Here is a 57,671-nt window from a genome sequence, read left to right as displayed (position 1 = left end):
GACGTGTTCCTGTACAGCGTCGACGATATCGCCAGCGTGGTGGAAGTGGGCAAGGAAGCGCGCCAGAGCGCGGCCGCGGAGGCCGAAACCATCATCCAGGCGCGAGTCTGCGAATTCAGCGACTGGCTGAAAAAGCGCGAAACCGTGCCGCTGATCCGCGCGCTGCGCGACGACGCCGACCGGCTGCGCCGCGCAGCGCTCGACGCCGCGCTCAAGCAGCTGGCGCGCGGCGAAGCGCCGGAGCGGGTGCTGGAAACCCTGTCGGTGCAACTGACCAATAAATTGATGCATCCCCCCACTCGGGCCTTGTCGTCCGGGCGCGGCGCGGAGCACGACGCGCAGGTGGAAGCCGTGGCGCGTCTTTATCGTTTACACCCGGAGTCGTAATGAAAGCGTCAATTGCGGCCAAACTGGCGCAACTGGCCGACCGTCTGGAAGAGGTGACCCACCTCCTGGCCAGCGAAGCGGCTACTCAAAATATGGATGCGTTCCGCAAGCTCACCCGCGAGCATGCCGAACTCACCCCGGTGGTGGAAACCTACCAAAGCTATCGCCAGTGCGAGAGCGACATCGCCGCGGCGGAAGACATGTTGTCGGACCCGGAGATGAAGGAATTCGCCCAGGCGGAAATCGCCGAGGGCAAGGACAAACTGGCGGCGCTGGAACTGGAGTTGCAAAAGCTGCTCTTGCCCAAGGACCCCAACGACGAGAAAAACATTTTTCTGGAAATCCGCGCGGGCACCGGCGGCGACGAGGCCGCGCTGTTCGCCGGCGACCTGTTGCGCATGTATACCCGCTTCGCGGAGCGCAACCGCTGGCAGGTGGAGATTGTTTCCGCCAGCGAATCCGACTTGGGCGGCTATAAGGAAGTGATTGTGCGCCTGATTGGTTTCGGCGCGTTTTCCCGGCTCAAGTTCGAGTCCGGCGGCCACCGCGTGCAGCGGGTGCCGGTGACCGAGACCCAGGGCCGCATTCACACGTCCGCCTGCACCGTGGCGGTGATGCCCGAAGCCGACGAACTGGCCGACGTGGTGCTGAACCCGTCCGACCTGCGCATCGACACCTTCAGGGCCAGCGGCGCCGGCGGCCAGCACATCAACAAGACCGACTCCGCGGTGCGCATCACCCATATTCCGACGGGGATTGTGGCGGAGTGTCAGGACGGCCGTTCCCAGCACGCCAACAAGGCCAGCGCGATGCAAGTGTTGGCGGCGCGCATCATGGACATTCAGCGCCGCGAGCAGCAGCAGAAGGAGGCGGCCGAGCGCAAGAGCCTGATTGGCTCCGGCGACCGCTCCGAGCGTATCCGCACCTATAATTTTCCACAGGGCCGCATCACCGACCATCGAATCAACCTGACCTTGTACAAGCTGGATTACGTGATGGACGGCGACCTGAGCGAACTGACCGACGCTTTGATCGCAGAACAGCAGGCGGAATTGCTGGCGGAATTGGGAGAGTGACCGCGGGTCGGTACTAGCAAGGATTATTGCGTTGCCGCTGTCGGCGCAACGCGCTACACTCGCAAACTCAAGAACGGGCGGTTTGCCGCCCGCGCCCGCGGGCAGGATTGTCGCGCGGGCTTATTCTCCGAACTTTGGGCCACTCGCGTGGCCTTTTTTCTTGTCCGTTCACCGGAGAGCGGGCAAAAAAAAAGCCGGGCCCTGTCTGAACCCGGCAATGCCCAACGTGGATTGGCAGTCAATCTGGCGACGCCGCCGCATCTTGCGGCGACACGCGGTAAGCGGTGGAAAATTCTCCGTTGCAAGCGGATGTCATCCTGTAATATTTATAATCCGTTACTATTTCAGTACGGATAAAGCCTTAGGCTCGGGAATGACGATTCCGTTTCCGGGCAAGCCAAGGCCGGGCTTGGTTTTGGCTGTGGACACCGCGTTGGAAATCGGGGAGCGCGGCATAGACGGCTCAATCGGCGGGGAGAGCGAATCGCCATGCCATTGTTGCATGACGGCGGTCTGCATGCCGCGGAGCGCCGTTCAAAAGCCCAGCCGTGTCCGGCATGCCTAGCATACGATGTTGCGCCTGGCATGACAAAGCAGTTAATTTCATGATAACCATGATAAAAAGGCATGTAAGATGAAGCTGCCACCGCTGAATGCATTACGCGTATTTGTCGTTGCCGCCGAGCATTTGTCCTTTACCCGCGCCGCCGCCGCGCTCAGCCTCACCCAAGGGGCGGTTAGCCGCCACGTGCAAACGCTGGAGGAATACTACGGCGCCACGCTGTTTACCCGCCAGGCGCGCGGGCTGTCGCTGACCGCCGAAGGCGAGGCGCTGATCAAGCCGGCGCGCGAAGCCTTTCAATTGCTGAACGAAGCCAGCGAAGCGCTGCGGCTGCGGCAAAGCGATTTGCGCGTGCGCATGCCTCCCACCCCGGCAATGCGCTGGGTGCTGCCTAATCTGCCGGATTTCCAGACCCGCTATCCGGAGTACACGCTGCATCTGGTGACTCAACTGATTCACGACAAGCCGTTCAACCGGGCGGAATACGATCTGGCGGTGGTGGGCATGGCGCGCGCCGAGGTGGCGCCGGATCTGCGCACCGAATGCATCTGCCGCGAGAAGCTGATTCCGGTTTGTTCGCCGGCGCTGCTTAACGGCAAGCATCCGCTGAACACCCCGGACGATTTGCGCCACCACACCCTGCTGCACCCGTGGCGCGACCAGGACACCTGGAAGCGCTGGCTGAAACTGGCCGGCGTCAACGGCGTGAACCCGGAAAGCGGCGTCACCTTCGATGCCTCCGAATACGCGCTGCATGCCGCCGTCGCCGGCATGGGCGTGACCCTGGCCCAGGTGTCCATGGTGACCCAGGACCTGGATTCAGGCCGGCTGGTCATGCCTTTCGACACGGTGCTGGAAACCGAGTGGAGCTATTACCTGGTCTATCCGCACGAGCTGGCGGAGCTGCCCAAGGTGAAGGTGTTCCGCGACTGGCTGGTGGCCATCCTGGCCAAGAGCGAAGCCAGCAGCTGGCTGGCGCGGCGCGGCTATTGAAGCGCGCGGCGGCGTGCCCGCGCCGCCGCCTCTGCACCTGTTCACGATCTGTTGCGTGTCGTGGACGCCTGACACGGTGAGCATGCCTTCGAAATACTCATATACGGTGCGTACACTCCGTGTTCTCTGCCGTTTTCGCCTTGTCTCGCTCTTGCTCGCGAGACTGTGAACAGGTTCTAAAAGCCCGTCCCAAGCCTGCTTTGTAAATCTTTGTGTCCGGTTCTGGATTCCAGGGCGTTATCGGCGCAAAATAATTGACTAGTCAATTATTGATAGGTCAACAAAAATGAGCACTTTAGCCGCAAGCGCTGGAGCGGCCGGCGCGCTGGATTTCCGCCAGAAAGTGCTGGCCATGCTTGGTCTCTGTTTCGTGCTGCTGATGGTGGCGCTGGACCAGACCGTGGTGGGCACCGCCATGCCCACCGTGGTGGCGGAGCTGCACGGCTTCGATCTCTACGCCTGGGTGGGAACCGCCTATCTGCTGACCTCGGTCATCACCGTGCCCATCTTCGGCAAGCTGGGTGACGACCACGGCCGCAAGCCCTTCGTCTTGACCGCCATCATCCTGTTCACCGTCGCTTCCATGCTGTGCGGCCTGGCTCAGAACATGCTGGAGCTGGTGCTGGCGCGCGCGCTGCAAGGCGTGGGCGGCGGCATGCTGGTGGCCACCACCTTCGCCTGCGTGCCGGACATGTTTCCCGAAACCGCGCAGCGCTTGCGCTGGCAGGTGATGCTGACCGCCGCTTTCGGCCTGGCCAACGCGGTGGGTCCGACCCTGGGCGGTTTTCTCACCGAATATCTGGGATGGCGCTGGGTCTTCTTCGTCAACCTGCCGGTGGGCCTGGCCAGTCTGTGGTTTGTCTGGCGCTATTTGCCGGCGATGCGCCGGGCCGGAACCGCGTCCAAGCTGGATTGGCAGGGCGGCTTGCTGATCGCGACGCTGCTGGGTTCTATGCAATTGCTGGTGGAATGGCTGCCGCTGCATAAGCCGCTGTGGCTGATGGCCGGCCTGGGGCTGAGCAGCCTTGCCGCCTTGGCCGGCCTGTTGTGGTGGGAGCGGCGTTGTGCCAATCCGCTGCTGCCGCTGGACATGTTGAGCCACCGCAGCCTGGCGCCCTTGTTCGGCCTGTCTTTGCTGTTGGGCGGCGGCATGTTTGCGGTGATGTATTACGCGCCGTTGATGTTCCAGGGCGGTTTTGGCTTGTCCCCGAACCAGGCTGGCCTGCTGGTGACGCCGCTGGTGGTGTGCATCACTCTGGGCAGCATCCTGAACGGCCGCATCGTCACCCGGGTGCGCCGCCCCACCCTGTTGCTGGGCTTGGGCTTGCTGCTGTTCGCCTTCACCGCCGGCGCGCTGGGCTGGGTGAACGCCGCCACCGGGCATGGGGTGGTGGCCATGCTGATGGCGGTGGGCGGCTTGGGTTTGGGCCTGCTGCTGCCTAATCTGACCATCTTCGTTCAACAGAGCGCGCCGCGAGAACAGCTTGGCGTGGCCACCGCCATGATCCAGTCCACGCGGATGATAGGCGGCATGCTGGGCACCGCGCTGGTGGGCGTGTTCGTCACCCACCGTTACGTCGCCGGCGTCAACGTCTTGTCTACCGAACCGCAATGGCTTGCCTGGCTGCGCGATCCTCAAATCCTGCTCAGCCCGGAAACCGCCGCTCGCTTCGAACAGCTGACAACGGCGGCTCGTATCAATGGCGGCGCCTTGCTCAGCGCTTCCCGGCTGGCGCTGGTGGACGCCATCCACCTTAGCCAGTGGCTGGTGGCTGCGCTGGTTGTGCTTGGCTTATTGCTTGTGCGTCGAGTCCCGCATGTAGAATTGCGCGATGTCAAAACCAAGACGGCGGTAATCCATGACTGAACGCGCCCCCAATCTGCTGCAGCAAATCGGCCGCACAGGCCGCGCCATGTACGCGGCGTTTGAGCAACAGGTGGGCTACCCCTTGCCGCGCTGGCGCATCCTCGCCGCGCTGACCGATCTGGAGCAGGCGACGCAGAAACAGCTGGCTACCCGGCTGATGATGGATCCGGGCGCGCTGACGCGGCAACTGAAGGGGATGGAGGAGGAAGAGTTGGTGCGGCGCATCACCGACCCGGCCGACAACCGCCAGACCTTGGTGACGTTGGCGCCGGCGGGTCAGGCGCTGATAGAGGCGGTGCAGCCCAAGCGCGAGGCTTTTTTCCGGCATGCGCTGGCCGACATACCCGCCAGCCAGATGGAAACCACGCTGGAAGTGCTGCACCGGCTGGAACAGCGTTTCCGCGGCCAGGATTAGAGCCGGCGCCGCCGGCCGACGGCTTTTATTCCTGCGGCTGCCACTGATAGGTTTTCAACACCGCCTTGATGCGGCCGCTTTTCTGCAGGCGGTCTATGGCCTGATTCAGCTGCGGCACCTTGATATCGGAATGCGGCGCCACCGCGCACATGGTGGGCATGAAGGTCACCACTAGCGAGTGCAGCTTGAATTGCGCCGCATCCTGCGGCCAGGCGCGCGCCCAGGCGGCGAACTCCAGTTCAGACACGATGGCGACGTCGCTCAGCCGTTTTTGCACCGATTTGATCAGCAGCTCTATCCGCGCCTCCTCGTTGTGCAAGGCTGGGCTGCCGCGCCAGAAGCGTTCCAGCGTGGGATAGTTGTAACCGCGGATGGTGACGATGCGCTTGCCGGCGAGGTCGCCCACCTGGCGCAATTCCGTCGGCAGCTTCAGCGTCAACGGCCGTTCCAATTGCGGGTAGATTTCATGGGTCCAGCCCAGACGCGCCGCGTTGCCGAACCAGTCCGGATTGGCGTTGCAGATAATGTCCACCCGGCCCGATTCGATAGAGGACTCCACCCGCTTGCGGGCGATCAGGGTGAACTCCGGCCGCAGGCCCAATTCCGCCGCCAGCATCTCGCCGAGGTCCTTGGACAAGCCGCCGCGCAGATGCTCGCCGTCCGGCGACAGCATCACGACCGGCGCCGCGTCGGTATCCGCCACGCCTATCCGCAAACTACCCGCCGCCCACGCCTCCCCGCACCCTGCCGCCGCCAGCCCCGCGAGCAGCCACAGCTTATTCGTAATGGCCATATGGATGTTCTCTCTTTATTCTTAAGCAAGCGACCGGACAGTTGATTGCGAGTGTTAAGATGACCTTTTGAGTCCGTTGCGCTTGTTATCGTTGTAGACAAAAAAAGTTCAGCCGCCATGACAAAAACATTCTCGCATCCCCTCCGGCAACACCTCTCCCAACGCATTCTGATCCTGGATGGCGGCATGGGCACCATGATCCAACGCCATCAGTTGGAGGAAGCCGATTATCGGGGCGAGCGCTTTGCCGACTGGCCTTGCGACGTCAAGGGCAACAATGACTTGCTGGCGCTGACGCGCCCGGATGTGATCGGCGGCATTCACCAGGCGTACCTGGACGCCGGCGCCGACATCATCGAAACCAACACCTTCAACGCCACCTCCATCGCCATGGCGGACTACGCCATGGAAAGCCTGGTCTGGGAAATCAATCATGCCGCGGCCAGGCTGGTCAAGGAACTGTGCGAAAAGGCCAGAGCCGCCAATCCGGCCAAGCCGCGCTACTGCGCCGGCGTGCTCGGTCCCACCAACCGCACCTGTAGCATCAGCCCGGACGTCAACGACCCGGGCTACCGCAACGTCAGCTTCGACGAACTGGTGACGTCCTACACTGAGGCGATAGACGGCCTGGTGCGGGGCGGCGCGGACCTGCTGTTGGTGGAAACCATTTTCGACACCCTGAACGCCAAGGCGGCGGTGTTCGCCATCCACCAATACTTCGACGAGCGCCCGGACACGCCGCGTTTGCCCATCATGATTTCGGGCACGATCACAGACCAATCCGGCCGCACCCTGACCGGGCAGACCACCGAGGCCTTTTACAACTCGCTGTCCCACGCCGACGCGGTCAGCTATGGCCTCAACTGCGCGCTGGGCCCCGACCTACTGCGGCCCTATGTCGAGGAAATGGCGCGGGTGTCCGCCGGCTATGTATCGGTGCACGCCAACGCCGGCCTCCCCAACGCCTTCGGCGGCTACGATCTGGAGCCGGATGCGATGGGCGAGTTTGTCCGCGAATGGGCGGAGTCCGGCCTGATCAACATCGTAGGCGGCTGTTGCGGCACCACGCCGGAACACATCGCCGCCATCGCCCGCGCGGTGGACGGCGTCGCGCCGCGGCCGTTGCCGCAGATCGAAGCCAAGTGCCGCTTGTCCGGCCTGGAGCCGTTCAACATCGGCGACGGGGATTTGTTCGTCAACGTAGGCGAGCGCACCAACGTCACCGGCAGCCGGGCCTTCGCCAAGCTGATTCTGAACGGCGACTACGCCACCGCGCTGGACGTGGCGCGGCAGCAAGTGGAGAACGGCGCTCAGGTGATCGACATCAATATGGACGAGGGCATGTTGGACGCCCACGCCGCCATGGTGCGCTTCCTCAACCTGATCGCTTCCGAGCCGGACATCGCCCGCGTGCCCATCATGATAGACAGCTCCAAATGGGACGTGATCGAGGCCGGCCTCAAGTGCATACAGGGCAAGGGCATCGTCAACTCGATCTCGATGAAGGAAGGCAAGGACAAATTCGTCGAGCAGGCGCGGCTGATTCGCCGCTACGGCGCCGCGGTGATCGTGATGGCTTTCGATGAAGCCGGCCAGGCCGACACCTATGCCCGCAAGATAGAAATCTGCGAGAACAGTTACCGCATTCTGGTGGACGAAGTGGGCTTCCCGCCGGAAGACATTATCTTCGATCCCAATATCTTCGCCGTGGCCACCGGCATCGAGGAACACGCGCGTTACGGCCTGGACTTCATCGAAGCCACCGGTTGGATCAAGCAGCAGCTGCCGCACGCCAAGATTTCCGGCGGCGTGTCCAACGTTTCCTTCTCCTTCCGCGGCAACAACAAGGTGCGGGAGGCCATCCACGCCGTCTTCCTCTACCACGCCATCCAGCGCGGCATGACCATGGGCATCGTCAATGCCGGCGCGTTGGAAGTCTACGACGAGGTCGACCCGGAACTGCGCGAACGCATTGAAGACGTGGTGCTGATGCGCGTGCCCAAGGACGGTGGCGACGCCACCGAACACCTGATCGCGCTGGCGGAAAAATACAAAGGGGAAGCCGCCGGCGAGAAAAAGGGCGAAGACCTGGCCTGGCGCGCGCTGCCGGTGGAAAAGCGGCTGGAGCACGCGCTGGTCAAGGGCATTACCACCTTCATCGTCGAAGACACCGAGGAAGTGCGGCAGAAATCCGCGCGGCCCATCCACGTGATTGAAGGTCCGCTGATGGACGGCATGAACGTGGTGGGCGATCTGTTTGGCGCCGGCAAGATGTTCCTGCCGCAGGTGGTCAAATCCGCGCGGGTGATGAAGGCCGCCGTCGCTCATCTCGAGCCCTTCATCGAGGAGGAAAAAATCCGGCTTGGCCTGGCCGACGCGCCGGCCAAGGGCGTGATCATCATGGCCACGGTCAAGGGCGACGTCCACGATATCGGCAAGAACATCGTCGGCGTGGTGCTGCGCTGCAATAACTATCAGGTGATCGATCTGGGCGTGATGGTGCCCTGCCAGAAAATCCTGGACGCCGCCATTGAGCACAAGGCCGACATCATCGGCCTGTCCGGCCTGATCACGCCCAGCCTGGAAGAAATGAGCCATGTGGCCAAGGAAATGCAGCGCCAGGGCTTCACCATCCCGTTGTTGATAGGCGGCGCGACGACATCCAAGGTCCACACCGCCGTCAAGATCGCTCCGCACTACCAACATCCGGTGATCTACGTGCCGGACGCCAGCCGCGCCGTCGGCGTCTGCTCCAACCTGTTGTCCGATACGCTGCGCGACGCCTTCGTCTTGGAAAACCAGGCCGAGCAAGACCGCGCCCGCGAAGGCCACGCCAACAAGGCGAGCCGCAAGGTGGTCAGCCTGGAGCGCGCGCGCGCCAATAAGGAAGCGATAGACTGGACGGCCTACCAGCCGCCCAAGCCGAAATGGCTGGGCGTGCGCCGCTTCGAGCGCTACCCCTTGGCCGAGATCGCCGCTTATATCGACTGGACTCCGTTCTTCCAGAGCTGGGAGTTGGCCGGCCGCTTTCCGCGCATTCTGAACGACGAGATTGTCGGCGAATCCGCTCGCGCCTTGTACGAGGACGCGCAAGTGATGCTCAAGCAGATCATCGCCGAGAACTGGCTGGGGGCTAACGCGGTGATCGGTCTGTTCCCGGCCGCCAGCGTCAATCACGACGACATCGAAATCCGCGATCCGGACAACCGCGTCAGCCTGATGAGCTGGGTGGGGCTGCGTCAGCAACTGCCCAAGATGGACGGCAAGGCCAACTGGGCGCTGGCCGACTACATCGCGCCGCGGGACAGCGGCGTGCAGGATTACATCGGCGCTTTCGCCGTTACCGCCGGCATTGGCATCGAGCCGCACGTCAAACGCTTCGAAGACGCCGGCGACGATTATTCCTCCATCCTGCTCAAGGCGCTGGCGGACCGGCTGGCCGAAGCCTTCGCGGAACTGATGCACGCCCGCGTGCGCCGGGAATTCTGGGGCTATGCCGTCGCCGAGCAACTGGACAACGAAGCGCTGATCGACGAAAAGTACCAGGGCATCCGCCCCGCGCCCGGCTACCCCGCTTGTCCGGACCACACCGTCAAGACCGCACTGTTCGAACTCTTGGACGCGCCGGCCATCGGCATGACGCTGACCGAAGGCTACGCGATGCTGCCCACCGCCGCCGTGTCCGGTTTTTATCTCAGTCACCCTGCCGCGCGCTACTTTGGCGTGGGCAAGATAGAGCGCGACCAAGTGGCCAGCTACGCCGAACGCCGCGGCGTCAGCGTGGAACAGGCCGAGCGCGACCTTGCCCCCAATCTGGGCTATGACGCCTGAGGTGGGCAAGCCATGGCCCAGGCTGCTGCTGGGCGGCCTGCTCTTCGGCGGCGCCGCCTGGCTGTTGCTCAGTTTCCGCGACCGCTACGTGGTGCTGTTGCTGGCCGGCGCGCTGTTGGCCTGGCAAGGATTGCCGGCCGGCTTCAAAGCCCGCGCACTGCTGTTGACCGCGGCGGGTTGTCTGTTGGACTTCACCATTGCCGGCTTGGGACTCTACCGCTTTGTCGGCGTTGGCGTCCTGCCCTTGTGGAGGGTTGTCTTGTGGCTGAGCTTCAGCTGTTGGTGGCTGAGGCTGTTGGCTGTCTGGCGGCCGTCGCCGCGTCTGCTGGCGCTCATCGGCACGCTGGCGGGACCGCTGGTCTGCTGGGGAGGGCTGCAACTGCGCGCACTGCAAGCCGGCGCGCCGCCGTGGCTGACGCTGCTGATCCTGGCCCCGTTATGGGCGGCATTGTTGGCGTGGACCTCGCGTTTACTGTCGGGGGAGGATAGTCGGCTGGGCCAAGCGCGTGACTGTGGATAAGAACGTCATTCTCGGCATCCTGTGGATAAATGGGCCGCCCGCCGTATTCATGCGCTGAATATTGCTTGGCGCCGGCCAGAATCGTAAAAAACCGCATTGTTAACGATGCGGTTTTTTATTTACTCCACAAAAACAATAAATCATTCGAAATTAATTAAATGAGGACTATTAAATTTAACTGTTAATCGGTGAAAATTAACAAAGCAGCTATTTAAGCGCCGCTTAAAAAATGTCAGAGCCCGCCACAGGCTAGTTTGCGGTATATAGGGTAATTGGTTTTAATAAAAACCTATGACTTTGTTATTTTTGTGGCGACGAAGCATGGAAAATTCACACATAAAAATCGTTTTGCAAATCACATAATCATTGCAACCGACCGGGAAAGCTTGCGATGGGGAATGGGCAGATTCCAGCTTGAATTAAGCGAGCCGGCCCGGCCGGTCTTTTTGGATGATGAAAACCGCAATAACGATTTTGAAAAGGATATTCCGTGAAGAAAATTATCTTTGCCGCAGGCCTGCTGGCCAGTGCGCAATTGGTCGCCGCCGCGCCTTTCTCTCCAGCCGAAACCCACTACGTCAAGCTCGATTTTCGCGGCTCGTCCGGCGGCAATATCTGCGGCGGCTCGCTGGTGGGGTCGGATCTGGTGCTGACCGCCTCGCATTGCATTCTGGATAACTGGAACGGTGTGACCGCTTATTACGGCCGCCACTTCGCCCAGCGCGTGGAAACCACGCGCAACAATGCCAAGCCCAACTGGATCAAGTTCGACCATAACGGCGTGGCGGTGGATCTGGCCTTACTTAAACTGTCCCGCCCCATCGCCGGCCTAGACGGAGCCAGGGCAGTGCCGGTAGTGGCGCAAGAGGACTGCAACGGCGGGATGGGCGCAATGCAGGCCAATCTACGCATGGCGGAGACCGGCGGCCAGCTGGCGGCCAGTCTGATGGATGTCCGCATCGCCAATATCCAGCAGCTGGGGCCGTCGCCCTTGGCCAACGGCCTGTCCTTGCTTGCCAACGGCAGGGTGGGCCGCGGCGGGGACTCCGGCAGCCCGCTGCTGTCGCCCAAGGGGGTGCAGGTGGGTGTATACAACGGCAACGCTGGCAACGTTTCCGCCTTCGCCGCATTGTGCAAATACGCGGGCAGCATCAAGGCCTGGTCCGAAGTATTAAGTCCGTCCGGCAGCCAAGTCCCGCCGCCAGGGGACTGGGTATGGCCGGACGCCGCATTGCGCTGAAACGGAGCGCAAATACAAAAGCAGCCCAAGGGCTGCTTTTTAGTTTCAGTCATTGCGCTCCGGCTCTTTGTGTCTGTTCACAGTTCCGCAAGCCAGAACGAAAACGGCCGAGAAAGCACAATATAAATATGCTAAATGGGCATTGTGAAGCCGTTTTCAACGTCGTATCGCCGTAGCGCAGCAGGCATTGAACTGCTTGGAGGGGTCTGCTGTTGCTGCCAGCGCGTTCCGACGCTGCGCATCGCCTAGATCGCGCGATGTTTGCTTAACATATCGTATGCCAAAAGCTTGATCGCGACCTTCGCTTGCTTGTTTCGGACATTTTCCTTGTGTGGACGAATCTACAAACGCATAATCAATCGTCCTAAAAATGATATTTTGTTGTCAGAATGATCCGGTATTCTCAGTTTTCACTTGTTGTGGCGGCCAGCCTGACGCTAGCCGCCTGCTCGGGCGGTCCAGCCGTTCAGCCGGTCCGCACCGGCGTGTTTGTCGATAGCCCGGTAGCGGGTCTGGATTACGACAGCGGCAGCCATGCCGGCAAAACCACCGCCAACGGCGAATTCCACTACCTGGACGGCGCAACCGTTGTCTTCCGCATCGGTCAGCTGGAACTGGGCCGCAGCCTGGGCGCGCCCCAGCTTACTCCACTGCAATTGACCGGCAGCCAGAACCCGGCGGACCCCAAAGTGCTGCGCCAGGTACAACTGCTGCTGACGCTGGACCAGGATGGCAATCCCGACAATGGCATTCAGATTGAGACGGAAATCGCCGCCCGCTTTAACCGTAGCCAAAGCCTGGAACAGGCTGGCGATCTGCAAACCCTACTTGATCAGACCGGCATTGCTCGTCGCCTGGTCAGTGCCGATCGCGCTGCCCAGCATTTCCAGCTCAGCTTGGCCTCCTTGCGTGCGCAGCCGCCCTCCCCGCGCTTCACGCCCTTGGCCGAAGCCGACGGTGCGCCGTTGGGCGGGGCCAGGCAACGCGCCGGCTGCGTGCAGGACAAGCGGACCGGCCTGATTTGGGAAGTGAAAGCCGAGCGAGGCTTGCGTAGCCAGTTTCATAGCTACTACGCCAGCTCTAGCGGAAATGCGGCGCAGCCGGCCAAATGCGAATCCGACCAGGGGGATTGCCTGGTCGCCACCTATGTCCAGTCTGTCAGGCAGCAGAGGCTTTGCGGTTTCGACGATGAGACGGCGGGCGGGGATCGTGGCTGGAGGCTTCCAACAGAACGGGAGTTGAAAACGCTGCTGGATTGGAGCCAGCGGGACAAAGCGCTTGGCCTGCCGGCATTGGACCGCTACGCGTTTCCGGATGCGGCGGCCACTTTCTATTGGACCGGCACCAGCCATTCGGAAGAAAGCACCGTGGTGGTTGCCTTTGATGATACTCACCGCAGCTTGGCCAGCATCAGCCTGGGCCAGGGCCAGGCTGCGCGGGTGCGTCTGGTGCGAGGTCCCAAGCTGGCCGACGAACCGTCGCCGCACGGCATGGACAAACCCTTGTCGGCTTATGCCTCGGTTCGCTCCGAGGGGCCATCCATCCTCCATGCCTCGGGCCGTCCGCTCTGATTATCGGCGGCTCGCCACACCTTGTTGCCGCGCCTAGAAAGGCGCGGCTCTCAACTCCCATCTAGAACCCCAAGCCCAGCCCTATGTCACCGCGGGCGGGCAAGGCGCGACCCTGCCTTGTCTATTCCCGACATGCTTCTTGTACGAACAACTCTACAAACGCATAATCCCTGTCTTCAAATAAAAATGATTATTAATTACAAAAATGCACTCGCGCCTTGTTCTTCCCTTCATCCTGGCAGGCAGCCTGGCCGTGTCCGCCTGCTCCGGCGGCCCAGCCGCCCAGCCGGTCCGGACCGGTGTTTTCGTCGATAGCCCGGTAGCGGGCCTGGACTACGACAGCGGCAGCCATGCCGGCAAAACCACCGCCAGCGGCGAATTCCACTACCTGGACGGCGAAATCGTTGTCTTCCGCATCGGTCAGTTGGAACTGGGCCGCGGCCTGGGCGCGGCCCAGCTTACCCCGCTGCAACTGGTTGGCAGCCAGAACCCGGCGGATCCCAAAGTGCTGCGTCAGGTACAGCTGCTGCTGACGCTGGACGAAGACGACAACCCCAACAACGGCATCCAGATCAGCGCTGACACTGCAGGCCGCTTCCGTCGCAGCATGCGCTTGGAACAGGCCGGCGATTTGCAAACCTTGCTGGATGCCGCCGGCATTGCCCGCAGCGTAGTGGCCGCCGACTTCGCGGCCAGCCACTTTCGCCTGAGCCTGGCCGCGCTGCGCGAACAGCCGCCCGGTCCGCGCTTTACCCCGCTGGCCGAAACCGACGGCGCGCCCCTGAGCGACGCGGGCGAACGCGCCGGTTGCGTGAAAGACAAGCAGACCGGCTTGATCTGGGAAGTGAAGTCCGTGCAGGGCCTGCGCAGCCAGTTCCACAGCTATTACGCCAGCGCCAGCCGCAAGCCGGAACGCCCGGCCCAATGCGAGCCCGGCCAGGAAGACTGCCTGGCCGTTACCTACACCGAAGCCGTGAACAAGCAAAAACTCTGCGGCTTCGAAGACAGCGAAGACGACATCGCCGCGGAGCGCGGCTGGCGGCTGCCCACCGAGCGAGAACTGAAAACCCTGTTGGACTGGAGCCAGTACGACCGTTCGCGCGGCCTGCCAGCCATGGACCGCCATGCCTTCCCGGACGCCGAAGCCGCCTTTTACTGGACCGCCACCAGCCGCCGCGGCGAAGGCGCAGTGGCGGTGGCTTTTGACGACACCCACCGCACCCTGTCCAGCGTCAGTCTCAGCCTGGGCCAGCCGGCGCGGCTGCGTCTGGTGCGCGGCCCCAAGCTGGCGGACGATCCCAACCCGGAAGACAATCCACCGCCGCAGCCGGCCTACATCCCGGTGAGCGCCGACGGCCAACTGGCCGCGCCGGCCCAGGCTGCCTGCGTTGACGACAACCTGCACCCGGACAGCTGGCGCGACATCATCCTGTGGCAAGCCCGGCCGCGGCCGGCCAGCGCGGCCAGTCTCAATCCGGCGCTAGCCGCGCTGCAACAGCAACGGTTGTGCCAACAGGACAATTGGCGGCTGCCCAGCGTGGTCGAGGCCATCCGCTGGCTGCAATTGCAACAGGATCAGGACTACCCCGCCGGCAACGCCGCCGCCCGAGTATGGGCGCGCGACGCGAGCGGCGAGCTCTACGGCCTGGACCGAAACGGCGGAAAACAGAGCGCGGCCCATCTCGCCGGCCAGGCCGAGCAACCGCTGCTGGTCGCCCTCTCCATCCGGCCGGCCAAACCGCTGCTGCCGGACAGCGACGGCGAGGAGCCGGACGCCGCCCAGCTGGCGCAATGGCGGACCCGCTACAGCCAATACCAGCCCGGCGCGGACCGCCAAGAGGCCTGGCCCGTGCCCACATTGGATACAGCGGCGCAAGCCGGTTTCCGCGATCTGGGCCTGCTGCCGGCGGTGCCGTTTCCCGCCGACAACTCCTATAGCGCCGCCAAAGCGGCGCTGGGCGACAAACTGTTCCGCGATCCCCGGCTGTCCCGCAACAACCGCATCGCTTGCATCAGCTGCCACGCGCCGGAACATGGCTGGAGCGATCCGCGCTCGGTGTCCCAGGGCCACATTGGCCAATTGGGCGGCCGCAACGCCATGACCCTGCTCAATACCGCCTACGTCGGCGCGCTATTCTGGGACGGCCGCGCCGCCAGCCTGGAAGAGCAAGCCAAGGGCCCGGTGGCCAATCCACTGGAAATGCACCAGCCGCTGGGCCAGGCCGTGGCCAAGATCGCCGCCGCGCCGGAATACGCGTCGTTGTTCACCGCCGCCTACGGCGACAGCCGCGTGGACCTGGACCGCATGGCCAAGGCCATCGCCACCTTCGAGCGCACCCTGATCAGCCAGGACAGCGCCTTCGACCGCTTCCTCAAAGGCGAGCGCGCCGCGCTGAACGACCAGGCGCTGTGGGGCCTGCATCTGTTCCGCACCAAGGCGCGCTGCATAAACTGCCACAACAGCCCGCTGCTGTCCGACAACCAGTTCCACAACACCGGCCTCAACTACATCGGCCGCGACAAGGAAGACCTGGGCCGCGGCGGCGTCACCGGCCTGCGCGCCGACCTGGGCAAATTCCGCACCCCCACCCTGCGCGATCTGCTCTACACCGGCGACTACATGCACACCGGCGACATGCCGCTGGACGAGGACGGCGCCGGCGTGATCGAGTTCTACAACAACGGCGGCAATCTGGTGGAGGCGGTGGGCGTGGAAAAATACACGCTGCCCAAGCCCTCGCCGCTGCTCAAGCCGCTGGGCCTCAGCGCCGCGGAAAAACAGGCGCTGCACGCCTTCCTGCAAGCCTTGTCCGGTCCGCCGCGGCTGCAGCCGGCCAGCGAGGCCGAGCTGTTCCGGCGCTGAGAACCTGTTTACGATCCGCCGCGCTGGATATACGGTGTTGAAACGCCATGGCCCGGCATCGCCGCCGGGCCGTGGTCATGCTTGAATCCACTGGCGCAAACACCGTTTACGGTTTATCCCAAAATATCGCGCCATGACATGCGCGTGTCTTGAAAATCTGAAACCAATGAGCAACAAGGGGGGACGCGATGGCGTGGTCGTTGCAAAGGGCTTTCAATAATGCCGGGAACGGCGCCAACGCCGCCGGGGTGTGCGAGGCCGCGGTTTGCCTGTGGCTCAAACACATTCAAGACCGCGTGGGCAAATTCAATATGGGCAGCAGCGCCGGCGACTACCTGCCCACCACCGCGCAGGCGGACGCGCTCTACCAGCAGTTCGACAACGGGACCTACCTGTTCCGCTTCGCCTCCTATCTGGAACAGCAGGTCTACCCCTCGGTGGCTGCCTACAAGCGGGTGGGCGACGCCAATCATGCGGAAACCTTCGGCCTCACCTTCTGCCACTACAGCAACAACGCCCACGGCGCCAGCGCCCAAGCCTGGCAAGACATTATCGAAAATCGGATGGTGCGCGGCGACGCCCTGTTTCTCAACCTGATGCGCAACGGCGGCGCTTCCGGCCACGCCGTCGGCGTCTACAAGGGCAGCGACTATATCTGGGTGTTCGATCCCAATCGCGGGCTTTACCGCGGCAATGTCAGCGCCGGCTGCTGCAGCGCGGCGGACTTGTTCCGCGCGGCGCAATACCTGGCCGGCCTGACCGGTGGCTACTGGGACCAGACCATGTACTACGGGCTGCATATGCGGGCGTGATGCCCGGACCAAGCTTGATTGACCTCTCCCCGCCGCCACGGCGGCAAGCCGCCTGGTGCCGCGCAATGGCGGCACCAGGATGGCAAACCCGAATTGTAAGGAACACGCGTTGTAAACCGCGCGCGTGGCAACCATCGGGCCGTGCTGAGGGGCCATGATGGTGACGGCTGTACGCCAATCGAGGAATTAGGAATTTTATTAAGCCACCCCCATGCTCCCATGCGTCACAAACCCCGGCCGTTGAATCAGGCGCTGATAGTAGGCGTGCGCATGCGGCAGTTCCGGCTTGTCGAAAGGCGTCAGCTGCCAGCGGTGGATGGACAGGCCGAGCACGATGTCGGCCAGGGTGAAATCGTCGCCGCAGATGTAGGGCGTATCCTGCGCGGCCAGCTGGCGGTCCAGAATCGCCATATAGTGGCCCCACTGTTGAATGCTGGCCTGGATCAGCGCCGGGTCCTGATGTTCCGGACTGCGGCGGCTGAGGCCGTGGAAGGCGTAGCCCCAGGAGCCGTTCAGTTCGGTGGCCTGCCAGTCCATCCATTTTTCCACCTGGGCGCGGCTGCGCGGATCGGTGGGCAGCAAGTGGCTAGCCCGGCGCGAGTCGGCCAGGTAGCGGCAGATGGTGTTGGATTCCCACAGCACCAGGCCGTCGTCCACCACCGCCGGAATCAGCGCATTGGGGTTGAGCACCAGGAACTCCGGGCTGCTGGCGGACTGAAAGCCGCGGCCCCAGTCTTCGCGTTGGTAGTCGATGCCGATTTCATGACAGGTCCACAGCACTTTGCGGACGTTGATGGAACTGGTGCGGCCCAGGATGCGCAGCATGGAAATCTCCGGCGATGATGTTGGGATGAACCGGAGCAGTGTAGCCTCGCCGGGGGCGGGCATGCCATTGAAATGAAGAGTTGTGGCGGGGATGCGCCAGCTTGGCCGGGAGCCGTGGGGTCGGGCTTGGCAAGCGCAAGGCCCTTGTCATATCATGGCTGTCGATTTGGGCCGATAGCTCAGCTGGGAGAGCGCTGCGTTCGCAATGCAGAGGTCGGGAGTTCGATCCTCCTTCGGTCCACCATCTTCCCCTCCCTTGTTTCCCCATGTGACTGTGCCGTTAAGCATAAAGTGGCCAGGTGGCCAAGATATGCTTTATTTCCCGTTTGGACACATTATGGTTTACGGGGAACGGCGTAGTACAATAATCGATTTTTCCTTGCAAACCAGTGCATTATCTACTTGGCGGCAAAGATTCCAGACATGAAAAACGGGACCCGAAGGTCCCGTTTTGGTTTTCTGGCTGCGCGCGCGGTCAGCCGTAGCGGCTTGAGATGACCAGATTGATGTGGTGGAAGATGCCGTTGACGGATTGCGCTTCCGTGTCCAGCCGCGCCCAGATGTCGCGCGCGCTGATTCCTTCATATCCCGCCTCCAGTCGCTCGTCGAGCAACATCTCAATCTTGGCCCGTAGTTCGTCAACGTGTTGTTGTTTGGAGGCCGCGCGGTAGCGGCGATGGCGGTCTGCAATCGCACGGGCCTCGGCATTCGCCCGCAGGTACAGGTGTTTGCGGCCGATTCCCACACGTTTACCCGCTTCGTTGATGGAAAGGGGCGTGGGAAGCTCAAGCATCAAACGCAAACTGGCGCGGATTTCTTCCCAATCCAGCTCGCGCGACTGGATGCCAGCACGAGGCGATTCGGACAGCGCAATGTTCAGTTGCAAGGGCTGATGCGGCATTGCCCAGTTCTGGACCTCGCCGGCGAACAGTTTGTCCAAGCCGATGCCGCCATGCAGCGCAATCGTCAGCCAGGCTTTGATGCCAGGCAGGCCACCCTTTCTCAGCCAGTGCCAGACGCCGCTCTTGGAGAAACCATAACTGCTGGCAAAACAGGTAATCTTGCCATCGGCCATCCGCTCAATAATCGTTTCTAGCAAGGGCACCACGCCTTCCGCGGCTACTTGCGGGCGATGCGCCAGCATGTTGCCAACCTGACGCGCTGTCCACAGCGACTCCGGCGTAGCTGGCTCTGGGCTCCCCTCCCCGAGAAAGCCTCCGCAGGCGGTGCAATATCCAGGAACGACGATGGCCGCACGGTTTCGGACGTTGCTGCGTTGGCAATGCGGGCAAATGGAAGTCAGCTTGACCTTATGCTTAAGACAGGCCTCAACCGGGGCAATGTCCCAAGCCAAGCGCAGATAGGGTTCCTCGCCGCGCTGCTTATCTTCGCTGAAGCAGCAAGGGCACCAACGGTCAGACCTCGGCGCCAGGCCCGGCGTGCCTAGCAGACGGCGATATGGAGAGAGGGTCAGGCTGTCCAGCGATTCGACTCCCGTCAGTTCTGACAGCCAAGCTGCCCACTGTTCGCTCTCGGCCGACATGCTGGACAGATTGCGTTGGTGCCAGCCGTATTTGTCACATACCGAATGTTCAAAAAAGCCAAGTACCCAATCGACTAGCCTCTGGCTGGTTATGCCATGGGAGTGGGCCAGACGGCAAACGTAACTGGTCAAACTTTCCACGTCGGGAGTGTCCAAACCTTGCGGGGCCAGTGCGTGAAGAGTGGAGCGTGGAGGTTGAATCAATTGCATCATCAGGCCACCTTCGTTTTCGTCGCGAACTGGGCAGGTAGCAAGCTGCGTTTGAGTCCAGGCGCAATGCGTTCTTCGCCTTCAAGAATTTCGCGCAGGATTTGCGTGGTTTGGGCTTCAGTCATCAGCGCGCGGCACAGCAAGTCTTCTGACCAGCCTTTTCCTGCCACCATCAAATTCAAGCGCATGAGCAGAGTTCGCAGGGTGCCGATGCAGCCCAGGGTGTTTTGCTGAAATACATCAGCGTAGCGCTGTAAATCTACATCTTTCAAGGCAGGCATGCCTTTCCCCAATTTTATCAGGCAGCGGCGGAAGGCGAGTACATCTTCGGGGACATCTTCGCGGTATCGGCCGAAGTGAATGACGTGGGTGCGGCGTGCCAATTGTCCGTTCAGCGTGGCCAGTTCGAATAGGTCATACGAACCCAGCAGAATCCACTGCACGCCGAACTCATTAGATAGCGACTTCAGCGTATCGAGTTGTTGCTCGAGTTGATTCGGACGGCATTGGCGCATCATGTGGGCAGCCTCGTCGACCACGATAAAACGGGTGCCACGATTCCGGAGCGAGCGCTCCACGGCGGTGCGCAGTCCTGACAGCCTATTGGATTGTGTTCCGGTGGGACGAACCAGTCTCCCCGTTGTCGGGTCTACGCTATAGGCTGTTCGTGGTACGTCGAGTTCACCCTCCAAAGCATGCAAGATGCGTTGATAGAACAAGCGCCAGGAAAATTCTCGCTCTCCAGAAGCTGGTGCCTCCACTCGGATGGCAGGAATAAAACCAGGGTTTGTGGCCATGGTCTCGGTTTGGCGTTGCAATTCGGTACCCACAAGAAAATATCCTAGAGTGGTTTTTCCGACGCCGGTCGGGCCGCACAGTAAAATTAGGTTGGCGTTGTTGCCTGCTTCCTGCATCAGTTGGCATTCCTCGATGATTGAGGCCAGATGAGGATGACGGAGGTGGCTTGATTCGACGGTAGCATTTTGAGTTGTATTGGCTTGGGTAGTCATAGGCGGTTGTTCCAATTCCAGAAGATATCGAGTTCAGGGATGTCGTCTGCATCATCACTGGACGGGTTTGCAGTGGTGAGCTGATATGGGGGGACTTCGTTTACGGTGTTGGCACTATCCAGAGCCTGTCGCTGAGTTGGTATTGACGCAGGAGCGATAGCGGGTTGGCTTGTGGGAGGCGCGATGGCACCAATACCCATGCCTTGGTACAGTTCGCGGTTTTCCTGTTGCCGTTGGAACGCCAGTGCCATGGCGCCTTCCGGCGTGAACACTTGCATGAACTCGGTCAGTCGCTGCAGGGATGGCTCGTCGTTGTCGTCCATCCGGTAGCGAGCGCGCATTTCCTGCGACAGCAACTCGCGCTCTTTCTCGGTCAACTGTCCCAGATTGACCAGCGCCTTGCACTGCGCCGGGACCCAGCGCTTGTTGATTTGGACGTAGACGGTGGCGCCATCCCAGGGGTCGTAGCGCACCGGCAGCTTCTTGCCGTGCATCTTCGGGTCGCAGAATTCCGGGCACCAATAGAAGTAGTTGGCATGCACTTTGATGCCACGCTGGCGGTCCACCGTGCGCAGTCCCGCTCTGCTGACGGTTGGGCAAGTCAGGATAAGGAAGTCCTGAGTCAGCGTGACGATGCGGTGCTCACGGCTCCCGGACAAGGACTGGCTGCGCATGAAGGCATCATGGGGACTCAGCCCCAAAGCGGAATGCACCTCATTGTCGTAGTAGGTGAAGGCCCAGTATTCGAGACCGTAATACATGGCCTGGAGCGTCCACTCGGCCAAGCGTGACGGCAGAAACTTGCCCGTCGTACTGCGCACGGCTTTCATGGCTTTCGTATTGCCGGCCAGGTTATGCACATACTCGGTGTGCGCGCGACCGAAGATGCGTTCCATCACCGAACCATGGCGCGGACGGCCGGCAGGACGGTAACGCAGGTGAATGCGCATCAGCGCGCAGAAGTGCTTGAAGTCTTCACTGCGGAAGTCCGCTCCGTTATCCACCACAATGAACTGCGGCAAGCGGCGATGGCGGCGAACGATGTCTCGCAGCAGCATCATGTTCGAGCGATACGACGGCGGGTCGTACGACAGGTACAGGCCGAGGATTCGCCGAGTGAATGCATCGATGGCGAAAGAGAGCCACGGACGACCTAATGGCTTGCCGTTCTTTGCAGACACCAGTTCGATGTCGAGTTCGGTATGGTCCATGTGCACGTACTGGAAGGCTCGAGAACCGTGTACCGGTGTATCGGCATGCAGGACATTGACGAACTCCGCATTTTGATACGCGACCCGATTGCCATGGCGGGCTCGGTCGGCCTGCTTTTGTGGAAGAGCCTCGATGCGCTCAATCAGCGTCGGGTAGGACGGGGCCTTGATGCCGAGTTGGGCACACAAAATAACGAGCTTGCGGTGGCAATGCCGGGCATTGGGGGCGTTGCTGGTCAGATACTCGTCCCGAATGACCTGCTCCATGGCAGATTCCTGTTCGGGGCTCAGGCGCGGGTTGCGATTGCCGCGGTCGCGCAGCCGCGGCACCAGGGCTATCAATTCGTCAGCACCCGCCAATTTAGCGAGGCCGAGCGCTTTGAGATGTCGGCGCTGAGTCCGATTGGGCAGGGAGATGTTCTCGAGTCCGTTCAATCGGCTCAAGGCCATTTTCAGCTCACTTTCGGTGTAGTCTGAAAGGCGGACCGGTTCCTGGCCCAACGAGGCTTCGTTGGTTATCAGGAGATTTTGCTGGGCCACGAGCTTTTCTAAGGTTTCAAGCTCGGTTTCTACAGACTTACCATCTTCGGATTCAAGAATGACCTTGCTACCGCCCACCAAGACTACTTTGTAGGGCTGCTGGTCATACACGAGATGGGCGCCGACTTTGATGTCGACGACACCCGGTATGGCAAAGGGCGTCGGACGTTGCCGGGCCCGTTCAAAGTCTCGTACCGCCGTGTCCCGAAACACCCGGCAGCGGGTTGGCTCGCTAAGAGCGGCAAAGTCTATCTCGGCGACCAGTTGTCCGTCTGCAATCAGCTTGAAGACCTCATCCGGCCGGCAATCGGCTTTGTCGTAGAGTTCAGCCAGATAAAGGGTGGCATCCGCGACCAATGCTTCTTGGACCCGCACGGCTATGTCGACCGGGCATGGCGGCGCGCTTGGGTCGAGGTAGTCCTCGAGGAACAGGGTGTTCTCGATACGGCGTTGCGGGATGTCTCGGTCAGTCTGGATTCGGTAGCCAATCCCGCGCGCTGCCAACCACTCTTCAATCAGTGGGGCACGCCAGTGATTGTCCGGGTCGAGTTGATAGCGCCAGGGGTAGCGCTGAGCCAGTTTCTCGAGCTTGCTCCAGGGCTTGCACTCCAGGAACCAGACTTCACGCTCGGTGACGACCAGGAAGTCCGGTATATGGTCGATGGCGTGGATTTCGCCATCGGCATCGATGACCTCGAACTTGAGCTGGCTCGGCTGGGGATAGTATTCGAGCACCGCCGGGTCATGCTCCAGGCTGACCGCCACAGGGAATTCTAGGTGTCGGCTTTCCGTTTCCACGGTGCGCTGCATCTTGCGGCTCTGCAGCGGCGTGATGACATTACCGCCACCGCGGGACTCAACCTTGCGCACGGGAGCGTACTTCACGGCATCCAGAATCAGCCGCATACCGGCTGACGGTGTGCCAAGCCGGTCCAGCAGACGCTCTCGCAGGGGTTTCTCAAGCATGTTCTGCCTCAATTATGTTTGGGCTGAGGTATAACCAGCTTGAGCGCTGTCGTGCCAAAATTGACTCTAATTGACCATGGCGAGCCAGCTTGCCCAGGAGTGGATGGTGATAATCAACAAGGTAGGAAGGCCGATTTCCCTGACCAAGCAGGGAGAGGCCAAGACAGAGGGTGCGGCGGCAGAAGAGTGGGGAATGGAGGCTTACCGCATGGTGAAGCAAGCGATGCTCAAACGGGGCTGGGGCTACCAGGAATTGTCTGCTGCGCTGAAGCCCTTGGGTATCAGGCGAAGCGCGGCGGTACTCAACCGGCGCATCAACCGGGGAAATTTCAGCGCCGGCTTTATGTTGGCCTGCTTGTATGTCCTGCAGCAGAACAAAGACGCATCCTCGTCGCAGGAAGACAAGCCAATCCAGCCAGACTAAATATCTATTTGAGATAACCATCCCGCCCAACTCCATACCCTCTCATAAAAAGGGCATGACATCCCATTGGAGGCGGGAAGGGCGCAATCGCATGTCAAAACAGGGTTTGCACGGCATACCAAGCCGTATGTTTCAGTTTAGGGCGCAGCCTATCCCACTTCAAGCGATTGCGAGACAGCGACCTGGATTAGCAACGTTCCCTTCTTTCCTCTCTCCTCCTCTTTTTTCGTAGCGAGCTACGAACTTGCATTGCTAATTGCACGCTGATACTATGGGGATATCGCAATCCAGTGCTTTCCAACACACCATGGCACGAACCGACACCCCCGCAACAAAGGCTTACTGGCAACTGGCTGACCTTGCGCGTCTTGACGGCGCCCATGACGCCCAACTGTTCGCTCTGACCTGGCTCGCTGCTGGGCGCATGGTTGCCCTGCAACAAGCTGGGGGCGTCTTTGCTGTTCGTGAATTGGTCGAACCACATGCGTGGGAAAAGCTGGTAGACGCAGGATTCCCCGCGGAAGCGCATAACCTGATTAGCGCACCCTGGTCTTCGGCAGTTGGGAATGATGTCAGTCGACGAGTAGCAGCTGCGGATATTGTTTCCGGCCTGGAAATGGAGCTTGGGGTGCAGCGGTGGGATGTTCTGCCTTGTCTGTCCGAATCTTCTGGCCGCAGAGACTATGCAGAAGGCACTTTTATACCTGAAATGTCTTCTCTGCTGATGGATATGGTTGATGCTCCGCCGGACAGTGAGGTCTGGATTCCATTCGACGTCAAAGGACAGCTAACCGTCGAAGCACTCCGCCGTGGTTGGCGTGTTCTTGCAACGTCTCCCTTGGCATCCTGGCCGCTCATCCGACAACTCCTTTTGACGATTGAAACAGGTCAGCCACAGCCGCCATCCGTTCGGACTGAGAGTGGAGGCGACGTGATGGGGTATCTCGAGCTGCGTGCGGACTATGGCCTCGTTGTGCCTCCATTCGGCATGCCAGTAAAAAATGGCCGTGTGTGGAGTTGGGACGTTACGAGGACTCGCCCCTATGAGCGGTTCACGCGTAGCGAGTCCTGGGCCTTATTTGAATTCGTGAATCGCATTAACCAGCGAGTGGTTTTTGTAACATTACAAGGGGTTTTGTTCGCGCTAGGCCAAGAGCAGCGCTTGCGTGAATACCTGCTAGGCAATCAATCCCGCGCACTCCAAACTGTTGTCGCATTGCCTCCGGGAACACTCGGCGCTACCGCCCTTTCTGGTGCCATCCTCATGTTTAATGCAGTTGGGCCAACCGATACCGTTTTCATGGCGGACCTTGTCAGCGGTCGCCGCTCCCTTCAAGAGGCCGGTGATATTTTGTCAGCCGCTCGGGTGATGGTGCTTGAACAGCAAGCGTCGGATAAGTCCAGCTGGGTCAGCTGCGAGGAAATTGCAGAAAACGAACATAGCTTTGCCCCCTCCCGCTATTTGCGGCGAGTGACTGACTTGGGCGATGAGGTAGTCAAGCTTGGGGACCTCTGTGAAGCGGTAAGACCGCCCGCAACCTCAAAGGAAAAGAGTGCGCTCGAGGTTACAGAAGTAGGCTTGCCGGACCTGAATAAATGGCAACCTATCAATAACACCATCGAAAAGACCACCTACCTGAAATCAGAACCTAGAGCGGCGACGCTGGTTAAACCCGGAGATGTCGTGATTGCCATCAAAGGCTCAGTCGGGCGTGTTGCGCTGATGGGTGGGTCGGCACAGAACAGACCCACCGTCGTGTCACAGAGTTGCCTCGCGTTGCGCCTGAACCCCAAGCAACCAAATAAACACCTGCCTGCTGAGGTTCTGGTCATGTACCTCCGGTCGCCCCACGGCCAAGCACAACTAGCTGGCCTTCAAGTAGGCGCGGGGGTGCCGCACATTAGCCCCAAAACTCTCCTAGGAGCGGTGTCGATACCGATGCCATCGGCAGAACGTTGCCAGGAAATCCTGCAGGACTATGACCGACTCTGTGAGCTTGAGCAGCAGATAGCCAGTCTGGAAGGGGAGATGACGGACATTGCACGGCAACGCTGGCCGGCCACATTAGGCAAGCCATGACATGTCGGCATCACAACCATAGAGATGACTTCAAGGGGCTAAAGGCATGAATAAAAACAATACTTTATGGAAGGCGTGTGCGGGAGCGGTGGACATTTGCGTACTCAATGAGTACCATATGCGTAACAACACCCGCCACGCCTCTCCACGATGCGCACCAGGCGGGTTTCTCATTTCTGGCGGCGGAAATGACCTTTCTTAAACCGTCCCTCAGCGTTGACGCACAAATCGACCTGCTGCAAAAGCGCGGCATGACGTTTCCCGACCGCGACCGCGCCAAGCACTACCTCACTCATATCAATTACTACCGCTTGCGGGCCTATTGGTTGCCATTCGAGACCGAGCCCACCAACGGGGACGACCACGTCTTTGCCCCCGGCACCAACTTTGACACGGTATTGGCCATCTATGTGTTCGACCGCGAGCTGCGCTTGTTGCTACTGGATGCCATTGAGCGGGTCGAAATCTCGCTGCGCACGACGTTTGCTCAGTATCTGGCTGACCGCTATGGTGCCTTTGCGCATGATGACGCCTCCCTATTTCACGACCAAGTTGCCTGGGGTATCAGCCAGGGCAAGCTGCTTAAGGAGTACCAGAGTAGCCGTGAGACCTTTGCCGAGCATTATCGAGACCGTTACCCTGAGCTGAACACCCCGCCCATCTGGGTTGCTTGTGAGCTGATGATGTTCGGGGACCTGTCTCATTGGCTCAAGAATCTAGCAGCGGCGGAAGACCGGCAAGCGATTGCCAATGCATACGGCTTGGATGAACGAGTCCTGTGCTCGTTCACCCACCACCTGACGATTGTTCGCAACCACTGCGCCCATCACGGCCGGGTGTGGAACCGACGTTTCGCATTGCGTTTCACACTTCCCAAAAAGAAGCCGAAAGACATTGTAGCCGCGTTTAACCCCGCAGAGCCCCAGCTGCTGTACAACACCCTGACCATGCTAGTGTACCTGCTCGACCTGATGAGCCCGAACCATGCCTGGAGCCGACAAATCCAGGCCCTGATTGCGGCGCATCTGGAGATTGATACGACGTTAATGGGATTCCCGGTGGATTGGCGGCAGCGCAGTTTGTGGAGGATGGCGTGAACATACCAACCAATGTAAGGGGCCTATAATATGCCCCCTACGCACTGAGCTTCAAAACGCAACGAGAAACATCATGGCCAATAAACTTACCCTCGAAGCCCTCGAATCGTGGCTTTGGGAGTCCGCCAACATCCTGCGCGGCTCCATCGACTCGTCCGACTTCAAAAACTATATCTTCGGCCTGCTGTTCCTGAAGCGTTTCAACGATGTATTCGAGGAGCGCGTGAACAAGCTGATGGCCGAGGAAGGTATCAGTCGGGAAGAAGCCGACGCCGAAGTCTGTGACGACATCGGCGCGTTTCCGGGGACGGCTCGCTGGGAATGGTTGGTTACCCGTACCGAAAACATTGGCGAAGCGCTGGACAAGGCGTTCTACTACATCGAAGCCGGGGTGAAGGGCAATGACCTGCAACACGTGCTCACCGCCACCCAGTATGGCGACAAGCGCGTGCTGTCCGACCACACCCTGCAACGGCTGCTGCGCCACTTCAATCAGTACCAGCTGGGCAATGATGACCTCTACAAGGCCGACATGCTAGGCGACGCCTACGAATACCTCATCAAGCAGTTCGCCGACGATGCAGGTAAAAAGGGTGGCGAGTTCTACACCCCCAAAGGTGTGGTGCAACTGGTGGTGGAACTGCTCGACCCGCAACCCGGCATGAGCGTGTACGACCCTACCTGTGGCAGTGGCGGCATGTTGGTGGAAAGCGCGCACCATATTGCCAAGCTACCCGGCGGCACCCTGTTGGGCGACAAGCCCAACGTGCTGCTGTACGGGCAAGAGAAAAACCTCGGCACCTGGGCCATCGCCAAGCTGAACCTTTACCTGCACAATATGCGGGCCGAGATTGAACGCGGCGACACCTTGGTTGAACCCAAGCACCTCGATGGCGACTATCTCAAGACCTTCGACCGAGTGATTGCCAATCCGCCGTTCTCGGCCAAGGCCTGGTGGGCGCCGCTGGAACTGGCCAAAGAGGCGGAACAGGACAGCGACAAGAAACCCAAGGCCCCGAATTACAAACAGGTCTCCGACCAATATGGGCGCTTCGTCTACGGCATTCCGCCCCGTGGCTATGCTGACTTGGCCTTCGCCCAGCACATGCTGGCCAGCCTCAAGGCAGATGGCCGCATGGGCGTCATACTTCCCCACGGCGTGCTGTTCCGCAGTGGCGAGGAAGGCAAGATTCGCGAGGGACTGCTGTTCGGCACCGACGCTGCCAGCGGCAACCAGCCCGGCGACCTCATCGAGGCCATCATCGGCCTGCCCTCGGCGCTGTTCTATAACACCGGCATTCCAGCCTGTGTGCTGGTCCTGAACAAGCGCAAGCCCGCTGCGCTCAAGGGCAAGGTCATCATCATCGACGCCAGCCGCGACTACCTTGAAGGCAAGGCCCAGAACAGCCTGCGCCCCGAGGACATCGCCCACATCGCCAGCACGCACAAAGCTGCGTTTGAGCACCAGACCGAGGTCGAGAACTATTGCCGGGTGGTCACGCTGGACGAAATCCGCAGCAATGACGGCAACCTCAACATTGCCCGCTACATCGACAACGGCGAGACCGAAGAAGCCGTCGATGTGGGCGCCACCTTGGCGCAACTGGCGGCGCTGGCCGAGGAAGAAGCGCAAATTGATGCGCGGCTGAATGGGTATCTGACGGAGTTGGGCTTGCTGGAGTCTGAGGCATGAGCGCGGAAGTAGCTGAGGCAAACGATGCGCATCAATTAGGTGAGGCTTTCCGCGATTGGGAAACGGTTACGTTGGCAGATGTATCTATCGAGAGTAGGCATCGAAATGGTGCTCAGTTAGATGACAGCTTACTTTGCGGGGTCCTAAAGACCGCCGGGCTTGTGCCAATGCGCGAAAGAGTGAAAGGCAACTCAACTGACCGTTGCAAGTTGGTGCCTGTAAATGCGTTCGCATATAACCCGATGCGTTTAAATATCGGTTCCATTGCTCGGAACAAAGTGCAGCATCCAGTGATGGTGAGTCCCGATTACGTTGTCTTCGAGGTCGTATCGCAACGGCTGCTACCCGAGTACCTAGACCACTTTCGTTATTCACACGCGTGGCAGACGTTCGTTGGCACCTCCGGTGACGGCAGCGTTAGGGTGCGCATCTACTATGACCATCTATCGCAGTTGAAGCTGCCGCTCCCTCCACTCCCCGAACAACAGAAAATCGCCGCCATCCTGACGGCCGTGGACGACAAGCTGGACGTGATTGCACGCCAGATTGAAGCCACACAGACTCTCAAGCGCGGGCTGATGCAGACCCTGTTCAGCCGGGGTGTCGGCACTCAAGATGCCGATGGCCGCTGGGTGCCGCACACCGAGTTCAAGGACAGTGAGCTGGGAGAGATTCCGGCGGGGTGGACGGTCACAACCGTTGGGGATGTTTGCGAAGTAAAGGGCGGCAAGCGATTACCCAAGGGCGAAACACTTACCGAAGAAAACACCGGTTACCCATACATTCGTGTGACCGACATGTATATGGGTGGCGTTGATACCAAGGGCATCCTTTACGTTCCCTCGCACATTCAGCCAAGTATTGCGCGGTACACAATTTCCAAGGACGACATCTTTATCACGGTAGCCGGCACACTGGGTATTGTTGGCATCGTGCCAGCTGAGTTAGACGGTGCGAACCTGACCGAGAACGCTGATAAGCTCACCAGCATCAAAATCCATCGGGACTACCTGTTTTACTGCCTGTGCTCTGAAGCCATTCAGGATGCAATAGCACGAGAGGCAACTTCAAACGCTCAGCCTAAACTGGCCCTCACTCGTATTAGAGAATTCGCTATTCCACTGCCAACGGACGCTGAACAGGCCCACATCGGGACTATTTTGGCAGCTTCAGACTGGAAGCTGAAATTGTTGTCGGAAAAGCGGGAGAAATTCCAAGCCCTCAAACGAGGCCTAATGCAAAAGCTGCTTACTGGAGAGTGGCGGGTAAAAACCGATGAGATTTTGTGACCTACTGAATTTGCCCTATGACTCGGCTGCCAACATTGACCGTGATAGCTTGAAGCGGTGCTTGCCTGATACACCGGACGATGTCTTGACTCAGGTCTATGCCGACCATGGGCGGAAAGACGATTTCCAGTCTCAATACGGTGAACTAGACATCACTTCGCTGAGGTGGGAAAAGAGGGATTTTTCTGCTGCCGAGATTGCGGCGAGTTGTCACTACGACCGTTTCGACAATTGGATAGATGGCGTTGAGCAAAGAGTAGCGCAGTTCTCTGCTCAGGGGTGGGCCTGCATCGACACGCGCCCCAATGTTGTAGCGCACTGGCGGGAGCACATGACTTGGTTGCGTCTCCCGGTGTTCATCGCAGGTCACCTGATTGGTGCTCCAACACCATTGAGGTTGGTTGAAGGCCACACTCGTGTTGGCTTGCTAAGGGGGCTGATAAAAGCCGGTGTACTTGCCACCTCAAGCCAGCATGAAATTTGGTTGGGCCAATAACAAAACCGGTATTGTTCAGAGGGAGGGGTATGAAGTCAGAACAACAAGGTGTCGAACGCCCAGCCATCGAATGGCTAGTAAAGCTGGGCTATACCCATCTGCCCGGCAGCAAGGTAGCGGTTGAGCACCGTCACCTAGCCCCGGTGCTGGAAGACATCCTCAAACCCCGATTGCTTCTCCTGAACCCTTGGCTGACCAAGGCGCCTGGCGGCGTCGCCGCGGCGCTGGTGGAGCTTCGCAAACGGGTCAATGACGAGCTGCTGCCGGCCAACAAGGCATTCTGGGAGCAGGTGGTGCATCGCTCGGACATCCAGGTGAAGGATGCCGACGGCAAGCCGCGCAGCGTGCGCTTCTTCGATGCCGCCTCCGTCGCCAACAACGACTTCCATGTGGTGGACCAGTACGTCGGCCGCAATGCCGACGACGATGTGTTCCGGCCCGACCTGCTGCTGTTCGTGAACGGCTTACCGCTGGCCATCATCGAATGCAAGGCCAGCCATCATCGGCTGGCTGAAGCGCTGGCGCAGCTGGATGGCTACCGGGCAAGCTTCCCAGCCCAATTCGTGTTCAATCAGGTCAGCGTCGGCCTGAATCGCCGAGAAGGAATGTACGGAGCCATCTTCACGCCGCCGGCTTTCTATTCCCATTACCGCCTGCAGGAGGCCGAGCGTGCCGAAGTGGCGGCCTTGCTGGGCGCGGAGCCTCGTGAGCAAGACCAGTTGTTCTGGGCCTTGTTCGAGCCTGCCCGCTTCCTCGAACTCATTACCCACTTCGTGCTGTTCGAAACCCGCGACGGCAAGACGGTCAAGAAGCTGCCGCGCTATCAGCAGTGGCGGGCGGTCCGAAAAGCCATTGCCCGACTGACTGCATCCAAGCCCACTGGCGGCGTGGTTTGGCATACCCAAGGCAGCGGCAAATCGCTGACCATGGCGCTGCTAGCGCGGATGCTGCGCGCTGAGAACACCGGTCTGAATAACCCGACCGTACTGGTGCTGACCGACCGGCGCGACCTCGACAAGCAAATCTTCGATACCTTCCACGCAGTCGGCATCAAGGCGATTCAGGCGGTGTCGGTCGATGGTTTGGTGAAGATGCTGTCCAACGATTACGGCAGCGTGTTCACCAGTACGGTGCAGAAATTTCAGGAGAACGAGCAGCCGGGCGCGACTGCTACCGCGACCGCCCCCGATGAGGAAGACGATACCCTGCAGGCCACCCGGCATAGACGGGTGCGCGTGGATAAGGACTTCTTCATGGTCGAGGAGCGTAACGTTCACTTTGGCCTGTACAATCCCGATGGCGTTTTACTGCCGGCCAAGTGGGAAGGAGTGAGCCGCGAAAAGGTGCACTTCCGGGTGCTCAGTACCAAGCCTAACTTCTATGTGCTGGTGGATGAGGCCCACCGCAGCCAGTACGACTTCCTGGCCGCCTTCATGCGCGCCAGCCTGCCCAATGCCAAGTTCATTGCCTTCACCGGCACGCCCCTGCTGAATGAGGACAAACACACGCTCGGCGAGTTTGGTGGTGATGGCTATATCGACGAATACCGGCTGCACGAGGCGGTGGCCGATGGCGCAACCTTGCCCATCAAATATCAGGACGCGTGGGTAGAGTTGGCACCCAATGCCAAGCTGGACCAAGCCTTCAAGGACCAGTTCGCCAAAGAATCCGAAGCCAGACAGCATGCGCTGAAGAAGGAATTGCTGGCACGGTGGCGCCAGGCCGGCGACCGCGTGGAGCAAGTTGCCAGCCATCTGGTCGAGCACTTCCTGGCCAATGTGCAGGCCAAGGGCCTGAAGGCCATGCTGGTCTGCGATGGCCGTGACATGGCGGTGCGCTACAAGGATTTGCTTGACGACATGATGGTCGAGCGTGCCGCACAGGGTTTGCCAACCTTCCAGAGCCGCGTGGTGGTGTCGCTGGCCAGCATGACCGCTTCGCGCACCGGCGCATCGGTGCAGGAGGCCGCGGCCGAGTACAAAGTCAGCCCGGACAAGGTGCAGTCCATCGAAGAGCGGGTGAAGGCCGAAATCAAAGCGGGCAAGGAACCGGTGGCGATGCCGCCCGAGCAAATTGCCAATTTCGTCAGCAAGCTGTTCCCGCTGCCCTATGGTGATGAAACCAAGGCCAAGGATGGTCAGGTCCATGCCAACAACGTCGGCCTCATCATCGTCTCCGACATGCTGCTGACCGGCTGGGATGCCCCCATCGTCGGCACCATGTACCTCGACAAGCCGCTGAAGGAACACACCCTGCTGCAGGCCATCGCGCGGGTGAATCGCACCATGGCCGGCAAGAACGCCGGCTATATCGTCGATTACCACGGCGTGGTGGAGCACCTCGACCATGCCCTGAAAATCTACGGCGGCGAGGTACAGCCGATTCAGGTCTGGGAAGGCGTGGAAAGCGAGCTACCCAAGCTACAAGCCACCCTCGACCGCATCCTCAAGCTGCTGCCGAAGAAGCATGACCCGGTAAAGCAGCGGGAAGATTACAAAGACGATGCCGAGCGCTATCTCGACCCGGCCAGCCGTCTCGATGCTGTTGAGGAATTTCTGGAACTGGTGAAGCAGTTCAATCGCAGCGTCGACATCATCCTGCCCGATGTACGTGGCGTACCATTCAAGCCCTACTTCACGCTCTTCGCCGAAATCCGCCTGATGTTGCGCGACAAGCTGCCGGGCGCGACTTACCGCGAGCGCATCACCAAGCTGGAATCGGTGTTGCTGCAGCAATTGCTGGATGAATACATTGCCGCCAGCCCGGCCAAGAGCCTATTGGGCAAGGAAGTGTCGATTCTTGACGCAGCCGACATGGCTCGCCTGAAAAAGCTGGCCAGTCCCGGCAGCCAGGCGCTGGTGATGAAAAACCAGCTGAAGCACACCATCGTCACCGGCCGCGACAAAGACCCGGCCTTCTTCGACAAGCTGGCCGAAGAGCTGGAAAAGCTACTGGCAGAAGAGAAGGCAGGCCGTATCTCGCAAGCGCAGTTCCTTGAACAGCTCGACCTGTTCGGCCAGCGCATCAAGGACAAGGACAACTCCGGCTTCGCCAACCCGGCTCATTCGGCGGTGTTCCACTATCTGGAATCCCATCTGGCCAGCGATACCGCCCGCGTCGTCACTACCAAGCTGTTCGAAGATGCCGACCTGAGTCACGCCATGGCATCGGGTAACTGGAAGCAGATGCCCGACCTACACCCGGAAATGAAGAAGCGGATTGGCGGCTTGCTGGTGCCGCTGGCCGGCTGGCAGCGCTCGGTCGCCCGCGACCATGCAGGCCATATCCTGGCCATTTTGCTGAAGAACTAACCCATGCCCTTGCTGCAATATGGCGAGACCACCATCGAGTGGCAGTTCCAGCCAGATACCAAGCTCAAGCGGCACTACGTGACTGTCGAGCGTGGACGGCCGGTGCTGCTGCGTGGACCGCAGGTGGCGGAAGTGGAACAAGAGGCCCTGGTGCGCAGACGCGCCCGATGGATACGCGAGAAGCTGGCCTTGGTGAACCAGCCGCAGGCTAGTGATGCCATCGTTACCGGTAGCCGGCTGCGTTACTGCGGCCGTAGCTATTTCACCGAGGTACGGCATGTGCCTGAGCTTGCCAAGCCGCGGCTGACTTTCACCGCATCGCGGTTTGTCATTGAGAATCCAGATGGGGCCAGCATTCAGTCTGATAAGTTAATGCCGGTGCTTGAAAACTTCTATCGCGACCGTGCCCACGAAAAGCTGCTGGCGCGTGTACGCCACTGGGAACGCGAGACAGGTCTACAGGCTAATGGCGCTCGCATCCGGCACTTTCAGAGCCGCTGGGCCAGTTGTGATGCCCACAACGTACTGGAGTTCCACCCGAGGGTCATGGAGCTACCCGCCTGCGTGCAGGACTACGTGGTAGTACATGAGCTCTGCCATACCCTGGAGAAGAACCATACCAAAGCGTTCTGGGGCCTGGTGGCAAGTCATATGCCGGACTGGCATCGTCATCATGAGGTGCTTGAGCGGGCTGTGTTTGGGGATGCTGTGTGAACCGGTGAGCTCAATCCAGCAATACGATTAGTTACGACTGCACAAAAACATGCCAATGAAAAACCTCCCAATCCCCTTCGAGGCCAATGCCTCTTTCTGCTATCGATTCGCGCGCTATCACCTGTTGCAAGAGATTGCGCAAGAACCCGAGGCGCTGACAGGCGAGCCCTTCAAGCTGAATTCCATGACCAATCGGGTGATGGCGCGATACCTGACCGACGAGCAAATGAGTCAGTGCTACCCTGCGCGCGATACCGAAGGGAAGTTGCTTTCGGTCGGGGCTGGAATCCGGTTCTTTGTGTCTTTACGCGCGAAACGTGGGGCTGAGTCGCCATTTGTCTGGTTGGGCAAATCTGGCATGTACCGGCTCAAGTCGGATTCAGAAGTCTCAATGGAGGCCGTCGAAGACGAGGACGACGAGGTGGAGGAGCAAGCCGATGTCGAGTTCGACGGTTGGATATACGCCTTTACCTTCCCTGCCATCAAGAAAAATGAAGGCGCTTTCCCTATCAAGGTGGGCCTGACTACCGCTGCAGACGTGGAAACCCGCGTGTTCGGCCAGTGCAAGGGGGCGGGCTTCTTCGAAAGACCCGAGATTCTTGGACGGTGGAAGGTGAAGCGGGTTGCACAGGTGGAGGACGCGATTCACGCCGTGTTGAAAGCATGGGGCCGCTGGAAGGAAGATGCGCCGGGGGACGAGTGGTTCATGACCACGTTGGATGAAGTCCAATCTGTCATTCACTTTGTGAACAAGTGAGTCGACATCTCAGGGAATCGCAAGGTCGCCAGCTAAGGCAACCTCAAAACCTCGTCTTGATAGACCAGCGCGATGAAACGGTATGGGCCCAATGTTTCTCAACTTATTGGACCCTGATTTCTCGGCTTATGTGTTCCCTACGCTATACGACCTGGCAACCAGGCGGGCCGGCACCGGCCCCGCGTGCCTGCGCGACACCACAACGCGGCTGCGGCATGCTGGCTTCAACCCTGCTTGTCCTGGCCAGCGCCCAGATGTTGGCCGGCGGAGCGCCAGACTCTCTTGAGCGAGGTTGCATCCTAAGCGGTGCCTGCGAGGGTGAGGATTACAAGATTATTAGATTACCGGCGGCCGGCTTGTGGAAATCGCCTTGCAGGGACGGGCGTTTTCCCTGTCGGCCAGTCAAAAGCGTGTGTTCAGGTCCGCTATGGCGTGTTTTTACGTCTGGTAGGCTGTGGGTTCACGTCCAGTAAAACGTGTTTTGAAGTCCAGTTGCTGCGCTTCGCCATTGCATTCGTCAACGGCAGCGTACGTCTCTCCGGCAGTCCACTTGGGTAAAACGACTGCTATGGGCGAGGTTTTTTCGACATTTCGTTCCTAGGCGTTTATCCGTCCCTCTCATCTCTATACCGCTGTATGGGTATCCAAACATGCACAAAGGAGATGATGTGACGGATTTCGCTTCGCCATCCAAAGACCGGCATAGGCCCGATGCCGTACAGTTCAAAGCTTGGCTGCCGCGGCAGCTGCGCACCGAGTTCGCCGTCGTTTGCGCCGCGCAAGGCATGACGGCCTCCGCGGTGCTGCGCGGCTTGCTTGTCGCTTACATCCAGAATGCGGAGCGGCGTCATGGCTAGGACCTCCTCCGAGGCGGTCATTGAACGCCTGCGCCAGCAGGCCGACGCGGTACGCTTGGCCGGTGAAGCCTACGACGACGAGGTGGTCAGAGCTTGCGCGCTCGCGGCGGCGGACTCCATGCAAGCCATCGCCGACAAGCGGGCGTCCAACGAGCCTGTCTTGGCGCTGGCGGCCAATGCGACCGATGTTGAGCTGCGCGAGGCGCGACTGCGCCAGTCGGTGCGGCGGGGTGAGGAGGTTTACCTGCCCGCCTGGCGCGACGCCCATACCGGGATGCCGAATCTGCTGCTGCGCTCGGCCTTGTTTGCCGCCTCGCACAATCCCGACGAGGCGGTTGTCGAGGAGACGATTGCATCCCAAGGAGATACCTCCATCACGCTTACCGGTTTCCAGCTTACCGGCTACGACAAGCGCGTGTTTGCGGTGTGCCTGAACCATTACCGGCAAGACCGCCCCTTGTCGGCCGTGCAGGGGGATTTTCAGTGGATTCGGATTTCCTACTGGCAATTTGCGAAAGAGCTTGGGGTGGAGCCCGGCCCCAATGTCTACAAAGCGGTGCGTTCCAGCTTGATACGGTTGAATGCCGCTCATTTGCGCCTACGGGTGAAGCGTAGGGACATCCCATTGCCCAGGCTGATAGAGGTGGCTTTCGACGATGGCCACGATGCGGCCGCCCTAGCCAGTAGCCTTGTGAAGGGCGGGGATGTCATTGCTTTCCGGGTGCTCGATTCGATGGCCAATCTGTTTGGGCCGCAAGAGTGGACGGCGGTCAGCGAAGTCGCGCTGCACGATTTCACCGGGCTGCCGGCCTGGTTAGCCAGTTTCTACAGTACCCATGCCAAGCCCTATGCCTTGCAGGTATCTGACTTGTGGCGTTACAGCGGCGTGGTCTGCGACTTGCGCGAGTTTCGGCGTCGTCTCAAATCCGCATTGGAAAAGCTACAGGGCGAAGATGTCCCTCCCGCCATCCGTGTGACAGGATATGAGATGAAAGGGACGGTGATTACCGTGAGGCTGAAGCGGTGGGGATGAGGCTGACGCTAGCCTTTTGACTCTCTCCTACCACCATGGCTTCTTCATCGCCAACAAAGCGACGTGAATCGCCCCAGCTTTCCTAGGCAGTTCAAGAGCCTTCGAGGTACTTAGCCTCAAGCATCTCGACTGGACTTAAGCAGCTGGCGTCATACTCCGCTGCTTGGGCACAAGCTCGCGACCATGCCCTCCCAGGCGCGTTCCAATCGGGCTCGGCTTATCGCGCTGAGCTTCCTCAAGCCGATTTCGTGCGCCATGGCTAGAATGCCTGACTCCCTGTCATGCCCCGCCACTCTCATCTCGGATGCGAGTGCCTTCAACTCGGTCAATGAAATCTCATCGACCGAGCGTGCCGCGCCTTCTGCTGGACGACGGAACCGAATCGTCCCCGGAACGTCTTTGCCTTTAGGCCAGAAGAATGTACCAACGTCTTCAGCTTCACTCTCGTAGTGCAGCGATGCAAGGCGGACGACTCGGTCCTGGATTCGTGCACCGGTACGCACCCAGCCGTGCAGTCGTGCAATGCGACGAGCCAGAACCTCATCGAGGACCGGACCTTCGAGGCTCACCACATGCTCAATCATGCTGAGTAGACGAGGGTTGTACGTCATATCGAAGAACGCGTGCACGTCGACTTCAAGACCGGTCAACCCCAGGTCCGCTTCAATGAACTGAACTCCCGGGGGTGGTAAATTACTGGATACGGCCGCATTTCGCGCATAGGTCAGTGTCGTAGCATCAGCATCGTCTACCTGTGTAATAGGCTTTTCGACACGCCCTGACGATGCGTCAGTTGAACCCTCGCTCGATGTTGCCATGGCTCCAGTAATAACTTGCCGCGCGAGCATTGCCGCGGCTTCTGCCTCTTTCGCTCGTACCGCGCGCTGTTCAGCTAGCAACAATTCAAGCTGGCCATGAATTTTTTCGACGGTTCCAACCATGTCAATCCACCAGTCCGTCGACCAGATTCGCAGGATTTCCCATCCCAGACCACGCAATACCTGCTCGCGGAGCTTGTCGCGGTCTCGGGCGGTCGCCGAACGATGGTAGGTTGCCCCGTCGCATTCGACGCCGGCCAGATAGCGACCCGGCGCGTCAGGGTCTACGACGCCAAGGTCAATGCGAAATGCCGACACGCCGACCTGCGAGTGCAAAATCCACCCTTTTTCAGCAAGCGCAGTGCAGACGGCTTTCTCAAACGGGCTATCGAAACCACCGACACTCCCCGCAACGGTCTCGCCGAGTGCACGCGCACCACGGTCCGCAAACTCAAGGAAGTGCTTCAGGTCACGCACTCCCAGCGCTTGCGTTCTCGACAGGTCCATCTGCTCCGGATGGAAACTTCCGAATACAAGGAGCTCCTGACGAGCACGGGTGATGGCAACGTTTAGTCGTCGTTCGCCTCCCTGCTTATTCATTGGGCCGAAGTTCATGGGCATCGAACCATCAATACCTGGGCCATATGTGATGGAGAAGTACATTATGTCCCGCTCATCACCCTGCACACTTTCCAGATTCTTAACAAAGACAGGCTCGAGTTGGTTCTCTAGGAAGTACGGTTCAATGGAAGGGTCCTTGCGACGCTCTTCATCCAGCAGATTTTCGATGAGTGATTGCTGCTCGGCATTGAATGTGACAACGCCAATGGTTAGTCCGCTGTCGCGGAATCCCGGTGACTTCAGCTTACCGACTAGGTCCGCCACCAATGCTTTCGCTTCAGGTTTGTTTGTTCGTGCACCACCACGCTCATATTGCCCGTTCGGTACATGGTTGAAGCTCACTGCACGGTCGTTGGTCACAGGACTCGGGAACGTAACCAGGTCACCGTCGTAATAGCGATAATTAGAGAACGCAATCAGGCTTTCGTGGCGGCTACGGTAGTGCCACGACAGCTTCATCGTGGGCAGGTTTGCGCCGATACACTCTTCGAGGATGCTTTCGAGCTCGGTTTCGACATCGCTATCGTCGTCATCGGATTCCGCACGGTCAAAGAAGCTCGTCGGCGGTAACTGCTTTGGGTCCCCAACCATGATGACCTGTTTTCCGCGTGCCATTGCACCAATGGCATCCCAAACCGGAATCTGCGACGCTTCATCGAAAACAACGACGTCAAAATGCGCGGTTCCCGCCGGCAGATACTGGGCGATAGACAGTGGACTCATGAGCAAGCACGGCGTCAGTCGCATGACCGCATCTGACGCTTGTGACATTAGCTCCCGCAGGGGCCGATGGCGGGTTTTCTTCTGCATCTCATAGCGTAGCTTCCCCCATTCAGAGCCATGAGATACGCGGTCAGGCGACGGATGGTCAGCGGAGAGCTGTGCACGGACCAACGCCTGTGTGAGGCCAATGAAACGCTCGTCCAGCTCTCGGAAATCGCGAATCCGCTTCTCGTGTTCGGCGGAAACAAATGTTCGGAGAACTTCGTCAGAGTCGACCACCGCATTCAGCCACCAACGACAGTAGTCCGTCTCAAAGGTTTCCTTAACTCGACCGAGCTGAATGGCACCTTGCTCAAGACCCGTGACGACATTTGCAAGCCCCTGTGCAAGTGCCTGTTGACGGGCCTTGCGCCATGCGCACCATGCGTTCAATCGATTTGATGCGTTCAGAACGTTATCCGCGCGCTGCGTGACTTGTTCTGGCCGCAGCCCCTCAAGCATCTTTTTGTCAGACTCAGGAAGTCCGCTCGCAACAGAGAAGCGCGTGACGGTCGTATTCAAAGCATGCAATGCATCAGCATAGACTCGCCCATCTCTGCTAATAACGCCTGTCGGCTCGAGTAGGACGTTACTTTCCCCCAGCAGCAATGTAATCGGTGCCTTAATGGCTGCTAGTGCTTCGGGGGTGCTTGCGAGCATCGCGAGCGCGCCAGACAAAGTTTCAAAGAACTTGAGGGCAGGTTCAACTCCCTCAATCTTCGTTTGCAAGCCGTTCCACAGACCAGATGTCTTAGCTGACAGGTCCTCGAACTCTTGCAGGCGACTCTGCAACGAGACCAGTTCGCGCATTTTCTTAAGGTCAGCCGCGGCTACCGCTCCGGCTCGCCCACTTTCAATGGCACCAAACCCGTCGTCCAGCCATACATTATTGTTGCGCGCGGCCGTCAATGCCCCTTGATAGATGACAAAGGTTTTCGCGATGGTCAGGTCTGTTTCATAGCCAGACCAAACACCGTCGGTTTCACTACCAAGTGCAGCCAACCGGCTTACGGCCTGGTCAATCTGGCGTATTTCCCGCATGCGCTGGAGGTCTCCGCGCGCGACATCGCCACATTGTCCACGGCTCACCGGGTCAAAGCCAATATCCTCCCATGCCTGCCTAGCGCAGGCATGCTCAAGTGCCGACTGGAAACCAAGCGATGCGCGAGCAATGTCCAGCTTGGTCTTCAGCCCCGCCCATGCATTGGATGTGAGTAGAGAAAGGTCGTCGAAGGTCTTTATCTCGGCCTGGAGTACATCAATTTTTCCAAGACGTTCAATATCGGCGCCAATATCCGGTTCGGCTCCTCCGGTTGCCAGCTCCTTGAGCTTTCTGGTTAGCGCGCGGCGCCGCATCACGCTCATTGGCCATAACGAACTCTGTAATTCTCGCCAATCTGCCTGAAGCTTCTGCACAGTCTCTGTCGGAATCCCTTCCTTGTAAGGAAGGGTCAGCTGGCTCAGAAGCTCCTGTCGGTTGCGCAACAGCTCGATGCCCGAAGCCAGCCGTGACCGAAGCGTCTCATTCCACGGCGGCGAAAGTTGCGCGTGAAGTTCAGAATAACGGGAAAGCTGGGTGATACCGAGGCGAACGTCTTCCAGCACCTGATTGCTACAAGGTAACGACAGCGAGCCATGCAGCTCACGATAACGCTCGAGCAATGGAACGGCCTGACGCAGGCCGTCAGCAATCGTCTTCGCATCCGGCCGCAAAACAAACTGCCAATCGTGGCCTGATGCTGCTGGCAGCGTCTCTACCAGCGACCGAAGCCCATCGCGGACTCGTGGCTCCAGCTGCAATACTGGTAGCCCAATGGCGGCGGAGAGCGCGGTGGCGGCGGCCTCAAATTTGCGTACTGCAGGCCCGACACTCCGAGCCGCCTCCAGCAGTTCTGCCTGCCAAAGGGGAGACCATTCCGTTTGAGCAACATGCGCTAAAGGATTAGCGGTGAGCTGCCCCTCTCCCATTACCCGTGCATGGACATCGAGCAACTCGGCCGTCTCGCGTAGAGTGCGCATGGCTGTCACATCGTGGACTTGCGCAGACGACCAGGATAGTTGGAGGACAGGCAAGTCGTGACCGGCCACCACCTTGCCGATAGCCTCGTAGACGCTCAACCCGTTCGAATGCCGAGTATGCAAACGTGCGACATAGTTGTTCAGTTGCGACCGAAGCTCCTCGAGCCGTACCGCCTCTGCATGCCATTCGTCTGGTGCCATCGCCGCAGCAGCATCCCATGACCTGCGAAGTTGCTCTAGTACCTCCGTCTTGCGCGCTTTGCTCGAATGCAGTTCAAGACAGAAGTTGCCCAGGCCGACATCCGCGAGACGACGATAAACGACATCAAGCGCTGCCATCTTCTCGGAAACGAAGAGCACGCACTTGCGTTCCGCGAGACACTGCGCGATGAGATTCGAGATGGTTTGGCTTTTGCCGGTACCCGGTGGCCCAATCAGCACGAAGTCTTTGCCCTTACTGCCAGCTACGACAGCCGACAATTGCGACGAGTCCGCCGGCAGCGGACAGAAGGTCTCCTTCACGGGTAACTCAACATCGAGCTTCCGGACGTCAGGAAACTCAACGGTAATTTCATACGAGTCGCGTGGTGTTTCGATAAGATGACGGACGACAGCATTCTGCTTCAGCTGCTCGGTACTCTCCGTCAGGTCCTTCCACATCAGGTACTTGGCGAATGAGAATGTCGCGAGCACGACATCTTCTACGACCTCCCATCCTTTGATGTCCTTGACCGCATTGGAAACAGTCTTCCAAACACCTGTAACATCCAGCCCTGAGTCGTCCTTCGGCAACTCGGTATCCTGTACACCAAGCTCGAGTTCGAAGTCCTGACGCAGCATCTCGAGGAGCGTCGGGTTGAAGCGCGGCTCGTCGTCATGCAGCTTCAGACTGAAACCCGAGCGTGCACTGCGACGTTCCAGCGACACCGGAACCAGGATGAGAGGGGCACGGTATTTTTTGTCCTCCTTTTCATCGCGGGTCCACGATAAGAAGCCAAGCGCGAGATACAACGTATTGGAGCCGCCTTCCTGAAGAGAGGTCCTCGAAGACCGGAAAAGCTCAACCAGGCGCGAGTCCATTTCGTCCTGTGCAAGGCCAACGAAGACCTCTTTACGTTTCAATGCATCGAGCGCATGCTGGCGGCGGATATTCTCGCGTTCCCGCCCTTCATGAATGGCCTGGCTGCGAGGGTCGTTTCCATCCATCAAATCTGGACGGGCCAACAGCTTGAGAGCATGCCCTTCTGCCAGAATATCTTCGAGGTAACCGGGGGCCGGCGCGTCAAGCTTCAACGACTTTTTACCAGCCTTGAAGCTGAGAAGGTTATTACGCAGTGAAAGGTCGAGCAGCTTGCGCTGCCATCGAGTCAAACGGTCTTCTGGACGCTCCAGTGCAGCGTCTGGTTTTTCGTCATCCAGTTCATCTGGTAGGTCGGGTGCGGCCTCAAATACAGGCTGAATGCTCGCAGACTCTGTTACGAGTACCCCTCGTGCGACCGCCTGTTCGCTAGCCAGCGGTTTAATTCGTTGGAGGCGTGCACGTTGAATGTCGACGGCTAGCTGGAATTTCTGCTCCTCTTCCTCTGAAATCTGTTCTTCGCCGCGGTCAATAGCATAGCTGAAGGCTGGTAGCGGTCTTTGCGTGAGCAAGGTCGTTTCGAAAAGCACCATCTCCTTCAGCTTCACGCGCTTGCGCAGTGCTGTCACGTCATCCACTACAGATGTAGAGAATCCTTCGGCCTTGAGCCAAACGCCTGGAAATGCATGCCCCTTGGTAAAGACCAGCACAGAATTCAGACCAGCTTGTTCCAGAGCGGCGCACATGAACAACGCTAGGTCGAGACAGGTGCCAAGCCCTGAGTCGGCAATCTGGCTGGGACTACGCACTTTTTGACCGGTCTGTTCGAAGCTGGCCGGTGGCAAGGCGTAATCGAGGCCCATGGCTCCAATTGCGTTCCAGATGGCAGAGGCAAGCTCCCATGCCCGCCGGGCTCCGCCTTGATACCCGTCAATCGCCCCGGACTTGCCAACCTTCCGGAGAACTTCGGCAGCCTGCTTCAGAACGCGCTCGATTGCAGGCTCGTTCGGCTGGACGAACGCAGCGACCATGTCAGGCAGTGATGACAAGCCCCCCCATTGATTACGCGGTAGCAGTTCGACTGTCGATTCGCTTGACGCCAACTCAACCGAAGCGTCCTGTCCTGAGGACAGCCTGAACGTTACGACCGCCTTCTCGGATTCGGTCAGGCGTCCGAGCAACGGACCGTCAAGCAACAGGTCAAGGTCATTGATACGGACCGCCTGACAGGCGCCGACATGGTCAATGTGCCAGTTTTTTGATTTGAGAAACGGGGGCTCGGACGATACTGTTAATCGCAACTCTTTGAGGTCGGCTTCGGTCTCATTGACTATCGATAACTCGCGCGCGACCGGTATGGCATTCTGGAAGTCAGCCAGATTCAACTTGCCAGCTAACGTGGCCTGTATCCGCACGCAACAAGGCTCCACCGGCGTTTCGCTCGGTTCGACGATAGCTTCTTGCATCTGGTCCCCAATCCCGGTCCGTAGTTTTCGTCATCAGCGACGATTTAATTTGCCGCCGATAGTCCGGATTGCATGCAGCTGAAAAACCGCTAAATCACGGCTCTTCAAACATGGTAACAAGCATGGTTTCGACGGGGTGTCGGCTACCATTATAATTACATAACCATAGTCAAAGGGCACAAAAATGACATGAAAATGCCTCCTGGGACCGGTCATGGGCTACCGCAACACCTCTCCAGAGGTGCCATAGGGGGTAGGGTATGAGGCTTGGTGGTGCAACACCCGGCAGGATGGTAAGGTGATGATGTAGGAGGCCTGCTTTGGGCGTATGCCCTTCTTCGAGGCCCTGCAGCCAGCGTAAAAATAATTGGATGGATAATCGCCGACAGGGCAACGGTTTGCAGGGATGGCTCTGGGCCCAGCGTGCGAAGGACTCTGGCCAGTGCAGTGACCGATGAGCCCCAACCGCGTGCAAGATTTCGTAGGGTGTAAGCGCTTAGCATTCCTGCAGTAAACGTAGGTTGCCGATAGTTTTTAGTGCATCCAGCCACGCGATGCGCTCTTGCTCCAATCGAAGATTGGTCCCCCATGTACCATCTCGAAGGCCCTCGAACACTTCCCGTTCGGTCTCGGTGAGCAACTGCAGTTCAGATTCGGCAGACGGGGTACTCTCTTCTACCCAGAGGTCCGCATAGGCCAAAAATGTCGCCCGGTCCATCATCATTGATTGCAAACCGGGGAAGTATCTGCGCGCCCGGTTGAGTATGACATAGCCATAGGTGTCGATGTCTCCCCAATACACCGCCCTGCAGTTTCGCAACCAAGGAAGTTCGGTTAATAAGCTAACCGCGTTACCCAACCGCATGAAAGCAACGGTGGCTTTCAACTCAGGAAGGACCAGGCCAGTTTCGAGGTTCTCGACGATGATGGCACGCTGCGGTTTGATAGATAGCTCGGCCAGGTCAGTCACGGGGGCTTCGATGTCCTTGAGTCCCCCCACCTTGCTGCGGAGCTCTGGACAGAGAATTCGAATGCGTATTCTGGGTGCTGGGCGTCTCAGGCCACATACCGAATAGAAATCGCCAGCATCGTCGCTACTTCGAATAGCCTTCAGCAAGTCGGTGATAACACCCGTCCGCTTTTCCAGCCATTTGGTATCGAGACCTGGGACCGGTAGTTGCCGTGGCGCCAACCCAGATGCCGGGTTTTTCTCTAACCACTCGAGCATGGCAAACAGCCTCGTAAAATCCGCCTCGGCATAGTCCGCCAAAACCCCGAAATGGCGTCCAAGCACTGAGTGGCCAGCAAGCTGCGGCCAACGCTCGGTAACAAGTTGATAACGCTGAGCGGCCATATGCCAGCGCCGCCCCTGGCCAACGATTACCGCTATTTCAGCAGGACCGGCAATCTCCAAGCTGGCGGGTAGTTGTTGAGTACCCAAGCGCGCCCATTGGCGAGAAACCCGCGATACCCGCGCCGGTCCAGACCACGATGCCCAGGCATCGACCCATTGCCGTACACCAACGACATCTTTGGCGACATCGTTTTCCGTGGGAAGGCCGAGTGCCACGGTCATCGGCCATTGGCCTTCACCCAAGAGCCACGCTTTATGCTGATTCGCATACCGCCGTGACAGGAAATCTGCGACGTCTTTAGGCAACAGCAGTTTCTTGACCATCGTCATCCTCCGGCTTCCATTTCAATCGCTGGGTATCGTCGTCGTAGTCGATGGGAATGGCAGCGGAGTATTTGCGGTCCTTGATGTGAATGAAGCAGGCGCCACCAATGAAGGGTTCTAGCGTCATCACCGACTTAAGGGGCGTCGCCACAATCATCTGGAAACCGAAGGTCTTGAAGATGTTCATGGCCATTGCTGTGAATTCGGCATCGGCCTTGTCGAAGGCTTCGTCGAGCACCACTGTTGAGAAAGTTGGCAATTCACGGTCATGGCCGCCCAGTTGATAGCGCAGTGCCGCCGCCAGGCAGGTCGCGGCTAACTTTTGCCGCTGCCCCCCGGATTTGCCAGCACCGCTGCGATAAACCTCAATCTCCAGCCCCGATTCATCGAGCTCTCGGGCAACAAATTCCACGTGCTGTCGCACATCCAGCACCAGCGCTCGCCAGTTGCGGTCCACGGTTTCCTGGCTGGACAACTTTTTCACTAATTCATTGAGTACCTCGAAGCGGGCTTCAGCGCTTTCCTTGTCCTGGCTGAAGGCATAGCTCAGAGCACCTTTCAGGCTTTGCTTGAAGTCGAGCACGTCCTTCAACATACGGTCTTGGGTGTCGATGACGAGGTGGGTACCAGGTCCAAAGGGAGCGGTTTCCAGACTTTCATTCACCACGTCCATCCGGTCACGAATCGCTTTACGCTCTTGGTCGAGCTGAGTCGACAAGCGAGTCAGGTTCTGGTCACTCTGCTCTCGCAGCAGACGCAGGAAACGTTCCTCGAACTCGGGCAGCCCGTCTTGCTCCAAGCGTTTTAGCTTGGCGAAAAAGTCATCAGCGCTGGCCATGGTCGGGTCGAGCCCACCGGCCTCTGCAAGCCAATTCGTAACGAATGCCTGGAACTGGCGCTCGATGATTTTGATGTGCCCGTGGATGCGTTCTTCCAGCTGTTCTTTCTCTTTGTTAAGGCCGCGCTCCACTTGAAGCGTCACTGTTGGCAATGTCGCCAGTTCCAGCGTCTTGGGTACCTCATCAAAGCGGCGTTTGAGGTTATCCAGTTGCGGTGGCGATAGCGGAAACCCAAGGAGCTCTGCTCGCAATTCATCCAGGTTGCCTTGTAGTTTATTGAGTTCTTTTTCGGCACCCTGAATGGCGACTGAGCATGCGTTCTGTTCTTTCTGCGCAGTATCGTAGGTCTTCTGCTGTTTCTCTATTTGCTCGTCGAGCGCTGCCAGGTCTGGATGCGCTTTCCGCTCATTGCCTAGCTGGGTCTGAAGGCTGCTGATGCGGGTCAGCATCGAGGCGACATCGACCTCGACCCACTGTAGATTGGCCAGTGTCTGGCAGTGCATAAAGCGTTGCTCTTGCTTGTTACCTGCCTCGGTATGTGTCTCCAGTGTCTTACGCAATTTTTCACGGTCAGAAACCAGCTCTAACGCTTGCTTCTTAAACAGTGCGAGTTTGGCCTTGTTGTCGAAGCCCAGCACCCATTGGGTCTGGTCATCCACCTTGGTCCGGTCATTCTTTTCGTGCCGGATGGTGTTGTGTTTTACCTGGCCTTCGCGCGTGACGGCACGCGTTGCATTGCGGAAGGCCTGCAGGCTATCGACGCAGTCGTAGTTGAAGTGGGCTTTGAGCTCGTCGCGCAGCCACTCGGTATAAAGGCCATGGGCCAACTTGAGTTTGCCCACCAGTGAGTTGGGACCAACCAGGCGGACCTCGGTACTCCGCTCAATAACGCGCAGATAGGTCAGGCGCTCACCGATGTTGTGCTCGTTAAGGTACCCGGAAACTGCTGAATAATGTTTATCAGCCACCAAGAGCGAGCGGGCAAACCCACCCAAAACGCGTTCGATAGCCCCCCGCCATTCGCTGTCCTCTTCCTTCACCTCAATGAGCTCGCCAGCGAAAGGCAATTTGTCTTCAGGAATATTCAGCGTCTTGGCCATCTGTTCCCGGATACCCAAGAGGCGCGAAGGAATATTGGAAGGGTGCTTTTCCATCGCTTCTATTTCTTGGCGAATTTCACCAAACTTACCTTCACATTCCTTCAGGTTTTGCCGGAGCTGAACCGTTTTTTCGAGGTGTTCTGCACGCCAGGCTTCCGCGCCAATAACTTCCTGGCGAGCCTCGTCTGTGCGTCGTGCAAATTCGGTGGCATTGTCTGGATATGGCCACCCAATGCCCTGGCATGCCGCTTCGGCCTGGCTACGCTTGCCAATACGTGCATCCCGCTGTGACTCGGCATCCTGGATGTCCTTACCTAACTGCTCGATACGGCCACCGCCCGATTCTGAGCGTTTCTGTTGAAGCCCCTGCAGGATTTCAAGTGCATTACGTGTCGCAGCTTCCCGCTCTGTTGCTTGAGCCTGTAGCCCTAGAATGGAAACTTGGCACTCATGAATCGCGACCGCAAGGAGCCGCTTCTTCTCTCGTTCTGAATAGGCATCGATAGCAACCGACAATGCTTCCAGCTCGGTTTTGGCGAACTTGGCCGCATCGAGCTGAATGGCTTCTGCCTGTGCTGGCCTCAAGGTCTCGATTTGGCGACGTGCTTCGACGACAGCTTTATGAGCCTCGTTCAGCTCCTGGAACTGGGCAACCAGGTTGTCAGCCAGTTCGAAGGTTTCCGGCGCGTCGAGCATGAAATCGCGCAGGAAGGTATTGAGGTCACCGAGGTTCTTGGCGGATTGTGTCTTGTGAAGGAGGCGCAGGGCCCGCTCATTGTCGATGTCGAGCAGTTGCCGGAAGCGCTCCTGGTAGCCACTGAACTCTTCCTTGACCATGGCATCGGGAAGGTCAAACTTGAAGCGGCGAACGTCGAAGTTGTGGTCGGCAAAGAATTGCAGTTCCCGCACGTCGAATTCACGCTGCAGAACCAGATAGCGCTTGTGGACGTCGCCGGCAGCTGTGCTCTTGCCCCGTACCCAGAATACCTGAGCGAGGACCACAACCCGACCGGTACCATCACGGTAGGTTTCGGCAATGGCCGACCAGGTGGTGTCCGAGCGGAGATATTGAGAGACATACTCGCCACTATCTCCGGTCTGTTGAGACCACGCCCCGCGGATGTAGGTGATGAGATTCCTGTCTTTGCCGTGACGCTCATCCTGACGAGCGGCGACGTTGAAATCCACCCATTTTGGCGGAGTCAGAATGGCTGCATGGGCATCCAGGATGGTCGACTTTCCGGAGCCTGATGGCCCGAGGAAGAGATACCCACTACGGGGAATCTGAAACTCGACGACTCCATCGAACGTTCCCCACTTGAATAGCTGAATATTGCTCAGACGAAACTGATTGATGTCGGCAGCGCCTTCAGCGAAGAAATCGAAGGTGCTTTGCGGCTCTCTATTCATCGTCATCTCCCGGGGTGTTGCCACTGTTAGCGGTTTCATCGGTCATTTCGGACTCGTCTGGCTGGCCGCGATGAAGCATCTCCACATAGGTGCGGGTGAGAGCTTGGATTTCCTCGGCCGGGAATAGGAGCTTCAATGTGGGCGAGACCTCGAAACGGTCGTCAGCACCACGAATCTTTTGGAGGAAGTTGAGCTTCTTCGCCTTGTCGATAGCTCCTTGGCGCTGCTTGTCGAAGCGGGCATGGTCCACGTTGCTGATACGCTCATAAACGCTCAGATGTTCCATCATCTCCAGCCAGGAAACGACGGCCCGGTCACCTTGGGTATCAGCCTGCGTAAGGCGTTGTCGCAGGAACAAGATAAGTACCGATTCCAAGAACGTCAGATTGGCTCGCCGCAGCAGGATAGGAATTTCGATGTCATCAGCGATGACCTGGCGAGTAAACGCAACCTTCTGGTCATGGTCGACGACCAGCGCCAAGAAGAGCTCGTGCAAGCGCTCCCGAAGTACCGCTTCATCGCGCAGCAGTACCGCCCACAGATTACCTTGTCGACGTCCATCGACAGCCGGGCCAAGCAAGAGTTGAACAAGCGCCCGGCGCGTTTCATGAGGAATGCGCCCCTGGTCCCCTGGGAACACCTCGCTATCGATGGCTTTATCATTTTGAGGCACCGGTGCCGACTCTGGCTGGAGATGCGCTCCGCCCGAGCAACTGTCATTCGTCGAATAGTTCAAGCAGGCTCTCCCTGACAAAGTAGATGGCCGGGACCTTGGCCTTTCGTTGTTTTCCGTCGTTGCCGACCCAGCTGACCATTTCTGTTTCGGTCGTCAGTTCCCCGTGTTTGGCTCCCAGAGCGACATAGCCCACAACGCTGCCGAAGCCCTGTTCGGCAGGAAACCGTACCAGGAGCTGGCCTACCGTGATTTGGGAAACCTCGGTGAGTGCCTCTCGTAAGTGCTGACGCAGGGTACGGAAATCGATTTCCGACTGGCGGACCAGCTCCTCCACAACATCCAAACCGAGTTCCGAGGCTTCGGCATCAAGCATCGAAGCGTCGGCCACATTCAGACTGGGGTCGTGCAATTCCCACTGACTGACTGAGCGAATACGGCTGCTGGTCAGCGTCAGGGAGTAGTTGAGTGCCGCATTCGGACGAATCTGGTCGCGGACCTGGAGGGCTGCCTGTTGTGCTTCCTTTAGCAGACTGTGCAGTCGTCGCTGCTCCTGAAATTCACGGCTCTGGACAAAGATTTTGAGACTGCGTGCAAATTGTTGTACCACCTCATGTACGGTCCCGCCCTCGGCCATCAAGGTTGCCGTCAGATTCTGGAGAAAACGCCTTTCCTTGAGCTCCAGCCTGCGGGAAAAGGCTCGGGACGTAACGGCTTCCAGGGATTCCATCAGGGTGGCGGACTGCTCACCATCGGTCAGCAGGCGCCAGAAGGCAGTAAAGGTTTTTCCATGCTCGCTCTGCGCTATCAGGTCGACCCCGGCGAACAAGGCTTCTAGTACCTCCCCGCGGCTTCCGCCGCTTTCCATCAGGCTTTGCCGCAGGCCACGATTGAGCTTGTCGAATTCGTCCCGCACATTTCGGAAATCGGCCGCCAGGTCCTCGGCGAGGGCAATGATTTCACGGATGCGTTCGAGAGCACGCTCGTCTGGCAAGGTTTTAACACCATCGCGTTCCAACGACCGAAGCTCTGCATCGATGCGTTCTCGTTCCGCAACGAGTGTCGCCATCCGGGTTTCCGGGTTGGCATCGGTTTCTTCGGCCAGGCGGGTCAGTTGCTGGATGACGTTGGCCAGCCGGCTTTCTGTGGCTGTCGTGCGAGGTTTCAGCAGGCCATTGAGGAAGCGCAGAGCCGAGGCTGCTTCGGCGGTCAGTTCGAATTCTTCCTCGCTCGCCCCCGCCGGAAAACGTCGGCTCAGCCAGCCCTCCCTAATCCAGGTGGCCACATAGACTTGTGGTGTTTGAGGAAGGTCATGGCCGTGAGCGCGAAGCACTTCGAGCTCACGGGCCAGTCGCTCATGGAAAACGGAGCTCGACAGGGTCTTTTCCTGGTCGAGCAGCAAGCTTTGCAACAATCCCATTACGGGTGGTGCCTTCTCGGCAGCCAACAGTCTCCAAAGTGGGCGACCACGTAGTGCCATCAGGGCTGCCGACACGCGGAGCGCTTTCATGAGCCTGCCCCACTGTGAATGCTGGGATTGCGCATAGTCCTATCTAAAATGGATTAACGTATAAAAACTATACGTTCAAAACTGACATGAGTAAAGTTTTTATACGTATGCTACAGTTGCCGCCATGAAAACGACACCTACTCATCCCACCGAAGCTCGAGCGCCCTCCCGATGGGGGCCGGAGAAACGGCTTGAGTTCATCGACTTTCGTCTACGCTGGGATGGACGCTTGAACCGCGGAGACATCTCGGACTTTTTCGGGGTTTCTACACCACAAGCCTCGCTCGACATTGCTCGCTATCTTGAGATGGCTCCCGACAATGCGGAGTATGACCGGAGTGAGCGAAGCTACATCGCTACCGAAGCATTCCACCCGCTATTTCCATCCAGTCAGCCACAGAAGTATCTCAGCGACTTGCTGGGGCAAGCATATGGCATATTTGGCCAGGGCGTCAGCTTTTTGGGGTGGGCGCCCCCTGTCGCTGTGGCCCCAACACCTGCACGAACGTTGAGTGCAGAAACGCTGATTACGCTCCTGGGGGCAATGCGCCGAAGCTGTGCGCTAGAAATGACCTATCAATCGATGACGAGCCCCACGCCGAAAAAGCGGCTCGTTTCTCCTAGGGCATTTGGTCATGATGGGCATCGTTGGCATGTCAGGGTGTACTGCCATATGGAAAATGGCTACCGAGACTTTGTCATCGCGCGAATTCTTTCTTTGGGGATGGAGCAGGCTTCACCAGTCCCCCCACCCACAGACCACGACTGGGAGACACTGGTGACCTTGGTCTTGGCCCCGAATCCAGGCTTACCCAAAGCCCATCAGCGAGTCATCGAACTCGACTACGGAATGGAAAATGGGGAGTTGCGTTTTGAGTGTCGACGCGCGCTACTGCTCTACGTTGTTCGAAATTTGGGCCTGGATGAGGCCGAGGGGAAAAGCCCGAAAGTCCAGCAAATCATTCTGCACAACCGCACAGAAATTGAGCCTCTGTTACCCCCTGTCGAACTAACTCACACGTGATTGAAAGGTGTTGACAAGCTGTGCCTATCTTCTTCGATAGTGCTTGCCGGCACTCTGGTCGGAAAGGTCTGACATATTCAGGGAAGTCACCGCTTGCTCTCCTGACCGGTAGGGCGACGGTCAGCGGCGGCCAGCCAAGGCCGCTGTATTACTAGCCAGGTTTGAATCTCCGTAGTTCGCATAATTGGGGCGATATGTTCAACGTCCCGGCTTGTCAACGGGCGGGCGGCGTGACTGGCTGGCGCGTTGGCGCGGCGTAGCCGCGCGGGTCATCGTCAGCGGATTGATGGTCGGAATCGGGGCCAGCGTCTGGAACCAGTTCTCCCGTCCCAACGCGCGGACCACCTGGATGAAAGTGGTCAGCGATGACCCGTGGCCCGTCTCCAGATTGCGCAAGGCGCGGGGACTGATGCCGGCGCGCGCCGCCAAGGTGGCTTGGCTCAGGTTGCGCAGCAGGCGGTAGGCTTTGAGTTGACGCCCCAGCTCAGCTTCTTGCTCGGCGGGAGTCAGGTGCGCGCTAGGCGATGGCATCGGTTTCCTCTGTCGTGGCGAGTCTTACTATAAGAGGCAATATTCTGCCTATAAAAGCTGAAAATAGCGATAAGCGGCATCATAGTGCCGTTTGTGGGGAATGACATCCGCTGCGTATCGGTCGCTGCTGGGTGGGGTGCCTGCGAGGAGGTGGGCGCTTGCTCACACCACGCTGATTTGGCGTATCGTCACCCGGAGTCCGACACAATTCAGACAAAAACCGGGACAATCCGACCATTTTCCGACAGGCTGCCAGCATTTCGCTGGTGAATCGAGCCGGAATCCGACATCCGGCCTGGGGTGGAGTGGGCTGTGTATGACTATCTGAGTCGCAGCAGCGGCACCGGCCGCTGGGGATGCTGATAGAGAATACCTTTGCTACTGCCTGTGTCAGCGTTTTTCTTCACTGGGTGCGCGACAAGCCATCATCAGTTGCAGCACGCTCGGATTTCCCTTGGTCAACTGCTCCACCTCGGCTAAGTAACCAAAACGTTGATGCAGTGCCAGTGCGATGGCGCATGAACGGGAAAATCCACCTTCGCAATGCACTACTAATGAATGAACGTCGCCTGGCAAGCCATTCACGAAGTCGAGGATTTGGGCGCGGCTTGAGCAGGCGTGAACGCATCTTGCGTTTTTTGCCGGGCCTTCTTGGAGAGCAAAGGGTTCAGGAAGTCCACATCCGCGAAGCTCTGGCGGAGCAAGTATGCGAAGCCGTCAACAGCGGCAATCGGTCGCTCTGGCGCGGTGATGGAAATCATGGCCACCGTCGGCAATCGGGGCAATTTTTCTGCTTCAGGGCGAGATAAGGCGAATACCTGACGCCGCCCATCCGTCGGTGGGTGGTACAGCTTATCGACTACCACTTTCAAACGTCCCACAGCCCACCCCATCGTATATTTACGTGCGCTCAACAACATCTATCGTCAGACCGAATGATAGCGTGCTCTGGGGCGGGGATGGCGGACGATAGCCTTCGTGCCCTAGGAGAGAAAGCCTGTTGCATTTTTCACCTGTCTAAAAGGATGGATTTGGGACGGCAAGCCAGGTCGCGCCGATGTATGCCTTGTTGGGTCGGCGAGGGAAACTTAAAATATTACCGCCATCTAAATTACGTAGCGTCACGACCGTCACCCTCCTCGCGGAGGGTGTTTCTTATTCTGCTTCCAGGATTTGTCGATGGACCTCCGCTCCCTGCTTGCCAGTTTTGCTTCCGCGTTCGACCAGAGCCAACGCCTGCTCACCCTGCAATTGGGCGACGGACATATCGCGAGCCAGCAGTTGTTGCCGCAGCAGCTGGAGGGCGAGGAAGGGGTCTCGCAGGGCTATCGTTATCAGTTGACCTGCCTGTCACCGGACGTCGGCATCGAACTCAAAACCCTACTTGGCTTGCCGGCGCGCCTCGGCATCGTCGGCACCGATGGGGTGGAGACGGTGCGCTGCGGCGTGGTGAGCCAGGCCCAGCAGTTAGGCGCCGATGGCGGCTTCGCTCAGTATGGCTTGACGATTGAGTCCCCATTTAGCTTGTTGCGGCTGCGGCGGACGTCTCGCGTGTTCCAGGACCTGTCCGTGCCGGACATTGTGCAGCAGATTTTTGCCGAGCATCAGGCCGCCAATCCGGTGTTCGCCCGTGTCCAGGCCTTGGCCTTCGAGGCTACCAGCCTCCCGTCCCGCAGCTACTGCCTGCAATACAAAGAAAGCGACTTTGACTTCATCGTACGCCTGCTGCACGAGGAAGGTCTGGCATGGCGCTTCGCCCATTGGGAGGACGAGGGTCCCAAGGTCCAGCTGGTGGTGTTCGATGATGCGCACAACCTGCCTCAGGCTGCGGTAGCGCGCGTGCGCTTTCATCGCGCCGATGCGACCGAGCAGGAAGACGGCCTGACGGGATGGGAAACACAACGGCAGGTGGTGGCCGGCCAAACGGCGTTGGCCAGTTTCGATTATCAACCGGTCACCACGCAACATGCCGCGCAGACGAGCCCGCTACAGCAAGGGCAAGGCGGCATGGCGCTGCAATCCAGCTTGCAGCATTACGATGCGCCAGGACTGTATTACGCCAGCGATAGCGAACAACTGGGACGCTATGCCCAGCTGCGGCAGCAGGCCCAGGACCTGCAGGCCAAGCAATTCTCCGGCAGCGGCGCTGTCCGCGGCCTCTTAGCCGGCGAATGGTTCCGGCTGGACGACCATCCCGCGCACGCGGTCGATGCCCCTGAAAAGCGCGAATTCGTTGTTACCCGGCAAACGTTCCGCGCTCAGAACAACCTGCCGGCCGACTTGAGCCAGCAACTGCTAATGGTGGCGCCGCGGCTCAAGCTGGCCCCCGAGTCTGCCAATCCGTCTCCATTCCAGACCACCTTCCAGGCGCAACGCCGCGGGATTCCGCTGACGCCGCTGTACGCGAATACTGCGCATGCCAAGCCGACCAGCCTGGGGAAGCAGACCGCCACGGTGGTGGGACCGGCGGGCGAAGAGGTCTACACCGACGCGCAGGGCCGCATTAAGGTACAGCTGCATTGGCAGCGTCGCGAAGAACACCTCGCTATTGGCGCCGGCATGGATGAGCATTCCTCGTGCTGGCTGCGTGTTGCCATGCCTTCCGCCGGTGCCGGTTTTGGTCACCAGTTCATTCCACGTATCGGTCAGGAAGTGCTGGTCGACTTCATCGAAGGCGACATCGACCGTCCCCTCATCACCGGCGTGCTGTACAACGGCAGCCATCCGACGCCTAGCTTCAGCGGCGCCGGCGCGCTCCCCGCCAACAAAACCCTGTCCGGCATCAAGTCGCAGGAGCACCAGGGTGGCCAGTACAACGAATTATTGTTCGACGACACGCCGGGCGAAGTGCGCGCCAAGCTCAGCAGCGAAACCGGCAAGACGCAGCTCAACCAAGGTTACCTCACCCATCCGCGCAGCAATGGCAAAGCGCAGCCGCGCGGCGAAGGTTTCGAGCTGCGCACCGACCAGCATGGCGCCATCCGCGCCGCCCATGGTCTGCTGCTGAGCACCGAGGCGCAGAACGGCGCCGGCGGCAAACAGCTGGCGCGCGAACATGCCAGCAGTCAGCTGCAGTCGGCGCTGGCCCTCAGCCAGGTGCTGGCGGAAGCCGCGGAAGCCCAGCTGGCGGATGCAATGGAGACCGGACCCGAGGAAATCACGGCCGACAACGCCAAAGGTCGTAAACGCCCTGAAGGCCATCTGCAGCACCAGGTCGACGCCCTGAAAGCCTGGGAGGCGGGGACCAATACCGACCCGGACGGCAAGACTGCGGCGGGCGACCAGGCTGGCCAGCAACCATTACTCGTGCTGTCGGCGCCAGCCGGCATTGCGAGCGTCACCGAACAAAGCCAGACCCTGGCTGCCGGCACCAATCTGGACCTGGTGGCGCAGCGGGATATGAACCAGACCACCGGCAGGCGCTGGCTCGCCAATGTGGGCAAACACATCAGCCTGTTCGTCAGCGGCGTAGCAAACCAGGCCGCGATGAAACTGATAGCCGCCAAGGGCAAAGTCCAGGTGCAGGCGCAGGCGGGCGACATGGAGCTGACAGCCGACAAGGACGTGACCATCACCTCGTGCAAGGACCGCGTCACCATCGCCGCGCAAGAGGAAATCCTGCTGACCTGCGATGGCGGCTATATCCGGTTGGCCGGAGGCAATATTGAGGTGCATTGTCCCGGCACCGTCAGCGTCAAGGGCGCCAGCCATGCGCTAAGCGGCCCGGCGAGCGTATCGATGCCGATGCCGACGATGCCCAAGGGTTACCAGCGCAGCTATATCCTGCAAAACGAGAAGACCGGAGAGCCTCTGGTCGGCCACGCATACCGGCTCAAGTTGCCTAATGGCCGTACGCTGCCCGGCTACACGGACTGGGAGGGGCGCACTAGCACGGCGTTCACGGCCAATGCCCAACCCGTCAAGCTTGAGGCGCCCAAGCCGCTGGTTGAGGAGAACTACAAGCTGTATGGCTATGGCACCGGCCAGGCGGAGCGCGGGCTGCAGTTGAAAGACGACAACGGAGAAGATGCCTGATGGCCAAGTACCAACCCGCAGGTGGCACGATGACTATCGTGGAGGAGCGCCCTGAATACGCCAAGTTGCCGCAACCCGATAACAAGCCCTACCTGACCGAGAAGGCTGACAAGGCGATTCTGGCACCCAAGTCAGTCGACGTCACCAGCAAGAAAACCGGGCGGCGTTACAGCCTTAACATGCGGCAAATCACCATGTCCACGCTCATTCGTCTGGACGAGTATGGCCATGGATTTAAATGGTTTTACAAGGCCGAGGTGAGTTTCGACCTGACACGCAACCCTCCTATTCCCTTCCTGAGTTCAAGCCGTCGGGCAGAAGGTCCTGGACGGCAACATACCATCAACCCCTTTCCCAAGGGGCTGTCAAAAGGCTATTTGCGTCGTCCCGACCTGATTATCGTGAAGGACAAGGAGACTCGCTGGCCTGGCCGTGCCGCTGCTGACCATGATGGTGTTGCTCACGGAGACAACCTTGCACGGGTGGTTGAAATCAAATTTCCGGGGGATTATTTGGGTAAAGAACAGCTGGATGCCTACTTAGCCATTGCTGACGGACGCTCCAGATTTACCGTGCTCGATGTCCGCGACCGCAAAAAAGAAAAGGAGTCCGCACAATCTTCGAAGGTGCCGGTCTTCAGCCCGCAGCCGCAGGCAAAATCTAAATCTCAAAGCCAACGTGTACCTGCGCCCATCTACAGTCCAATTCCGGTCTCAACCCCAGGCTATATCCAGGACTGGGGTACACAGCTACAGCGCGAGCTGAATGAAATGTGGGCCGGCGCTAAGACCCGCTAACAAAACCTGTCGATAAATCGCAGACAGATCAATGAGAAAGCCAGCTTGAGTAAGGCGTAATGCGTATCCAGCCGCCGTTCGAAGCGGATGCGCAATTTCCCGAAGCCAGCTAGCCAAGAATGGGTTCGTTCTACCACCCAGCGGTGGCGACCTAGTCTCTCGCTGCTTTCCACCCCGCGACGCGCGATTCGCACCAAGATTCCGCGTCGGTTCAGGTGTTCACGGCAACGGCGGTAGTCATAGCCTTTGTCTGCATGCAGCTTGTAAGGCTTTTGCCTGGGCCGCCCTGGCAAACCAGGAACGGCAGGAATCGCATCGACCAAA

Annotated in this window: 38 protein-coding genes and 1 tRNA gene (1 of these 39 running past the window's edge); 26 read left to right on the top strand and 13 right to left on the bottom strand. The window is 59.2% G+C overall.

Translation table 11 applies throughout. The features are described from left to right. The 5 genes from hemA to BR71_RS10095 all read left to right on the top strand — a co-directional run. A protein-coding gene (gene hemA / locus BR71_RS10115) for a glutamyl-tRNA reductase (protein ID WP_019102442.1) crosses the window boundary here: on the top strand, positions 1-387 show its 3' end. Its footprint begins 867 nt before the window's first position; the window shows 387 of its 1,254 coding nt (coding positions 868-1,254); its start codon lies off the left edge, out of view; its stop codon occupies positions 385-387. Then, positions 387-1,463 (top strand): peptide chain release factor 1, encoded by a 1,077-nt coding sequence (prfA, locus tag BR71_RS10110; protein ID WP_043636449.1) that lies wholly within the window; start codon positions 387-389, stop codon positions 1,461-1,463. The genes hemA and prfA overlap by 1 nt, the downstream gene beginning before the upstream one ends. A 634-nt stretch (positions 1,464-2,097) precedes the next feature. Beyond that, complete coding sequence (gene gcvA, locus BR71_RS10105) at positions 2,098-3,018, top strand: transcriptional regulator GcvA (RefSeq protein ID WP_019102440.1); 921 nt, start codon at positions 2,098-2,100, stop codon at positions 3,016-3,018. Positions 3,019-3,304: 286 nt separating this feature from the next. Next, entirely contained in the window at positions 3,305-4,885 is a 1,581-nt protein-coding gene (locus BR71_RS10100; RefSeq protein WP_052370472.1) for an MFS transporter, read from the top strand. Continuing rightward, positions 4,878-5,300 carry a MarR family winged helix-turn-helix transcriptional regulator gene (locus BR71_RS10095; protein WP_043636446.1) on the top strand — a complete coding sequence of 141 codons (423 nt, stop codon included), beginning with the start codon at positions 4,878-4,880 and terminating at the stop codon, positions 5,298-5,300. The genes BR71_RS10100 and BR71_RS10095 overlap by 8 nt, the downstream gene beginning before the upstream one ends. Positions 5,301-5,325: 25 nt before the next feature. On the opposite strand, the gene BR71_RS10090 is transcribed toward BR71_RS10095, so the two are convergent. Continuing rightward, positions 5,326-6,093 carry a substrate-binding periplasmic protein gene (locus BR71_RS10090; RefSeq protein WP_043636443.1) on the bottom strand — a complete coding sequence of 256 codons (768 nt, stop codon included), beginning with the start codon at positions 6,091-6,093 and terminating at the stop codon, positions 5,326-5,328. 117 nt (positions 6,094-6,210) lie between these two features. Here BR71_RS10090 and metH point away from each other — a divergent pair, with 117 nt between their 5' ends. The 6 genes from metH to BR71_RS10060 all read left to right on the top strand — a co-directional run bounded on the left by metH (position 6,211) and on the right by BR71_RS10060 (position 16,930). Further along, positions 6,211-9,924, top strand: coding sequence for a methionine synthase (gene metH / locus BR71_RS10085; RefSeq protein ID WP_043636440.1), 3,714 nt, complete (start codon positions 6,211-6,213; stop codon positions 9,922-9,924). Position 9,925: 1 nt separating this feature from the next. After that, positions 9,926-10,444 carry a DUF2878 family protein gene (locus tag BR71_RS10080; protein WP_162179210.1) on the top strand — a complete coding sequence of 173 codons (519 nt, stop codon included), beginning with the start codon at positions 9,926-9,928 and terminating at the stop codon, positions 10,442-10,444. A gap of 490 nt (positions 10,445-10,934) precedes the next feature. Beyond that, positions 10,935-11,684 (top strand): S1 family peptidase, encoded by a 750-nt coding sequence (locus BR71_RS10075; protein WP_043636437.1) that lies wholly within the window; start codon positions 10,935-10,937, stop codon positions 11,682-11,684. A 389-nt stretch (positions 11,685-12,073) separates the two neighbouring features. Then, positions 12,074-13,255 carry an Lcl C-terminal domain-containing protein gene (locus BR71_RS10070; protein ID WP_043636433.1) on the top strand — a complete coding sequence of 394 codons (1,182 nt, stop codon included), beginning with the start codon at positions 12,074-12,076 and terminating at the stop codon, positions 13,253-13,255. A gap of 205 nt (positions 13,256-13,460) precedes the next feature. After that, the gene (locus BR71_RS22915) at positions 13,461-16,118 is read left to right on the top strand and encodes a cytochrome c peroxidase (protein ID WP_052370470.1); all 2,658 of its coding nucleotides are present in this window, start codon (positions 13,461-13,463) and stop codon (positions 16,116-16,118) included. Positions 16,119-16,306: 188 nt separating this feature from the next. Beyond that, positions 16,307-16,930, top strand: coding sequence for a hypothetical protein (locus BR71_RS10060; protein ID WP_043636431.1), 624 nt, complete (start codon positions 16,307-16,309; stop codon positions 16,928-16,930). Between the two features lie 198 nt (positions 16,931-17,128). On the opposite strand, the gene BR71_RS10055 is transcribed toward BR71_RS10060, so the two are convergent. Next, positions 17,129-17,755, bottom strand: coding sequence for a glutathione S-transferase family protein (locus BR71_RS10055; RefSeq protein WP_043636429.1), 627 nt, complete (start codon positions 17,753-17,755; stop codon positions 17,129-17,131). Between the two features lie 168 nt (positions 17,756-17,923). Here BR71_RS10055 and BR71_RS10050 point away from each other — a divergent pair. Further along, positions 17,924-17,999: transfer RNA gene (locus BR71_RS10050), tRNA-Ala, on the top strand. A 231-nt stretch (positions 18,000-18,230) separates the two neighbouring features. Here BR71_RS10050 and BR71_RS23515 read toward each other — a convergent pair. The 3 genes from BR71_RS23515 to BR71_RS10035 are packed head-to-tail and all read right to left on the bottom strand — an operon-like array spanning position 18,231 to position 23,235. After that, a complete protein-coding gene (locus tag BR71_RS23515) occupies positions 18,231-19,511 on the bottom strand; it encodes a TniQ family protein (RefSeq protein ID WP_081862618.1) in 1,281 nt (426 codons plus the stop codon). After that, positions 19,511-20,518, bottom strand: a complete 1,008-nt coding sequence (locus BR71_RS10040) for an ATP-binding protein (RefSeq protein WP_043593434.1) — start codon at positions 20,516-20,518, stop codon at positions 19,511-19,513. The genes BR71_RS23515 and BR71_RS10040 overlap by 1 nt, the downstream gene beginning before the upstream one ends. Beyond that, the gene (locus tag BR71_RS10035; protein ID WP_043636426.1) at positions 20,515-23,235 is read right to left on the bottom strand and encodes a Mu transposase C-terminal domain-containing protein; all 2,721 of its coding nucleotides are present in this window, start codon (positions 23,233-23,235) and stop codon (positions 20,515-20,517) included. The genes BR71_RS10040 and BR71_RS10035 overlap by 4 nt, the downstream gene beginning before the upstream one ends. Positions 23,236-23,311: 76 nt before the next feature. Here BR71_RS10035 and BR71_RS22905 point away from each other — a divergent pair, with 76 nt between their 5' ends. The 11 genes from BR71_RS22905 (at position 23,312) to BR71_RS09980 (ending at position 36,986) form a co-directional block, all read left to right on the top strand. After that, positions 23,312-23,659 carry a DUF6471 domain-containing protein gene (locus BR71_RS22905; protein WP_052052216.1) on the top strand — a complete coding sequence of 116 codons (348 nt, stop codon included), beginning with the start codon at positions 23,312-23,314 and terminating at the stop codon, positions 23,657-23,659. Between the two features lie 307 nt (positions 23,660-23,966). Continuing rightward, positions 23,967-25,739: a type I restriction-modification system subunit M/S gene (locus tag BR71_RS10025; RefSeq protein ID WP_162179209.1), complete on the top strand. Its 1,773-nt coding sequence runs from the start codon at positions 23,967-23,969 to the stop codon at positions 25,737-25,739. A gap of 107 nt (positions 25,740-25,846) precedes the next feature. Then, positions 25,847-26,836, top strand: a complete 990-nt coding sequence (locus BR71_RS10020) for an Abi family protein (RefSeq protein ID WP_208854861.1) — start codon at positions 25,847-25,849, stop codon at positions 26,834-26,836. 73 nt (positions 26,837-26,909) lie between these two features. Continuing rightward, positions 26,910-28,529: a type I restriction-modification system subunit M gene (locus tag BR71_RS10015; protein WP_081862617.1), complete on the top strand. Its 1,620-nt coding sequence runs from the start codon at positions 26,910-26,912 to the stop codon at positions 28,527-28,529. Beyond that, positions 28,526-29,818, top strand: coding sequence for a restriction endonuclease subunit S (locus tag BR71_RS10010; RefSeq protein ID WP_052370468.1), 1,293 nt, complete (start codon positions 28,526-28,528; stop codon positions 29,816-29,818). The genes BR71_RS10015 and BR71_RS10010 overlap by 4 nt, the downstream gene beginning before the upstream one ends. A 61-nt stretch (positions 29,819-29,879) precedes the next feature. After that, a complete protein-coding gene (locus BR71_RS22900; RefSeq protein WP_208854860.1) occupies positions 29,880-30,314 on the top strand; it encodes a hypothetical protein in 435 nt (144 codons plus the stop codon). 29 nt (positions 30,315-30,343) lie between these two features. Next, positions 30,344-33,625, top strand: a complete 3,282-nt coding sequence (locus tag BR71_RS10000) for a type I restriction endonuclease subunit R (protein ID WP_043636420.1) — start codon at positions 30,344-30,346, stop codon at positions 33,623-33,625. Positions 33,626-33,628: 3 nt separating this feature from the next. Further along, positions 33,629-34,339 carry a YgjP family zinc-dependent metalloprotease gene (locus BR71_RS09995; RefSeq protein WP_043636417.1) on the top strand — a complete coding sequence of 237 codons (711 nt, stop codon included), beginning with the start codon at positions 33,629-33,631 and terminating at the stop codon, positions 34,337-34,339. Positions 34,340-34,388: 49 nt separating this feature from the next. Then, the gene (locus BR71_RS09990; protein ID WP_081862616.1) at positions 34,389-35,096 is read left to right on the top strand and encodes a GIY-YIG nuclease family protein; all 708 of its coding nucleotides are present in this window, start codon (positions 34,389-34,391) and stop codon (positions 35,094-35,096) included. 668 nt (positions 35,097-35,764) lie between these two features. Beyond that, positions 35,765-35,953 carry a hypothetical protein gene (locus BR71_RS09985; protein ID WP_043593382.1) on the top strand — a complete coding sequence of 63 codons (189 nt, stop codon included), beginning with the start codon at positions 35,765-35,767 and terminating at the stop codon, positions 35,951-35,953. After that, the gene (locus tag BR71_RS09980) at positions 35,946-36,986 is read left to right on the top strand and encodes a replication initiation protein (protein WP_043593379.1); all 1,041 of its coding nucleotides are present in this window, start codon (positions 35,946-35,948) and stop codon (positions 36,984-36,986) included. The genes BR71_RS09985 and BR71_RS09980 overlap by 8 nt, the downstream gene beginning before the upstream one ends. Positions 36,987-37,135: 149 nt before the next feature. Here the strand turns inward: BR71_RS09980 and BR71_RS09975 are convergent, their stop codons facing one another. From BR71_RS09975 to BR71_RS09955, 5 genes are all read right to left on the bottom strand, one after another. After that, positions 37,136-43,750, bottom strand: a complete 6,615-nt coding sequence (locus BR71_RS09975; RefSeq protein ID WP_043636414.1) for a DUF3320 domain-containing protein — start codon at positions 43,748-43,750, stop codon at positions 37,136-37,138. A 496-nt stretch (positions 43,751-44,246) separates the two neighbouring features. Beyond that, positions 44,247-45,428: a DUF3322 domain-containing protein gene (locus tag BR71_RS09970; protein WP_052052219.1), complete on the bottom strand. Its 1,182-nt coding sequence runs from the start codon at positions 45,426-45,428 to the stop codon at positions 44,247-44,249. Next, positions 45,403-48,777: an ATP-binding protein gene (locus BR71_RS09965; protein WP_043636591.1), complete on the bottom strand. Its 3,375-nt coding sequence runs from the start codon at positions 48,775-48,777 to the stop codon at positions 45,403-45,405. Before BR71_RS09965 ends, BR71_RS09970 begins: the two co-directional genes overlap by 26 nt. After that, positions 48,770-49,513 carry a DUF4194 domain-containing protein gene (locus tag BR71_RS09960; RefSeq protein WP_081862615.1) on the bottom strand — a complete coding sequence of 248 codons (744 nt, stop codon included), beginning with the start codon at positions 49,511-49,513 and terminating at the stop codon, positions 48,770-48,772. Before BR71_RS09960 ends, BR71_RS09965 begins: the two co-directional genes overlap by 8 nt. After that, positions 49,494-50,960 carry a DUF3375 domain-containing protein gene (locus BR71_RS09955; RefSeq protein ID WP_043636409.1) on the bottom strand — a complete coding sequence of 489 codons (1,467 nt, stop codon included), beginning with the start codon at positions 50,958-50,960 and terminating at the stop codon, positions 49,494-49,496. The genes BR71_RS09960 and BR71_RS09955 overlap by 20 nt, the downstream gene beginning before the upstream one ends. 124 nt (positions 50,961-51,084) lie before the next feature. Between BR71_RS09955 and BR71_RS09950 the strand changes: the two genes are divergently transcribed. After that, the gene (locus BR71_RS09950; protein ID WP_043593372.1) at positions 51,085-51,984 is read left to right on the top strand and encodes a BrxR family transcriptional regulator; all 900 of its coding nucleotides are present in this window, start codon (positions 51,085-51,087) and stop codon (positions 51,982-51,984) included. A gap of 198 nt (positions 51,985-52,182) precedes the next feature. On the opposite strand, the gene BR71_RS09945 is transcribed toward BR71_RS09950, so the two are convergent. Together BR71_RS09945 and BR71_RS24615 are read right to left on the bottom strand one after the other, a co-directional pair. After that, complete coding sequence (locus BR71_RS09945) at positions 52,183-52,515, bottom strand: helix-turn-helix transcriptional regulator (protein ID WP_043593370.1); 333 nt, start codon at positions 52,513-52,515, stop codon at positions 52,183-52,185. 581 nt (positions 52,516-53,096) lie between these two features. Further along, positions 53,097-53,429 (bottom strand): hypothetical protein, encoded by a 333-nt coding sequence (locus BR71_RS24615; RefSeq protein ID WP_208854859.1) that lies wholly within the window; start codon positions 53,427-53,429, stop codon positions 53,097-53,099. 265 nt (positions 53,430-53,694) lie between these two features. On the opposite strand from BR71_RS24615, the gene BR71_RS09935 reads away from it, so the two are divergent. Together BR71_RS09935 and BR71_RS09930 are read left to right on the top strand one after the other, a co-directional pair. After that, positions 53,695-56,550, top strand: a complete 2,856-nt coding sequence (locus BR71_RS09935; RefSeq protein WP_081862614.1) for a type VI secretion system Vgr family protein — start codon at positions 53,695-53,697, stop codon at positions 56,548-56,550. Beyond that, positions 56,550-57,347, top strand: a complete 798-nt coding sequence (locus BR71_RS09930; RefSeq protein WP_052370465.1) for a VRR-NUC domain-containing protein — start codon at positions 56,550-56,552, stop codon at positions 57,345-57,347. Before BR71_RS09935 ends, BR71_RS09930 begins: the two co-directional genes overlap by 1 nt. On the opposite strand, the gene BR71_RS23510 is transcribed toward BR71_RS09930, so the two are convergent. Further along, on the bottom strand, positions 57,344-57,671 hold a 328-nt coding region (locus tag BR71_RS23510; RefSeq protein ID WP_156038926.1), incomplete at its 5' end, for a transposase. The genes BR71_RS09930 and BR71_RS23510 overlap by 4 nt on opposite strands.

This window comes from Chromobacterium haemolyticum DSM 19808, from assembly GCF_000711885.1.
GTDB lineage: Bacteria > Pseudomonadota > Gammaproteobacteria > Burkholderiales > Chromobacteriaceae > Chromobacterium > Chromobacterium haemolyticum.
The sequence above is the reverse complement of the archived record's forward strand: the minus strand, read 5'-3'. Positions and strand labels throughout refer to the sequence as shown.

Coding starts and splice junctions, on each gene's coding strand:
- prfA (WP_043636449.1), top strand. CDS start 387: ATGAAAGCGTCAATTGCGGCCAAACTGGCGCAACTGGCCGACCGTCTG.
- gcvA (WP_019102440.1), top strand. CDS start 2,098: ATGAAGCTGCCACCGCTGAATGCATTACGCGTATTTGTCGTTGCCGCC.
- BR71_RS10100 (WP_052370472.1), top strand. CDS start 3,305: ATGAGCACTTTAGCCGCAAGCGCTGGAGCGGCCGGCGCGCTGGATTTC.
- BR71_RS10095 (WP_043636446.1), top strand. CDS start 4,878: ATGACTGAACGCGCCCCCAATCTGCTGCAGCAAATCGGCCGCACAGGC.
- BR71_RS10090 (WP_043636443.1), bottom strand. CDS start 6,093: ATGGCCATTACGAATAAGCTGTGGCTGCTCGCGGGGCTGGCGGCGGCA.
- metH (WP_043636440.1), top strand. CDS start 6,211: ATGACAAAAACATTCTCGCATCCCCTCCGGCAACACCTCTCCCAACGC.
- BR71_RS10070 (WP_043636433.1), top strand. CDS start 12,074: ATGATCCGGTATTCTCAGTTTTCACTTGTTGTGGCGGCCAGCCTGACG.
- BR71_RS22915 (WP_052370470.1), top strand. CDS start 13,461: ATGCACTCGCGCCTTGTTCTTCCCTTCATCCTGGCAGGCAGCCTGGCC.
- BR71_RS10060 (WP_043636431.1), top strand. CDS start 16,307: ATGGCGTGGTCGTTGCAAAGGGCTTTCAATAATGCCGGGAACGGCGCC.
- BR71_RS10055 (WP_043636429.1), bottom strand. CDS start 17,755: ATGCTGCGCATCCTGGGCCGCACCAGTTCCATCAACGTCCGCAAAGTG.
- BR71_RS23515 (WP_081862618.1), bottom strand. CDS start 19,511: ATGATGCAATTGATTCAACCTCCACGCTCCACTCTTCACGCACTGGCC.
- BR71_RS10040 (WP_043593434.1), bottom strand. CDS start 20,518: ATGACTACCCAAGCCAATACAACTCAAAATGCTACCGTCGAATCAAGC.
- BR71_RS10035 (WP_043636426.1), bottom strand. CDS start 23,235: ATGCTTGAGAAACCCCTGCGAGAGCGTCTGCTGGACCGGCTTGGCACA.
- BR71_RS22905 (WP_052052216.1), top strand. CDS start 23,312: ATGGCGAGCCAGCTTGCCCAGGAGTGGATGGTGATAATCAACAAGGTA.
- BR71_RS10025 (WP_162179209.1), top strand. CDS start 23,967: ATGGCACGAACCGACACCCCCGCAACAAAGGCTTACTGGCAACTGGCT.
- BR71_RS10020 (WP_208854861.1), top strand. CDS start 25,847: ATGAGTACCATATGCGTAACAACACCCGCCACGCCTCTCCACGATGCG.
- BR71_RS10015 (WP_081862617.1), top strand. CDS start 26,910: ATGGCCAATAAACTTACCCTCGAAGCCCTCGAATCGTGGCTTTGGGAG.
- BR71_RS10010 (WP_052370468.1), top strand. CDS start 28,526: ATGAGCGCGGAAGTAGCTGAGGCAAACGATGCGCATCAATTAGGTGAG.
- BR71_RS10000 (WP_043636420.1), top strand. CDS start 30,344: ATGAAGTCAGAACAACAAGGTGTCGAACGCCCAGCCATCGAATGGCTA.
- BR71_RS09995 (WP_043636417.1), top strand. CDS start 33,629: ATGCCCTTGCTGCAATATGGCGAGACCACCATCGAGTGGCAGTTCCAG.
- BR71_RS09990 (WP_081862616.1), top strand. CDS start 34,389: ATGCCAATGAAAAACCTCCCAATCCCCTTCGAGGCCAATGCCTCTTTC.
- BR71_RS09980 (WP_043593379.1), top strand. CDS start 35,946: ATGGCTAGGACCTCCTCCGAGGCGGTCATTGAACGCCTGCGCCAGCAG.
- BR71_RS09975 (WP_043636414.1), bottom strand. CDS start 43,750: ATGCAAGAAGCTATCGTCGAACCGAGCGAAACGCCGGTGGAGCCTTGT.
- BR71_RS09970 (WP_052052219.1), bottom strand. CDS start 45,428: ATGGTCAAGAAACTGCTGTTGCCTAAAGACGTCGCAGATTTCCTGTCA.
- BR71_RS09965 (WP_043636591.1), bottom strand. CDS start 48,777: ATGAATAGAGAGCCGCAAAGCACCTTCGATTTCTTCGCTGAAGGCGCT.
- BR71_RS09955 (WP_043636409.1), bottom strand. CDS start 50,960: ATGAAAGCGCTCCGCGTGTCGGCAGCCCTGATGGCACTACGTGGTCGC.
- BR71_RS09950 (WP_043593372.1), top strand. CDS start 51,085: ATGAAAACGACACCTACTCATCCCACCGAAGCTCGAGCGCCCTCCCGA.
- BR71_RS09945 (WP_043593370.1), bottom strand. CDS start 52,515: ATGCCATCGCCTAGCGCGCACCTGACTCCCGCCGAGCAAGAAGCTGAG.
- BR71_RS09935 (WP_081862614.1), top strand. CDS start 53,695: ATGGACCTCCGCTCCCTGCTTGCCAGTTTTGCTTCCGCGTTCGACCAG.
- BR71_RS09930 (WP_052370465.1), top strand. CDS start 56,550: ATGGCCAAGTACCAACCCGCAGGTGGCACGATGACTATCGTGGAGGAG.